The following is a 56,265-nucleotide window of genomic DNA, read 5'->3' on the forward strand; positions in this document are numbered from 1 at the left end:
AAAGGGCGCGCGAGGGATCGCGCGCGGCGACCGAGGGACAGGAAGTCCCTTCGGTCGCCGCCGGCTCAGGGCGAGAAGCACAGGGCTAAGCGTGTCATTCGGGTGCCTTTTTCTTTGGTTACTTTCTTTTGGGCAAGCAAAGAAAAGGAACTCGCCTGCGGGGCGAGACCCGCATTCGAAAAATTCGCCGCCAACGGCGGCTTCCTTTGCCGGAATGCTGCCGTGTACTTCCGGTATCATTTCCATCAGAACTCATCTTCCGACACCGACATGAAAGTAACTGTCATCCCTGTCACGCCATTTCAGCAAAATTGCTCGCTCCTTTGGTGCGAGGACACCATGGAGGGCGTTGTGGTCGATCCCGGCGGCGATCTGGATCGAATCCTCAAGGCGGCCGAAGACGCCAGGGTGAAGCTCGTCAAGATTTTGCTGACCCACGCCCATGTGGACCACGCGGGCGGCACCGCGGTTTTGGCCGCGCGGCTCGGGATTCCGATCGAAGGTCCGCAGAAGGAAGACCGGTTCTGGATCGAGCTTTTGCCGAAACAGTGCGAGATGTTCGGTTTTCCGCCCGCGGCCATCTTCACCCCAGACCGTTGGCTCGAAGACGGCGACACGGTGCGGTTCGGGCATCAAACCCTCGAAGTTCTGCACTGCCCCGGCCACACGCCGGGTCACGTGGTCTTTTTTCACGCCGGCGAACGCCTCGCCATTGTCGGGGACGTGCTGTTCAAGGGCTCCATCGGCCGGACCGACTTTCCCCGAGGCGATTACGATGATCTGGTGAAATCCATCCGTGAGCGGCTTTTTCCCCTGGGCGACGATGTGGCTTTCATTCCGGGTCACGGCCCCTTGTCCACGCTCGGCGAAGAACGCCGCACCAACCCGTTCGTGGGCGATGCCGCCAAGAGATCGTCGCGCACATGATTAGGCCGATGGCTGGGCGGTGAGCGCGACTTTCATCCGCTTCGACGGCGTCCGGGTAATGGTTCACGGCAAGCCGATTCTGACCGATTTCAGTTTCACGTTGGGTGCCGGTGAAAGGGCCGTGCTTCGCGGCAAATCGGGTTCCGGCAAGAGCACGGTGCTCAAGACCTTGTTGGGGCTTTATCCCCTGGCCGGGGGCAGGATCTACTTTGAAGACAAGCCGCTCGACCCATCGACCGTTCAGACTATCCGGCGCCGTGCCGCCTACATCGGCCAGGAGCCGATCTTGGGCGCCGAAACAGTGCGCGAAGCCTTGACCTTGCCTTTTCAATTCAAAGCGCACCGGGGAAACAAACCTTCCGAGCGTCAACTGATCGATGCGCTGCAGCGTCTTCATCTGCCCCCGGATATCCTGGATCGGGAATGCCGCCGCGTTTCCGGTGGCGAAAAACAGCGTATCGCCATCGCACGTGCCCTGTTGTTGGGGAAAAGCCTCTATCTCCTGGACGAAGTGACCAGCGCCCTGGATGCCGAGAGCAAACAAGCGGTGTTGGACGTATTCGCCGATCCGGATCTCACCGTGCTTTCCGTGACCCACGACCCGGACTGGGCCGCACGCTGCGATGTCGTTTTGGAATTGGAGGATGGGCGCCTGACCCGAACTCTTCGCGATGGAAACGCTTGATATCGCCCTGCCGCAGATGGCCGTGCTCTACGGCATCGTGCTGCTGCCCTGGCTGCTGCTCGGGCTGATCGGTCTCGGCTTGAGCCGGGCGATCGGCATCGGCATTCTGCGCATGAGCGTTCAACTGGCTTTGGTGGGCGTGTATCTGAAAACCCTGTTCGCGCTCAACAATCCCTGGCTGAACGGATTGTGGGTTCTGGTGATGTTGGTGGTGGCCGATTGGACGATTCTCAGACGCGCCGGGTTGAAGCGGCGTTACTTCTTCGCCGCCACCTTCGCGGCGGTGACCGCCAGCGTCCTATTCTCCACAGCCTATCTGCTGATTCTGGTAATCCGGCCGCCCCTTTATTACGACGCCCGCTATCTGGTTCCCCTGGCAGGCATGATCCTCGGCAACTGCCTGCAGGGCAACGTCATAGGGCTGGAGCGCTTCTACATGGCGCTCAAGAAAAACGAAAACGAGTACCTGACCTACCTGCTGCTCGGCGCCACCCGCTGGGAGGCAGTCAGACCCTACTTCCGCGAAGCCGTCAAAGCGGCCATCAACCCGACCTTGGCCGGCATGGCGACCTTGGGGCTGGTGTCGCTGCCCGGCATGATGACCGGCCAGATCCTGGGCGGCGGTGAACCCTGGCTGGCGGTGAAATATCAGATCGCCATCATGCTGTGCATTTTCGCCAGTACGACCCTTGCCAGCATTCTCAATCTGAAACTCAGCCTGAATATCGCATTCAATGAATTCGGCATGTTGAAGGAAGATATTTTGAAGAAAGGCTAACTTTTGTGACCGACTTCTCGGAATGCTTGATTCGACCCGGCAAATTGCGGTAAAAACGAACGAATGAGAGGACTATGCGTGCTCGAAACTCTTGGAACGGACGCCGTTTAGGGCAAGACTTGGCGTCCTGCGTGGCTTACAAGCCCATAAATACGATTAAATACGATAGGGATCATCAGCATGGAGAAGGACAACCAAATCACCGCGAAAGGGTCGGTTGCGGGCGATAGCTTTGTCGATCACATCGGGGTGCTTCACTCCGATTCGTTCCTGAACGGGGCTTCGCGATGGCCATCCCAAAACGACGCCGCTGGTATACTCCCCGCATCTAGCTTTCGCCACCGACGTGTCGACAGTGTATTGGCGCGCGCCGCCGTTCGAAACGACGGAAAGCCTAAGCAGCGTGCCAGTCTGCTCGTTGCCGAGAGCAATGCCAACATGCGCAGTTATTTCAAGCGATTCCTGGAGGACCGCTACGAGGTTCTGTTTGCGACCAATGGTACGGCGGCGCTTGATGCCGTCCTGAGCGATCCCCCCGACCTCGTGTTGGCCGACCTCAAGACCCTGCTATGCGACGGCTCCGTGCTTTTGCGCGCGTTGAAGGATAAGGCCAAGATCCATCACATCCCGGTAATCCTGACTTCGGCGCGTTCAGAGGAAAAAACCTGTATCGAGGAATTGAGCGCCGGCGTGGACGATTATCTGATTAAGCCCATCTCCGCACGCGGGCTTCTTGCGTGCGTCGCGACGCATATCGAACTCGCGAAGGTGCGCCGGGAGGCGGCTCAGGCATTGTCGGAAAGCGAGGCGAAATACAAAATGCTGCTCGACTCGCTCGACGATGGCGTATTCGTGGCGCAAGACTGCCGTTTCGTCTTTGCGAATCCCGCGTTGTCGGCGTTGCTCGGCTATACGGACGAGGAATGTATCGGATTGTCTTTTCAAGCGGTGGTGGCACCCGAGGATCTTGAACTTTGGGGCGAGCGCTTCATGCCAAACGCCGCCACCCGGCTGGAATCTCCTTATCGCTGTGAGGCGGCCCTTTTGCGCAGAGACGGTCGTCGGGTTTCCGTTGAAATCTGCGCGCGCCGCATTCACTTCAACCGTCACGTGGCGATACTCGGCATCGTTCGCGACATGACCGATCGCAAACGGCTCGAGGCCGCGCAAGTCCGTTTGATCCGCATGATCGAGGCCTCGCAGGATCTCGTCGGGCTGGCCGAGCCGGACGGCAAGCTGATCTACGTCAATGGGGCCGGACAGCGAATGCTCGGGTTCGCCGATCAGGACGGACTCGTTTCGACTGCGATAGGCGACCATCTGTCGCCCCGGATGAAACAGCGGATCTTGGATGAAGGCATTCCGGCGGCTCTGCGCGAAGGCGCATGGACCGGTGAGACGGCTTTGCTGGCTCGGAATGGATCGGAAATTCCGGTCTCGCAGATGATTCTGGCGCATCGGAGAGCCGACGGATCGGTGGAATATTTGTCCACCGTCTGCCGCGACATCTCCGAGCGCATGCAGGCCGAAGATGCCCTACGCGAGAGCGAAGAGCGCTTCCGCCGAGTGGTGGAGCAGGCGCCGATTCCGATTTTCGTACACGCTCTGGACGGCCAAATACTCGAAATCAGTTGCGCGGTGACCGAATTGACGGGATGGACCCATGAGGATGTTCCCGATGCCCGCGCCTGGTTTCTGAAGGGGCGTCGCATCCCCGAAGAAGAAGTGGATAGCATCCTGGCGGAAACACAGCGGCGGTTTACCGAAGGTTCGATCGCGGGACCGGAGGAGATTACGGTGTGGACCAAGGATGGCGACCCGCGGCGCTGGCTGTTCTATGGCTCGGCCCCCATGCGTTTGCCCGATCGAAGGCCATTCCTCGCCTCCATGGCGATCGACGTAACGGATCGCCGGAAGGCGGAGCAGGCTTTGCGCGAGGCGGATCGTCTAAAGGACGAGTTTGTCGCGATGCTCGCCCATGAACTTCGGAATCCGCTGGCGCCCATCCGCAATGCGGTGCAGGTGCTGCGGCAGCAGGGGCTGACGGATTCCGAGTTGAAGTGGACGCGCGATGTGATCGGTCGTCAGGTCGCTCAAATGAGTCACCTCCTTGACGATCTGCTCGATATTTCCCGCATTACCCGTGGCACCATTGTCCTGAAAAAAGCGACGGTCGAACTCGCAACAGTAGTTGAACGCGCTGTCGAAACCAGCCTGCCGTTGATTAAATCCCGCCGGCACAAGCTGACGGTCGGCTTGCCGCAGGAGCCGGTGCAAGTCGAGGGCGACGTGACACGTCTCGTGCAGGTCGTCGCCAACCTATTGAACAACGCGGCCAAGTACACCGATGCCGGCGGGTGCATCGATCTGACTGTAGAGATTGTTCCGAACGAAGTCTTAGTGCGGGTGCGCGACAATGGCATGGGGATTCCGGGTGAGCTTTTGCCGCACATCTTCGAATTGTTTACCCAAGGCAGCCGTTCGCTCGATCGTTCGCAAGGCGGGCTTGGGCTCGGGCTTGCGCTGGTGCGGCGCCTGATAGAAATGCACGGAGGGAGAGTGGAAGCGCAAAGCGCCGGTTCCGGTAGAGGCGCCGAGTTCATCGTACACCTGCCCCGGATTGCGGCTGCGCCGTCCCACGAGGCTTCCGGATCGGCGGGCAATGGATCTGCATCGAAACCCGCGGGTGTTCGGGTCCTGGTTGTCGATGACAACGTCGATTCCGCGGAAAGCATGGCATTGCTGCTCAGCCTGGACGGACACGACGTGCGTACCGCCTTCGATGGCCCGGGCGCTCTGACAGTGGCCGCTGAGTTCCAGCCTGAGGCAGTGCTGCTCGATATCGGATTGCCCGGTATGGACGGTTATGAAGTTGCGAGACAGATGCGCGGGTTGCCGGGATTGCAAAAGGCGCTGATGATCGCCGTGACCGGTTACGGTCAAGCGGATGACCGCGCCCGTTCGAAAGCGGCGGGGTTCGACCATCATCTGGTGAAGCCGGTGGACCCCGAGATCCTGAGTGCGTTGCTGGCCACATTGAGGGCCAGTTGAGGTTCGGCGGGAGGCTGTTTATTGATCGATAGAGTTACAGTCTAGTGACGAAATACTTACGAATTTCCGCGTATTTTCGGAGGACGTGTATAGGCGTTTAAATATAACTTCTCGTCGGATCCGCTTTTTTGGATGCTTACTGGTCCGTTTATGAACTTTAGTAGGACAGTTCTGGAAAGGAGTTATTCCGGAAATGCATACCAGGAAGCGGGGTTTGACCATCAAGATTTTTTGGGCGATCGAAGTTTTTTCCGGCCCAGCCGGTTGTTTCGATTGCGGATACTCACCTCGGGTGGGGCATTATCCTGAAAGACCGGGTTCTCTTTCTTTATTAGGAGAGAACCCGTTTTTTTTTGGGATCACGATCGGTTTTGCCGATTTGTGTCAGTAACCTAGGTGCTCTGTGACAGATGCCGTGGGCGCGGCTTTTTCGCTCTCGGCAGAGGACGGAATGAGCGATGAGGCCGGATAGCCTTCGGAACTTAAGCATCAAGTCATTGTGGCAGTCACGGCGGGTGGTTCAGTGCCCATTGTGACGGACACAGGATGTCCAGAGCCGCCAAGGGAACATGGCCGTCACCCGATTTGCGGGCGCGGGAGTGGCAGAAACGTCACGATCGCGGTTCGGAAATTGGGTGACGTTCAGGGAAAACACGTGTTGGAGGCACAACTTCATGTTTAAGTTAAAGACATTCATCCCGCCGCTCGCCGTGCTGTCGCTGGGGCTGGCGTGGGCACCGGCCCATGCGCAGTCCTGGTCCAGCGAACTCGCGGACATTACGCTGGTGGAGGGTGATCTGGGCGCATTGGGAGAGCCGGTAGTGATTACCGACGACACCGGCGTTAATCTTAACTTCAGGCCGGACCCGTTGACGTTTCAAGCGTTATCGATGGGCTCGGGTCAGGTCGATAACGGGACCAACGGGCCTATCGGCACGGGTCAGGTCGACGCGGAGACCGTCGGTTTCACGCTCAAGGTCACGGCTGCGCCTAATCATTTTATTACCGGCGTGACTTGGAGTAACGAGGGCGTCTACCAAGTAACCGGCGAAGGAACTGGGGTATCGGCTTTTGCATCCCTGCGGGTTGCAGATCCGGAGACCCTTCAAACCATTGGCGATACTCAAGCCGAGACATTTTCCGCGTTCGGAGCTAACGACGGCACCGATGGCAGTCCATGGGATTTGACAGTTAGTCAGTCTCTAGCCTCTGGTCCCCTCGAAATCGATCTGACGGTGAAAGATATTCTTGCGGCCTTTGCACCGGAGAACGGCTTTGCCTGGATCGAGAAAGACTTCGGCGGCTTGAGCGTTGATGTCGCGCTGATACCGCTGCCTGCTTCGGTCTGGCTGCTCGGGACCGCTTTGTCGGCTCTGATTACGATTGGGCGTCGCCGTCAGGCAACCGCCTAGTTCTAGTCCGGCAATGCGTTTGATTCACTAAACCGCGCTGGCCGCCACGCTCCTTGCGAGCGCCGATTTTGGCGGCAGCGCACCCTAGGGCAATCCACTGCCTTTCCGTTTCCTTCATCGTGACCATACAGGCCTTGTCCTTGCGGAAAGAACGTACGAATTCATCCGTATTCTCGGTAAGTATAAATCGCGATTTAATGGCAACCACTCGAAAGCAATCCTACCGGAAGGTTGAAGACCTTAACCGTAGCGATATTGAGTCGGGAACAGGAGTTCCCGCTAGGGAATACAGGATATGGCGAAGGGACTTAAGGATGTCGCCCGGGAACAGGATGGTTCCGGCGGAACTGGGATGTTCCGTTGAAATTCGGAACGATTCGGAACGTTCTGAAAGGAGACGGAATGTTCCGAATCTGACTGGGATGTCCGGCATGGAACGGCAACGCCCATAATCGTTGAAGCGATTCGAATTTGACTGGGATGTACGAATTTCACTGGGATGTACGTTGAAACAGGGATGTTTCGTTTTTCCATTCGCCGATAGAGGAAAAGGCGGCGGATGATGAAGGCGTTAAATGCCCGCGTTCGCGAATGAAATGACAAGGCAGCGTTTGATGCAAGAATACCGGAGGCAGCTTGTAAGTACGTCGAAGGCGAATCTTCGTGCCGGTTGCGAGAGTAAAAAAGAGATTCCGGGCCGAAGAAGACATAAGTTAAGTTCCTTAACTGATAGTTGTGTCAGCCGATAGTGAGCGTTTGAGAGTTTCCCTCCAAGACTTCCCCAGAAGGCAGAACACCCCCATCCCCCCCAAGCACTTTGTTCTGCCTTCTTTTTTTGCTTTTCCATAACTTAAACCGGTTGTTCGTGCCTTAACGGGACGCTTGCTCGAGACTCATGCGGGCGAGTCGAGCCGAGCCATAGGCTGCTTGACGATGTTCGGCGATCTCCACCGAGATATCGAGATAGCAGGCGCGAATCCGCCGCCAGATTTCATTATCCGCACCTCCACCTGAAGTGACCACGCGTGTCGGAACCGGCGCACCCAATTCGGCGAGCCGGGTATAGCCAAGCTTTTCGATTTCGGCAATTCCTTCGAGCAAGCCTTGAAAAAATAGGGTGTCGTCCTCGGGACGTGGCAGCAAACGGGGAAGGTAGCATGGATCGTTGATCGGAAACCGTTCCCCTGGTGCGAGCAGCGGGTAATAGCCGAGGTTCGTAGGCTTGAGTGGGTTGATTCTACGGCTGAGTTCTTCCATCTGCGAAGTCGTGAAATAACGGGCCAACACGGCACCGCCGGAATTCGAGGCACCTCCGGCCAGCCACAGATTGCCGATGCGGTGGCTATAGATTCCTGAATCGGCTTCGAATATCGGGTGTGCCGAAAGCACTTTGACGACTAAGGTACTGCCCAGCGACGTAACCGCTTCGCCCGGTTTTTCGATGCCGCTGGCCAGCGCCGCCGCCGTGCTGTCCGTGGTGCCGGTGGCGACCCGGCAGGATCCCGGAAGCCCCGTGACCCGTGCGGCTGCTCTCGAAACCCGGCCGACGACCGTTCCTGCCGGATGAACCTCGGGCAGAATGCTCGCGGGGAACCCGAAGCGCTCCATCCAGTCGGGCCAGCGCCGCTCAACCGCATCGTAACCCAGCTTCAGAGCGTTATTCTCGTCGGTGATGCCATACCGGCCGGTCAGTCGGCCCAGAATCCAATCTGCTTGGTGTAGAGCCTTGATTCGCCTTCGAGTTTTCACCGCAGGATAAAGGAAGATCAGTTTGGCCAGCCCGGACGAGGCACTGTGCACCGCGCTTTCGGCAGGAGCGGTGTTCCGGATTATGGGGAGAACGGAGCGGCTGCGGGTATCGTCGTACATCAGGGCCGGCGACAGCGGCCGGCCTTGACCGTCGCCAATCAGCAGAGTCGCGGAAGTGCCATCCACCGCAAGGCCGCACGGTTCGTAAGCCGCAAGCTTTGGGATCAAGCTTTTCAAGACCGCAACCACGGCCTCCCACCAAAGCTCCGGGTTTTGCTCGGATTTGCCGGCATCGTCCCTCTGCGGCGGCGGCAAAGACACCGCGGATTCCGCTATCTCGTTGCCGTTCTCGTCGATAGCCAACGCCCGCACGCCGGATGTGCCGAGATCGATGCCGATGTAGGCGGATGGCGATCGCACGAGCAGACTATCGGAATTTCGAATGAGCCAGTGTCATGGCGGGAAATCGCCCCGGTTGCCGCTCTACCGCTGGTATCCGCACGTTATCGGATACCGCCGGTCCCGGCCGAAAGCGCGGCGCGTGATCTTGACGCCGGGCGGGGCTTGGCGGCGCTTGTACTCGTTGCGGTCCACCATGTGCGCGACGCGTTTCACCTCGTGCTCTGGAAACCCGGCGGCGATGATTTCCTCCACCGATTTGTCCTGCTCCACGTACATTTCGAGAATCGGGTCCAGCACGGAATAAGGCGGCAGCGAGTCTTCGTCTTTCTGATCGGGTCTGAGTTCGGCGGAAGGCGGACGGTCGATCACCCGTTGCGGAATGACCGGCGAGAGGCTGTTGCGATATTCCGCCAATCGGTACACGAGAAGCTTCGGTACGTCCTTCAGCGGCGCGAATCCACCGGCCATGTCGCCGTACAGCGTGGCGTAACCCACGCTCATCTCGCTCTTGTTTCCGGTGGTGAGAAGGATTTTTCGCTTCTTGTTGGAGAACGCCATGAGGACGATGCCCCGGCAGCGTGCCTGGATGTTTTCTTCGGTGGTATCGGGGGGCAATCCGGCAAAGCTCTCCTCGAGCATATCGAGAAAGGTGTTGAAGGCCGGTTCGATGGGAATGATGTGATAGCGGCAGCCCAGCGCCTCGGCTTCGAGGCGGGCATCCTCGATGCTCATGGCCGCCGTGTAGCGCGACGGCATCAGCACGCCTTCGACCTTGTCGGCGCCCAAGGCATCCGCGGCAAGAGCCAAGGTCAAGGCCGAGTCGATGCCGCCGGACAGCCCGAGCACCGCGCCTTCGAAATGGTTTTTGCCGACATAGTCGCGGATACCGGTGACAAGGGCCTTGTATACGCTTTCGATCTCCGGCAAGGGTTCCGCAATGGCATCGGCAACCGGTTCCACCGTGTCGCCGCAGACGAATTCGACAGGCACCAACGCCTCCTCGAATTCCGGTGCGCGGAAAGTAATGGCGCCTTCACCGTTCATCACGAACGATGCTCCGTCGAAGACCAGTTCGTCTTGCCCGCCGATCAGGTTGACATAAACCAGCGGCACGCCGGCCACCGCGATGCGCTCCCGGGCGACCGCTTCGCGTTCTCTGGTTTTGTTGGCGTGGTAGGGCGAGGCATTGATGTTCAGGATCAGCTTGGCGCCGGCTTCCGCAGCCTGTTCCACGGCGCCCGGCAGCCAAAGATCCTCGCAGACGGTGAGTCCCACGGGAATGCCTTGTAAGTCGAACACGCAGGGTTCCGAGCCGGGCAGAAAATAACGCTTTTCGTCGAACACGCCGTAATTGGGCAGGGCGTGCTTGCGGTAGATCGCGTGAATTTTGCCGTCCCGCAGCACGGCGGCGCTGTTGTAGGGCATCCCGGTTTGTTTTTCCGGAAAACCCACGATTACGTCGATGCCGTGCACCTGGCCGGCCATTTCGTTGAGAACGCGCTCGACCTGGGCCATGAAGTCGGGGCGCAGGATCAAGTCCTCGGGCGGGTAGCCCGCCAGGGTCAGCTCCGGGAAAACCACGGCATGGGCTTGAAGCCCGTCGCGGGCTTCCCGGGCGGTGTCTAAAACGCGGCGCGCGTTGTTCCGAAGGTCACCGACGAGAAAATTAAGTTGCGCGATTGCGATACGAAGGTTCACGGTTATGGCGATTCAAATGTCCAATGTATTGCGGCTATTTTCGCCTGAAATTGCAACGAAAACGACGCCCTCGGCTTCGGATTTGAAGTCTGGCGTCTTGCGAATTCAAGCACTGCAACCGCATCCGATCGAGATGTAGATCGGGATAAGCCCTTCGGCTCGGTTCAGGACAGGCTCCGCGTTCCCGGCCAGTGGCGCTCATCCGGCCGATTTATTTAGTTGCGAATTTAAGCGCTGTAATCGTGTCCGATCCAGTATCGCCGCACTAGAGAAGGAGATTTCGCCATGACTCAACCACCCAGCATGTACCACCAAGATCGGCAAGATCGTCTGATCCGTGAGTTTGAGCACGACACCTATAAGATACGGCAAAAATTGCCGGAGCCTACGGTTTGCCCGGAATGCCGGGCCGTTTATCACAACGGCCGCTGGCAATGGTCCGAGGCGCCTGCCGGAGCGAACGAGGAAATGTGTCCCGCCTGTCATCGTGTCCACGACAAATGCCCGGCCGGATTTCTCACGCTAATGGGCGAGTTCTTCGCCGAACATAGAGACGAGATTATCCATCTCGTCCGCAACATTGAGGAACGGGAGAAAGCCGAGCACGCGTTAAAGCGCATCATGGCCGTCGAGGAGCAGGACGGCGGCGTACTGATCACATTCACCGATCCCCAGCTTGCGAGGGCGGCCGGGCAAGCTGTCCAGCACGCCTATAAAGGTGATCTCGATTTTTCCTATCAGGAAGAGGAATTTCTTCTTCGGGTGAATTGGTCGCGCTGATGCTCGGCTAATCCGCGGCCGGACCGCTGGTGTGGCGGGGAAAGCTCCGATCGGGTGATTCCCGGACTGCTTCGAGGATATGGAGTCGCAACGGGTACGGGCTTTTACGTCATGCTTTTTCCCCGAATCTGTGGATAACTACGGAGTAAAGCGGTGCCTAGACAAGTTTGAGGAGCGAGAGCATGCAACTGCCGTTACAGATTTCTTTCCGGAATATGGAGCCGTCCGAGGCTATGGAACAAGCCGTTCGTGATCGTGCCGAGAAACTGGATCAGTTTTTCGAACACATCATGTCCTGCCGGGTGATGGTGGAAGCACTCCACCGCCACCATCGGCAAGGCAATACCTACCATGTGAGAGTGGATATCACCGTGCCTGGCGATGAGTTGGTGGTCAGCCGCGATCCCGGCAAAGATCATGCGCACGAGGATGTTTACGTGGCGATCCGCGACGCCTTCGACGCCGCCCGCCGGCAACTGGAGGATTACGTCCGGCAAGTCCGGCATGATGTCAAAACCCACGAGACTACACCTCACGGAACCGTCGCCCAAATCAACCCGGAGGGCGATTACGGGATGATCGAGGCGTCCGACGGGCATCTGATTTATTTCCATCGGAACAGCGTGGTACAAGGCGATTTCGACAAATTGGGCGTCGGCGACACCGTACGCTTTGTCGAAGAAATGGGCGAGCAGGGACCTCAGGCGAGTTCGGTAACCGTGGAGGGAAAACACCATGTTGTGGGTTAGCTAAGACCCGCATGTGTTACTGAACAGCGCTCGCACAGTTCGGAGTCAAGGAGGGCGATATGCCGACCAATCCCCATCATGATCGAATCACGGCCATACTGGCCGACCTGGAGCATGACACCCGGGTCAACCTGCACAATTATCCCATTCGCGTCGACGTCGAGGACGGTGCCATCGTCTTGGAAGGCGCGGTGGGCGACATCGCGGCGAAGCGGATTGCACACACCGTTGCGTATCGACATGCGGATAATTCGCCGGTCGTGGATCGGCTGCGCGTTGCAGTGCCCCCGTCCGAGAGGGAGGGCGGCTTGCGCGACGAGGTCGTCAATCTGCTGCAGCAGGAGCCGGTTTTCCGGGAGTGCGGTCTTTATGTGCGCGAAGACGACCGGCTTGAAACGATTCGTGTCGGTCGCAGCGAGTGGCCCGATCGCACTGAAGGCGATTGGGGCGAGCAGCGCATCGAGATCGAGGTGAAGGATGGCACCGTGGTCCTGTCGGGCACCGTGCTCAGCCTGTCGCACCGCCGCTTTGCAGAGGTGCTCGCGTGGTGGGCCGCCGGCTGCGAATCGGTCGAAAACTTGCTGCACGTCGTCCCCCCGGAGCAGGAAACCGACGGCGAGCTCGCCGATGCCGTACACCTGATTTTGGAAAAAGATCCCTTGGTCCGCCAGTCACAGATTCATGTCACGGCCGAACAGGGTACGGTGACGCTGGAAGGATACCTCGCCAGCGAGGAGGAGCGACGCCTGGCCGTACTCGACGCGTGGTATGTCCCCGGCGTGCACGACGTGATAGACCGCATCCAGATTGCGGAATAATCATTGTTCCTCGCGAATGCGAAACAATCTCCTCATGGCGTGAGATAAAACCGATTCGGGAGAAGTTGGCCGCCGCCGAGCCGGTATCCATTCCTCAAAGCTTGCCAGGTAAAGTCTTGCGCCTCTAACGCGGCGGGTTCGATGTCCCGGCACTGAGCCAGCAAAGCGGCAAGGGCGGATGCCAGCGTGCAGCCGGAGCCGTGATAGCTTCCCGGCAAGCGCGGCCAGCGGTAGGTTTTCGTGACGGAGAGGCGGCACAGGCGGTTGATGACTTCGTTATCTTCCTCATGGGTTCCCGTCAGCAAAACGTTCGGGCAACCGAGCGCGAGGAGGTCGCGGGCGCAATCGTCCAGGTCGCGCATTCCGGTTAATGTTCTCGCCTCGGGCGAGTTCGGCGTCAGCACCGTAGCCCGTGGAATCAGCTCCTGTCTCAGTGCTTCGATTAGCGCCTCGTTCGCCAAGTTTGTTCCGCCTCCCGCCGCCAGGATGGGATCTAAAACGACCGGAATGCCGCCGGCCTCCTTTAGCAGTTCGTACACGGCGTGAACGATATCAACGCTTCCCAGAAGGCCGATCTTGATGGCGGCGACGGGAAGGTCCTGAAGCACCGTCCGCGCCTGCTCCAGGAAATCCCCGGCCTTTTGCGGCAATACTTTGCGGACGTTGTGCGTGTCTTGAACCGTCAAGGCGGTTACGACCGTGCAGGGATGACAGCCGAGCCGGGAAATGGTTTCGATATCGGCCTGAATGCCGGCGCCGCCAGTGGGATCGTGTCCGGATAAGCTCAGAACGACGGGTGGTTTGTGTTTCATTGGAGTTTCGTAAGCGCGTTCTCTATTTGGGTAAACCCGAACGGTTCGATCGAACGGCGGTCGATGTCTCGTCGCACTCCAAGGTATTCGCCCGACCGGATCGCGGCGCGATTCGGAGGCGCTCCGGCTCGAGAGTAGGCGCCTCGCCGGCCTGGCCAAGTATGCTGAAGAATATCTCCATCGCCGGGCGCGTCTCGATCCATTGCTTGTGCAGACTGAGACAGGTGTAGAAGAAATCGATCGAGCGCGTCGACCACGAGGTGAACATGAGAAAGTAACCTAGGGTGTATCCGCCCTCGTAAAGGTAAGCGATTCCGATTCCCCAGACGAGGGCATTGGTGATGTTCACGACAATGCCGCGCATAAAAGTAAGTCGTTGGAAATGCAGCCAGGTGTCCACGCCGCTGTCGGCATAATCCGCATACGCCGCATCGTAAATCCGGACGGTTTCCTCCCGGTTGGCAAATGATCGGTCATATTCCGAAAAAATGGCCAAATGCATGCTTCGTCGCGCGTTGTCGCGGACCTGCAGCGTCCTGAACCGGGTTGAAAGTTTTTTGTTGATGCAAACCGTTATGGCCACGTCGACAAATCCGCCCAGCAGCACCAGAAGACCGAGCTGCGGGATATACCAAATCAGGATTACGATGGATAAAAAGCCAGTGGGCAGGACGGGTATGGCGATCCGGAACAGGTTTGTCATGAAATCGGCCACGACCCGTTCGCCGATCTCGATTTGCGCCTGGAGCAGCCGCGAGTTGACTGTGCCGTCGTGTTCCTGCCGATACCGTTTCAGCGGCGTTCGAAGAACCCTATCGAGCACCCGAACGCTGAGGTATTTTCGCACAGGGAGTCCGAAATAGCGGATGTCCCGTGCCTCGAATGCGTAGGGGATGATGCTGCCATGGGTCACCCAAAAGAGAAAGGCGCCGCCGATGACGAGTCTAACCTCGTCGATCGGGAGCAAAGCCGCAATGCGGTCGATGATTTGCGCAGCAACCAGCGGGACTAGTAAGTCTCCCACCTTTTGCAAGGTGATGAGAGCCGCGATGCCGAAGAGTACACGATAGTACCCATTGAAAAGGGGAAAGATTTGTTTTGCGAGGGCATACATTGTGGTTTTGGAGTGTTGGGTCGTACCTCTTCAAGTGCTGTATTGGGGCCATACAAAGGGGGCCGCCTCAGAGTGACGCAACAAAAAAGATTCGGAGGGTCCTTCCACAGGCGTCAAGAACCTGCCAAGGCACGGATGATTAAGAAAAGTAGCCATAGGACTATACGATAAGCCGAGCAAACCATGTTTCGCTTGCGTCTCGTTCCGCTGAGGTGCGTCTTACCGAGAAGGAGACAAGTCGGCCACAGGCGGCTCTCATGGCAGTCGGCATCAGAATGCCTTATATCATAAGTTGGCTTGATCGTTGCTAAAGGTTTTCGCCCGCCGGCGCTGCGATACTTGTATTCCATAGGCCGTTGACAGTCTAAAAGCGCATCGGTACTTTAAGCTGTTTGGCCTCGCGCCCACTCATTCCGCTTTAAAAGTACCCCTACGCAAAGAGTCCTGGATGGAAGAATTTCAACGTATCAAGCGCCTGCCTCCCTACGTTTTCAATATTGTCAACGAACTCAAGGCTAAAGAGCGCGCCCAGGGTGTCGATATCATCGATTTCGGCATGGGCAACCCCGACCGGCCCACGCCGCAGCACATCGTCGATAAACTGGTCGAGGTGGCTCAGAAGGGGACCGCCCACCGGTATTCCGTTTCCAAAGGCATTCCCCGTCTTCGCAAGGCGATCTGCGGCTGGTATCAGCGTCGCTTCGGCGTCGATCTCGACCCCGATTCCCAGGCTATCGTCAGCATCGGTTCGAAAGAGGGCTTGGCCCATCTGATGTTTGCCACCTTGGGTCCCGGCGACGCGGTACTGGTGCCCAATCCGGCTTATCCCATCCATCCTTACGGCTGCGTCCTGGCGGGTGCGGACGTTCGCCATGTGCCGCTGGTGCCGGGCGTGGACTTCTTCGAGGAATTGGAGAAGGCCATCAAAACCTCCTGGCCCAAGCCCAAGATGCTGATCCTGAACTTTCCCGGCAATCCGACTACTCAGTGCGTGGAGCTGGATTTCTTCGAGAAGGTCGTCGAACTGGCCCGAGAGTACAAAATCTGGGTCGTGCACGACATCGCCTACGCGGATCTGGTGTTCGACGGCTACACCGCGCCTTCCATCCTGCAGGTGCCCGGTGCGACCGACGTGGCCGTCGAATTCTTTACGCTCTCCAAGAGCTACAACATGCCCGGCTGGCGGGTGGGCTTCATGTGCGGCAATCGCGAACTGGTTGCGGCCCTGGGGCGTATCAAATCCTATCTCGACTACGGCACGTTCACGCCGATCCAGGTGGCGGCGATCGCCGCTTTGGAAGGTCCTCAGGATTGTGTCGCCGAGATCTGCGAGACCTACCGCGTACGCCGCGATGTCTTGTGCGCGAGCCTCGATAATATCGGTTGGACGGTTCAAAGACCCAAGGGCACCATGTTCGTCTGGGCGCCGATCCCGGAGCAGTACCGGCACCTGGGTTCGCTGGAATTCGCCAAGAAACTGCTGCTGGACGCCCAGGTAGCGGTGTCCCCCGGCATCGGCTTCGGCGACTACGGGGACGATCATGTCCGCTTCAGCCTGATCGAGAACGAACACCGCACCCGCCAGGCGATCCGCGGCATACGGCATATGATGCGCAAGGATAACTCGGTATAATCCCGGCACTTTTATTGCTAACCGACCATGGCGCTCGCGCCATGGTCGGTTTCCCTCACCTCTCTCAAAGGGAGAGGCGAGGTGTTCGCTACGCGATTTTTTCGTAACAGGAGAGCGTCTTGAAACCCGTAAATATCGGTTTGCTCGGTTTAGGCACGGTCGGCGGCGGCACGGTCAAGGTCCTAAAGCGGAATGCCGGCGAGATTACTCGGCGAGCCGGCCGGGAAATCCACATTAGCGTGGTGGCGGCTCGAGACGTCAACCGTTCCCGGATTTGCGACACCAACGGCATCCGATTGACCACGGACCCCTACGAGGTCGTCACCGATCCCGAGGTGGACATCGTCGTCGAATTGATCGGCGGCCTGAATCCGGCGAAAGAACTGGTGATGCGGGCGCTCGACGCCGGCAAGCACGTAGTCACCGCCAACAAGATGCTCATCGCGCTGCACGGCAACGAGATCTTCGCCAAGGCCAGTGAAAAAGGCCTGATGGTGGCTTTCGAAGCGGCCGTGGCCGGCGGAATTCCCATCATCAAGGCATTGCGCGAGGGACTTTCGGGCAACAAGGTGGAATGGCTGGCCGGCATCATCAACGGCACCTGCAATTTCATCCTGACCGAAATGCGCGAAAAGGGGCGGGATTTTCAAGACGTGCTGAAGGAAGCGCAAGCGCTGGGCTATGCCGAGTCCGATCCCACGTTCGACGTGGAGGGCATCGATGCCGCCCATAAGCTGACGATTCTGGCGTCCATCGCCTTCGGCATTCCGCTGCAGTTCGACAAGGTTTGCATCGAGGGGATCAGCAGCATCACGGCACTGGATGTGGCCTACGCGGAAGCTCTGGGCTATCGCATCAAACTGCTCGGCATCGCCCGCCGCGCCGAAAAAGGTATCGAGCTGCGCGTGCATCCCACGCTGATTCCCGAGCGGCGCTTGATCGCCAACGTCAACGGCGTCATGAACGCCGTTCTAGTCAAGGGCGATGCGGTGGGCCCGACTCTGTACTACGGCGCGGGGGCCGGGGCGGAACCCACGGCGTCATCGGTCGTGGCGGATATCATCGACGTGGTGCGCACGCTGACCTCCGACCCCGAGAACCGGGTGCCGCACCTGGCGTTTCAGCCCGAGGCGATTTCGGACATTCCCATTCTGCCCATCGAGGACGTCGAAACGGCCTACTATCTCCGCCTCAGCGCCGAGGACAAACCCGGCGTGCTGGCCGATGTGACGCGTATTCTCGCCAACCATAACATCAGCATCGAGGCTGTTATCCAGAAGGAGTTGCCGGACGGCGAAAGCTATCTGCCCGTCATCATGCTGACGCAGAAGGTTCAGGAGCGGAAGCTGAACGACGCCATCCAACAGATCGAAGCGCTGTCCGCCATTAACGGACCGGTGAAGCGGATTCGGTTGGAAACGCTAGGCTAATAGATTAATGGCGTAGCCCACTCTTTTCGGTGGGTTGCGCTTCGCTAACCCACCCTACGAGCTACAAATCGATATGTCATCTGCAAAACGTTATACGGGGCTCATCGAAAAATACCGTGACCGCCTGCCCGTGACTCCGGATACTCGACCCGTGAGTCTCTGCGAGGGCAATACGCCCTTGATCCAGTTGGTTAACATCCCGAAGCTGACCGGCAAGGACGTGGACATTTACGTCAAGTTCGAAGGGCTGAATCCCACCGGCTCGTTCAAGGACCGCGGCATGACCATGGCCGTGACCCAGGCCGTGGATCAGGGCAGCCGCGCCATCATCTGCGCCTCTACCGGCAATACCTCGGCCGCCGCCGCCGCCTATGCCGCGCGTGCCGGCATCACCGCTTTCGTGCTGATCCCGGACGGCAAGATCGCCATGGGCAAGCTGGCCCAAGCCATGATCTACGGCGCCAAGGTAATCCAGATCCACGGCAATTTCGACGCCGGAATGCAGTTGGTCAAAGAGGTTGCGGACCATGCGCCGGTGACCATCGTCAACTCGATCAATCCCTATCGCATCGAAGGACAGAAAACGGCCGCTTTCGAAATCGTCGACGTTCTCGGCCGCGCCCCGGATTATCACTGCTTGCCGGTGGGCAACGCCGGCAATATCACGGCTTATTGGAAGGGCTACAGCGAATACGCCCTCGGTACCGAAACCCATGCGCCGGTAACCAGTAAACGGCCGATCATGTGCGGCTATCAGGCCGCGGGCGCCGCGCCTTTCGTCAGCGGCCGGTTCGTGGACTATCCCGAGACCGTCGCCACCGCCATCCGCATCGGGCATCCGCAGTCCTGGGACGGCGCCTGGCGCGCGCAGCAGGAATCGGGCGGGTGGTTCGCACCCTTCGCCGACGACGAAATCCTGGCGGCGCAGAAGCTTCTGGCCGAACGGGAAGGCATCTTCTGCGAACCGGCCTCGGCCACCTCCCTGGCCGGGGCACTACACGACATCAAGACCGGCCGCATTCCCGAAGGCAGCACCATCGTCTGCACCCTCACCGGCAACGGCCTCAAGGACCCCGACACGGCCATCGCCCAATGCATGGCCAAGCCGGTGACGGTGGATGCGACCTTGGATTCGGTGAAGCGGACGATTTTGGAGGCGATGTAAGTCGCCGTTATATGAGTCCTACGATATTCCGAGAGCGAGGTTACCGGTTTTATTTCTTCTCGCGCGAAGAGCCTCGTATGCATGTTCATGTCATGCACTCTCATGGTGAGGCAAAGTTTTGGCTCGAACCAATCATCGAACTGGCCCAAAATTTCGGCTTATCGAGCAAAGAGTTGCGCGAGGCAGAGAACTTGTTGCGGGCCCATGAACAGGAGATTCGAAATGCTTGGAGCAGACATTTCACCGGTTGAAATTTCGGGGATTTCCAAACACGGGTTTTGGCTTCTTCTTGACGAGGAAGAAGAATTATTCGTTCCTTTCTCGGAATTCCCCTGGTTCCGCAAGGCTCCGGTCGATCAAATATTTCATGTGGAGCGCCCGCGGCCCCATCATCTTTATTGGCCGGAATTGGACATCGATCTACATCTGGATTCCATTCGCCATCCGGAGCGGTTTCCTTTGATATCGAAGGTTAGGCCGTCTGAATGATCGTTAGGGCACGCTTGTAAATTAAGCATTACCTGCGGCTACGTGCATCGCGCTTATGAGTGCCGAGCAGCTTTGTCAAGAAGATGATGTGGAGTGGGTTAAGTCCTACGCCGTTCAGGTGTCTGAAGTTTTCAGTGCTAAGTTTAAGGGCGCTGGTAATCGCTTCAAGGGCTCAGAACGGTTAATGGGGCGTTTTTTCAAGGCTGTTGAGTCAGTACTCACAAATGGACATTCCGTTTTTCGTGCAGTAGACGAATTGCATAACGAGCTCTGCATCGCAAGTGCACTCCTCTCTAATCCAAGCCCGAAGTTTACTTGTATTGACTATGAACCGGTTCTTGCTGGTAGTGCCAAATCGATCGACTTTCGAGCCGTGACCAATGATGGACTTACCGTTTTTGTTGACGTGAAAACGATAAAGCCAATGCCAACGGATCGGTGGGATCAGTTCGAGGTAGCGTTACAAGAGGGATGGTTACCGAAGAGCGCGAATGTTCTTCTCTCTGAGGATTGGCTAGGTGGCGAGCTCTGGCACGGCATGTTTGCCGCCCGAAGTCGCATGCTTGAATACAGCCTTGAGCTTGAGGAGAAAATTCGATCATACAACCTCGCTGCCGAGAATACTTGCTTTGTGCTCGCGTTCTGTGGCGAAGGATTCTCCTGGCATGAAGATCAGCTTGAAGACTTTGTATCTTTCTACTACACGGGTTCGCATCGGTCCGATGATCCTTTTTCCAAGGTCGAGGCAAAGCACATAAAGGATAAGAAGATCACCATTGCTAAAACCATTGCCCGTTTTGCCTGTATGCGTCGTCCGCAAGGCGATATCCATCACCAACGATTAAATTGGAATGTCCAGCCGCCCAAGAACCCAAATGGGTGGTAAGCGAATAAGGCAGTTTACTTATCTGCCACAATGCAATCTTCTCGTAAGAGGCACCCATTTCTAGGGTACGGATTATATTAAGCATTGACGCCTATAACTGGTGGCCGAGTTGCCTTACTCGACTGTCCGCTCAAAAGGAGGGCAGATATGTCCACCTTCAGTGTTTCTCAAATTATATGAACGAAACTTACGACGCCTCATCCATTGAAGTTCTCTCGGGACTCGATCCGGTGCGGAAGCGGCCGGGCATGTATACCGATACTGCCCGCCCGAATCACCTGGTCCAGGAAGTGGTCGACAACAGCGTCGACGAGGCTCTGGCGGGGTATGCAAAGTCCATCGAGGTGCGGCTATCGGCCGACGGCGGGGTGGAAGTCCGGGACGACGGGCGCGGGATGCCGGTGGACGTTCATCCGGAACTCGGCGTATCCGGAGTGGAAGTGATCCTGACCAAGCTGCATGCCGGCGGGAAGTTTTCCAACAAGAACTACCGTTTTTCCGGCGGGCTGCACGGGGTCGGCGTTTCCGTCGTGAACGCTTTGTCCGACCGGCTCGAAGTCGAAGTGCGCCGGGGCGGAAAGATCTATGGGATGAGCTTCGCGCACGGCGACAAAACTTCCGAACTCCAAGAAATTGGCTCTACCGCCAAGCGGGATTCCGGCAGCACGGTTCGTTTTTGGCCCGAAGCCCGCTATTTCGATACTCCGCGCATCGCCGTTCCGCGCCTGAAAGCCTTGCTTCGCGCCAAGGCGGTGTTGTGTCCTGGGCTCAGGATTACCCTGAAGGACGAGCAAGCCAACGAGGAGGAGACCTGGCACTACGAGAACGGACTCCCCCAATACCTGCTGGACCGCATCGGATCGAACGAATGCGTGCCGGAAGAACCGTTCATCGGCAATCTCGAAGGACATCAGGAAGCCGCCGACTGGGCGGTGGTCTGGACGCCGGAAGCGGGCGAGCCGGTCACGGAGAGCTACGTCAACCTAGTGCCGACGCCCCAGGGTGGCACCCACGTCAACGGGCTCCGCACCGGGCTGACCGAGGCGGTGCGGGAGTTCTGCGAATTCCGGAATCTGTTGCCCCGCGGCATCAAGATCGCTCCGGAAGACGTCTGGGAGCGCTGCCATTACGTGCTCTCGGTTAAGATGCAGGAGCCGCAGTTTTCCGGCCAGACCAAGGAACGCTTGAGTTCCCGCGAATGCGCGGCGTTCGTTTCGGGGGTGGTGAAGGATGCGTTCAGCCTATGGCTCAACCAGCATCCCGCCATCGGTGAGCGTATCGCCGAATTGGTGATCGAGAGCGCCCAGAAGCGGCTCAAAGCCAGCCGTCAGGTGACCCGCAAGAAAGTCACGGCGGGCCCGGCTCTCCCCGGCAAGCTCGCCGATTGCAGCTCCCAGGACATGCAGCTGACCGAGTTGTTTCTGGTGGAGGGCGATTCCGCCGGTGGATCCGCTAAACAGGCGCGGGACAAGGAATACCAGGCGGTGATGCCCTTGCGCGGCAAGATTCTCAATACCTGGGAAGTGGACTCGGGCGGCGTGCTCGCTTCCCAGGAAGTCCACGACATCAGCGTCGCGATCGGCGTCGAGCCCGGCTCCGCCGACCTGAGCGGGCTGCGCTACGGCAAAGTTTGCGTGCTGGCGGATGCCGATTCCGACGGCAACCATATCGCGACCCTGCTTTGCGCACTGTTCGTCCGCCACTTTCGCCCCTTGGTGGCGGCGGGACACGTCTTCGTCGCCATGCCGCCCTTGTACCGGATCGACGTGGGCAAGAATGTGTACTACGCCCTGGACGAAGCGGAGAAAAAGGGCGTGCTCGACCGGATCGAGGCCGAAAAGATCAGGGGCAAGATCAATGTCCAGCGATTCAAGGGGCTGGGCGAGATGAACCCGTCTCAGCTCCGGGAAACCACGATGAACCCCGACACGCGGCGGCTGGTGCAACTGACCCTGGAAGAGCAGCAAGCGACCGACGAGCGGCTGGACATGCTGTTGGCCAAAAAGCGGGCGGCCGACCGCAAGGTTTGGCTCGAAGAAAAAGGCAATCTGGCGGAAGTTTGACTGCCGCCGGTTTTCTCCTGTAAGGGGGGATTTCTCAGCGAACTTCGTTGGAGTCAGCGGCGGATTTGAATCCGCCAGCCGCACGAACAAAGCGGAGCCGGGCGGCTGATTCCGTTGCAGGAATGCTCTATTGCCCCAATTCCTGCAAAAGACTCACCAGGTCCTCGGCATGTTCCTCTTCTTTGGCTAGGACCTCTTCCATAAGACTGCGGGTGGTGGGGTCGTTATTTCCGAGATACTCGATGATCTCCCGGTAGCTGTCGATCGCGATACGCTCGGCTACCAAATCCTCCTTGATCATATCAACCAGCGAATCGCCTTCCACGTATTCGGAATGGCTTTTCGATTGCAGTCCCCCAGGCGACAAATCGGGTTCTCCACCCAGTTGCACGATACGCTGGGCAATGCGGTCCGCGTGCGCCTGTTCCTCGTTGGCATGCTCCAGGAACTCTTGGGCAACGCTTTGCGCATTGATGCCGGATGCCATGAAGTAGTGGCGCTTGTAACGGAGCACGCATACGATTTCTGTGGCCAGCGCTTCGTTGAGAAGTTTGACCACGACCTCTCGGTCGGCCTTATATCCCGGGGTCACAGCGCCCAGCTCGATATGTTGTCTTGCGCGTTCCCTCAAAGTTTTGACGTCGGTTAAAAATGGTCGATCTGCCATAACTTAGCTCTCCTTTCGGGTAAAAGAAATCTCGCTGTCGGTGATTGCCAGGGGTTGACCCGCTATTCGTTAAGACAGCCGATCCGGCAAAAAAGTCGGGCGAGTTTCGAGGGTGTGATTCCTTTTGGCGGGAATTCCCGCGCCCAAGCGCCGAAAAGGTCTCGGGAACCGGATTGCGGTCATCGATGCCGCTGCCGCTATGCGTCTCCAGATACCCAAGTGCTTGTGCACAAACTTTTTTTTACTATAATGTTTGCCTTCGTTTTTGGGGCAGTCTCGCGACTGCCTTTTTATTTTTGGGAAGATAATCGATGACCAGTCAGGTAATGCCGACTTATGCCCGGCTGCCGGTAATGTTCGACCGGGGCGAGGGTGCGTGGCTTTGGGACACGGAAGGCAAGCGCTATCTGGACGCCATTTCCGGCGTGGCGGTATGCAGCCTGGGGCACGCCCATCCGGCTATCGCCCACGCCATCTGTCAACAAGCCGGCAAGCTGCTGCACACGTCCAACATCTACCGGATCGATTTGCAGGAAAAGCTCGCCGGCGAACTGTGCCGATTAAGCGGGCTGGACAACGCCTTTTTCTGCAATTCCGGCGCGGAGGCGAACGAGGCGGCCCTCAAAATCGTCCGCCGTTACGGGCATGAACGCGGCGTCGACCGGCCGGCTGTTATCGTCATGGGGGGCAGTTTCCACGGCCGCACGCTCGCGACCTTGAGCGCCACAGGCAACCCGAAGGTGCAGGACGGTTTCGAGCCCTTGGTCGAGGGATTCGTCAGGGTGCCGTACGGTAGTGTCGCGGCTGTCGAGGCCGTCGATAGCCCGAACGTCGTGGCTATCTTGGTCGAGCCGGTTCAGGGCGAAGGCGGCGTACGCGTTCCGGCGGACGATTTCCTGCCCGGCCTACGCCGTCTGTGCGATCAGCGCGGTTGGTTGCTGATGCTGGACGAGGTTCAGACCGGCATCGGCCGGACCGGAAAATGGTTTGCTTTCCAGCACCACGGCATCATGCCCGATGTCATGACCCTGGCCAAAGCCCTGGGCAACGGTGTGCCGATCGGTGCCTGTCTCGCTAGAGGCCTTGCGGCGGACATGCTGACCGCCGGCAAGCACGCTTCGACCTTCGGCGGCAATCCATTGGCATGCAGCGCCGCATTGGCGGTATTGCAGACCGTGACCGAAAATCGGCTGGTGGAACGCGCAGCGGAATTGGGCGAGCGTTTGTTGACCGGGCTTCGCGACAAGCTGGCGGGCAATCCCCGTGTCGTCGATGTCCGGGGGAAAGGACTGATGATCGGCATCGAGCTTGATACACCCTGTACCGATCTGGTTGCTCAAGCCCTAAGTCGAGGCTTTTTGATTAACGTCACGGCGGATCGAACGATTCGCCTTTTGCCCCCGTTCGTTCTGAACGACGATGACGAGAAGGTGTTGATCGAAGGTGTTTCCGCTCTAGTCGCCGACTACACGGCCCATCGAGTCGGGGAAAGCGTATGAAGCCACGTCATCTGATTACGCTTTTGGATCTAAGCAGCGAGGAATTCCGGGCGCTCATCCGCCGGGCCATCGAGCTCAAGCATCTCAAGAGCCCTTACGAGCCGCTAAAGAACAAAGTACTGGGGATGATGTTCGAGAAGTCCTCGACACGCACGCGGCTTTCGTTCGAGGTCGGCATGGTGCAGTTCGGAGGCGCCGCGATTTTTCTGTCGCCACGGGATACGCAACTGGGACGAGGCGAGCCCATCGAAGATTCCGCGCGAGTCGTCTCGCGCATGGTCGATGGCGTCATGCTCCGCACCCACGCCCACGAAACGGTCGAAACCTTCGCCGCCTATTCGCGGGTGCCCGTGATTAACGGTCTGACCGACCGGTTCCACCCGTGTCAGCTGCTCGCCGACATGCAAACCTATTTCGAACAGCGCGGTGATATTGCCGGCAAAACCGTGGCCTGGATCGGCGACGGCAACAATATGTGCCAGACCTATATCCATGCGGCAGAATTGCTCGATTTTAAGCTCCGGATTGCTTGCCCCGAAGGCTATGAGCCCGAAACGGCGCTGATCGAATGGGCCGGCGGTCGCGTGGAATTGCTGAGCGATCCGGCAGATGCGGTGCGGGGCGCCGATTTGGTCGTCACCGATGTGTGGGCAAGCATGGGGCAGGAGTCGGAGCAGACGCAGCGTCAGAACGCGTTTCGAGGCTATCAGGTCGACGCGGCTTTAATGAAGCTGGCGGCGGCGGACGCGCTGTTCATGCATTGTCTACCGGCGCATCGGGGAGAGGAGGTCAGTGCCGAAGTACTGGAAGGTTCACAAAGCGTGGTTTGGGACGAGGCGGAGAACCGTCTGCATTCGCAGAAGGCTTTGTTGGAGCTGCTGCTGGCAACGAGCTGATTCTTCATCGGGGGCGCGGCGGACGGGATTGCAGCGCGGCCCCTCGGCATTTAGCAATGTCATTAAAAGACAGGCTGCTAACGCAAGCGCTTGGCTTAACTAAGGAGATGCCGCACGGCTTCACGTTCGGCTAACAGTTCGGCCTCCGTTATCCTGAGTCTTTCGCGGGTAAATTCGCTGGTTTCGAGATTCTGTACAATCCGGTACTGCGCGTTCTCGATTTCAATAGGGTAGGAAAACATGAGACCCGGCGTGACGCCATAACTGCCGTCGCTGAGGACGGTCATGCTGGTCCAATCGCCAGGCGGCGTGCCTAACACCCAGTTGCGCATATGGTCCAGCGCCGCGTTGGCGGCCGAAGCAGCACTGGACTTTCCGCGCGTTTGAATCACGATAGCGCCGCGATTCTGCACGGTGGGAATGAACTCCTTTTCATACCAATCCCGTTCGACTCTCTCCAAAGCCGGCTTTCCCTGGACCAGTGCATGATGCAAGTCCGGGTGCTGCGTCGTTGAATGATTGCCCCAGATGATCACCTTCTTGATATCGCTCACCGAGCAACCGCAATGTAGCGCCAGCTGGCTTACCGCCCGATTGTGGTCGAGCCGAGTCATCGCGGAGAAATTCTCCGGCGGAAGATCGGGCGCGTTATGTTGGGCAATCAGGGCATTGGTGTTGGCGGGATTGCCGACCACCAGCGTTTTAACGCTACGTTTGGCGGTGGCGTTGAGGGCCCGGCCTTGGACAGCGAATATATCCGCATTTACTCTCAACAGATCCTTGCGCTCCATACCGGGGCCCCGCGGCTTTGCTCCGATTAAAAAGGCGAGATCGGCATTTTCGAACGCCACATAGGGATCATCGGACACGACCACATCATGGAGCAAAGGCGACGCGCAATCGATAAGCTCCATCCTTACTCCGTCCAGTCCGGCGAGGGCCTCGGGAATCTCGAGTAAACGCAATACGATGGGTTGGTCGTCGCCCAGTAAATCCCCTGCAATCAGCCGAAAAAGCAATGCATAACTAATTTGCCCCGCCGCTCCCGTAACGGCAATATGTGCAGGCGCTTTCATGTGATTACCCTTCTTATGGTATTTGAGTATCGAGCCGCGGCATTAAGACCGATGAGCATAATTCCTGCCAGAAAATCTATAAGACATTAGATCAGGTATTTAGGTCAGGTATGCGGCACGATTCGCCATTCCGTCATTTATCCATTGATACTTTTGCGAATTCCGTCACGAATCGGTAAACATCTATCCCATCGCATGCGGGATGTGTGGACGGCGGTACCGGTTCCTTACAAAGCCGAACTGATTATCCGTTGTCACGGAGACAGTATCGCCCGAGGGTAAAAGCTCGCGTATTGGACGGCATCCCAAAGTGAAAATCAACCGTCCTCCGAGGCGGTTTCGACAAGCTTTCGAGCATGGTTCGCCCGGTTTTCCACTGCGAGATTTGTTTGCTCCATCGCGTTCCGCGGCATTATTTTCAGCCGACGGCGAATCCTTTTTCAGTGATCGCTTTTTTGACTGAGGCCAAATCGGCTTTTGTTTCGTCGTAATCGATTTCGACCGCGCCCGTTTTCTGGGACGCTTTGGCCGCTGAAACGCCGGCACAGGATTTGGCTGCGTCCTGAACCTGATTTTCGCAGCCGCCGCACTTCATACCCGTTACTTGCAAGACAATTTTCGCCATGGTCGCACCCGATATGTGAAAGCTGAGATTTCCGACACGGATTCACAGACCCGCTGTGGTTGTCCTATCTACGAAATCTTCTGAACTAAAAGCCGCTGGATCGCGCCAAAGTTCAAACTGGGCAATGCCGCTTTTGAAGCGGGCCTTGAACGTGGTGTCCTGCCCAGATGCCTAAGGATTATAAGTCTTGGCGTTTGAGCGAACCAGATACCTCCAATGCTGGCGCGAAGGGTCTTTACAGCGACTGTCCGTTTGACAGTGGATATTCGCGCGCCGAATGATGCGATACAAACAGGCTCTATCTATATGACTGCGAATAGCCAAAAAATTCCACTCACTTCCAAGGATGCACTGCTTATTGCCGACGTTCAGAACGACTTCCTGGCCGGGGGCAGTCTGGCGGTGCCTCGGGGCGACGAAGTGATCGAACCGCTCAATGCTTATATAGAATGCTTCCGCCGTTTAGGCTTGCCTATTTTTGCCATCCGCGACTGGCATCCGAGGGGCCATTGCTCTTTTATCGAGCAGGGCGGTCCTTGGCCGGCGCACTGCATCGCCGAAACCCGGGGGGCAGCATTCGCCGCATCGTTAAAACTTCCGCCTGACGTTCAGATTGTGTCGAAAGCCACACGAACGGATACGGAGGCTTACTCGGGGTTTTCCGGCACCGATCTTCACGACCGCTTGCGGCAAAGGGACGTTGAGACAGTATTCGTCGGCGGCCTGGCAACCGACTACTGTGTTCTGAACACGGTCAGGGACGCTTTAGCCTTCGGTTTTAGGGTTTACGTACTTGGAGATGCGATAAGGGCCGTCAACCTGCGTTCCGAAGACGGCGAAAAGGCCATAAGCGAGATGGTGCGCTTGGGCGCTCGTCTGATATCGCAGGATCGGATTGTAGTATGAACGGGCAAAACAGCGCGCTGCTCACCGATCTTTATCAGCTTACCATGCTGCAGGCCTACCATCGGGAGGGCATGTCCGACACCGCGACTTTCGAGCTGTTTGTGCGGAAGTTGCCCCCGAACCGTAATTTTCTGGTCGCCGCCGGGTTGGAGCAGCTTGTCGAATTCTTGGAAAACTTCAGGTTTTCCGACGAAGAATGCGAGTGGCTCAATACTCTGGGATACTTTGCGCCGGAGTTCGTCGCCTACCTGTCCGATCTCCGCTTCACCGGAGATGTTTACGCTATCCCGGAAGGAACCGCCTTTTTTCAGAACGAACCGATTGTTCGGGTAACCGCGCCGATTTCCGAAGCGCAGATAATCGAGACCCGTTTGATCAATATCGTCCAGCTCCAGACGTTGATCGCTTCCAAAGCGATTCGGTCGGTACTCGCCGCGCCGGGCAAACTGTTGGTGGATTTCGGGTTGCGCCGCGCTCACGGTGCCGAGGCCGGGCTGATGGCGGCCCGTGCCGCTTATCTGGCCGGTTTCGACGGCACGTCGAACGTTCTGGCCGGAAAATTGTTCGGCATCCCGATTTACGGCACTATGGCCCACTCCTACGTCATGGCCCACGACAACGAGGCGGAGGCCTTCGGCCGGTTCGCGGAAAGTCTGCCGGACAATGTGCTGCTTTTGATCGATACCTACGACACGCTGGAAGCCGCCCGGAAAGTGGTTGCTTTGGCTCCCAAGCTGGCCGAAAAGAACATCTCCATAAAAGGCGTGCGGCTCGACAGCGGCGATATGGCGGAATTGGCCAAGGCGGTGCGGTCGATTCTGGACGCGGGTGGGCTTTCGGAGTGCAGCATTTTCGCCAGCGGCGATTTGGACGAGCACGAACTCGGGCGGATGCTTGAGGCAGGGGCCCCCATCGATGGATTCGGGGTCGGTACGCGTATGACGACATCCCGCGACATGCCTTATCTGAACTGCGCGTACAAGCTGCAGGAATATGCCGGCCGTCCCAGGCGGAAGCGCTCGAAAGGCAAGGCGAACTGGCCCGGACGCAAGCAGGTGTATCGCCATTACGACGATAACGGCTTTATGCTGCACGATTTAATTACCGAGGAAAGCGAATCTCATATCGGAGGCGAACCGCTGCTCCGCCAAGTTATGGCCAAAGGCAAGCGTCTCGGTTCGCAGGAGACTCTTACCGCCATGCAGGAACGGCTGCGGGGGCAATTATTGCAGCAATTGCCCCCCGCGCTGAAATCCATCGAAGAGAGTGCGCCGTATGCCGTTTTCATTTCGGACGGACTAAAGCGCTTGGTGGAGCGAATGGATGGTGCGGGTCTTTGAACAGGTTTGTTCCGTTGGCCCACAAGTCCATGGTTAATCTCGCGCCTTGGGACGGCGAACTTTATTTCGTTGAGGATTTCGTTTCCCGAGAGGAAGCGGATTCGCTCTATGTTCTCTTGCGGCGGGATTTGGCTTGGCGGGAAGAGGAAATCACGGTCGTCGGTCGGCGGGTGAAGGTGCCGCGTCTCATATGCTGGTACGGAGACGCGGGCGGGGTCTACCGCTATTCGGGCGTGGACCATATGCCTTTGCTTTGGGCCGAAACCCTGTTGACACTCAAGGGCCGCCTAGAATGTTTTTGTGGGCGACGGTTCAATAGCGTGCTCGGCAATCTCTATCGAGACGGGCGGGATTCCATGGGGTGGCATGCGGACAAGGAAAAAGAGCTCGGGCCAAATCCTTTTATTGCTTCCCTAAGTCTTGGCGCCGAACGGCTGTTCAGGCTTCGCCACAACAAGACCGGCGAGACGCTGGACATCTCCTTGACCCACGGCAGTCTGCTGCTCATGGGCGGAAGTTTGCAGCATGGATGGCGGCATTCGATCCCGAAAACGCGCGAGCCGAAGACCGGGCGCATCAATCTGACTTTTAGAACCATTTTTTCCGGAATTTAGGAGCATCGATCGATGGGCAACGTAGTTAACTTCCGTCGACCCAAGCCGTCGGAAAAGCACGCCGGTAAGACGCTATGCCGAAGTGGTTTTCACAAGTGGGTGGTGGCGCAGGAAAAGCCCTTTGACGTGAAGCAGGGCAAGCTGGTTACGGTTTATCGGTGCGAACGTTGCGGCGCTATGAAGAACGAGTTGCGATGATTAAAGCAGAGCAGCAGTACATTCTGCATTGCAGGCTGCTAACCAAGATCGGTCGGCGAAACCAAGAGCTTGTCCACTCGATTCTTGTCCATGTCCACGACTTCGAAACGAAGATGATTCCACTCGAAATGGTCGGTCGCGCGAGGAACGTGGCCGAGCTGCAGCATGACGAATCCGCCTATCGTATGGAAATTGCCCGTCGCCTCGTCGGGTAGCTCGTCCACGTCGAATATCTGTTTAAACTTGGTGGTGCTGAGCGTCCCGTCCAAAAGCCAGGACCCATCGTTGCGCTGAACCGCTTCCGGTTCTTCCTCCCACTCGGTCATGGGAATGTCGCCCACGATCGCTTCCATCACGTCCTTGAGGGTAACCAGCCCGGCCACCTCGCCATATTCGTCTACAACCAGAGCCATGGGCGTCTTCGAGCGCTTGAATTCCTCCAGCAATTGCATGGGGTTCAGTGATTTCGGAACGTAGCGTGGTGTCTTGATCAACCGGGCCAAGTCCATGTTTTCGCCGCGTAGGGCTTTGGTCAGCAGATCCTTGGCTTGGACGAACCCGATGACGTTGTCGAGCCCGTCCTTGCATACGGGGATTCTCGAGTAGGGGCTGTCGATGATCTTGCGGCGGTTTTCCTCGAAGGATTCCTTGATATCCAGGTAATAAATATCCATGCGGGGCGTCATGATTGCCCCGACGCGAAGATCGTCCAGACGCAGGATGTTGGAAACCATTTCCTGCTCGGATTTATGGAACACGCCGGCCTCGGTACCTTGGTCGATCATGAACCTGATTTCCTTTTCGGTGATCAGCGGTTCCTGGGGTTGCCGAGCTCCGAACAGTCTCAGGATGAGATCGGTCGACAGGCTCAGGATTTTGACCAGAGGATAAGCTGACAGAGAAATGAAGCGCATCGGCCGGGCGATGATCATGGCGATTTTTTCGGGCTTGTGCAGTGCCAGCCGCTTGGGAACCAACTCGCCGATAATCAAGGAAAAATAAGTGATACCGATGACCACCACCGCCAGTGAGAGGCCACGGCTGTAAGGGGCGATTTCCGGAAATTGTTCCAGGTAAGCGGCCAGTTGGCCGGAAATGGCGGCTTCACCGAAGGCGCCGCTAAGAATCCCGATTAAGGTAATACCGACCTGAATCGTGGAAAGGAAATGGGAGGGTTCGTTCGCTAATCGGAGGGCGTCTTTGGCGCCGCAATGTCCTTCCTGGGCGGACTGCTGTAGGCGGATTTTCCGGGCTGAGACTATGGCCATTTCGGACATGGCGAATACGCCATTTAATAGGAAAAGAAAGACTAATATGAGAATTTCCATCAAGAGATAGCGGTTATTTATCCAGCGAGCTAGAGTAGCGAATAAGAAAGGACGATGCAAAAGCGGTGCTTTGGAGCGCCGACAAGCTGAAGCAAGGCGGAAAGACAACCCGGGAAGGCTCTTATGATAAATCCACCTCGCGCCGCAGGTGCGGTCTTCTCGATGCAACACTTTGACATGGGCTAGTGTCAAATGTTGCAGACATATCGGAGAGCAATAATCTGTTAAAGGTCGTTGAAATCGACCGTTGACGGCCTTGTTTCAGAAACCGATAAATTCGGTTTTGTTCTCTTGATCAAGCCTGATATGTGGACCTTGTTTCGTGTGATGTAAAGGAGGAAACGCCATGACCGACAAACAAGAGAATCAAACCAAGGAAACTACCAAGAAAGAACTGGCCCAGCCTCAGCAGGGCCAGTTCTTGAGTCCTTTCGACGAGCTTGAGCAGTGGTTCGACGAGGTGCGGCGCAACTGGATGCTGCCGTTTTTCGGACGGGGATTGCCGGAAAGGGAATCCCTGTTCGGCGGCCGTATGCCCAGAGTGGATGTGGTCGACCGCGAGCAGGAGTTGCTCGTTCGTGCGGAACTGCCGGGGGTCAGCAAAGAAAACCTCGACGTCTCGTTGCAGGATAATTCGCTGACTATTCGAGCTACGGCCCAGCGCGAGGACAAGGAAGAAAAGGGCCAGTTTTACCGGCGCGAGTTGAGCCGGGGCGAATTTCAGCGCACCATTCGATTGCCTTGTCCGGTGGAGGGCGACAAGACCAAGGCCAGCTTCAAAGACGGCGTGCTCGAGTTAATCGTTCCCAAAGTGGCCGGCTCCAAGCGTAAAAGCATCAAAGTGGAATAAGCCCCCAAGGGCCGCGGTGCAAATGCCCTCCGGCCCTTCTTTATGAGCTGGATCAGCACTAATGCGATCACCGTTTTCGCCTATCTACTTTCTGTTCTTCCTGGGATTGCTGCTGTGGATTATCTTCAGCATCAAGCTGGGGCTGATTGCATTAACCTTCCAGAAACTCGGCTTGGACCCGGAATCGGCGCTGACACTGTTAGTCACGTCCTTGCTCGGAAGCGCTATCAATTTGCCCCTGTTTACGCTGCGCGTATCAGCGGCGGCGCCCCCGGTTGAACGAATCGATTACGGCTTGCTGCGTCGGCCCCCCGTGCCTTTTACCGGCCGCACCCAGGTTGCGGTGAACGTAGGCGGATGCCTGGTGCCGGTACTTTTCTCGCTGTATTTGGTCCAGAGCTACAGTATTTCGCCTCTGCAAATTATGGCGGCTACGGCGTTTGTTGCCTCCGTCAGCTATTTTATGAGCCGGCCCATTCCGGGTATCGGTATCGGCATGCCGATCTTGGTGGCTCCGCTGTCCGCGGCGCTGGCCGCCATTTTCCTGGGAGACGAATACCGGGCTCCGCTTGCCTATATCTCGGGATCTTTAGGGGTTTTAATCGGCGCCGATCTGCTGCGCCTGAGGGACATCCGCCAAATGGCCGCTCCGATCGCTTCTATCGGGGGCGCAGGCACTTTCGACGGAATTTTCATGACTGGCCTTGTGGCGGTGCTCCTGAGCTGAATCGGTTGGACCCTCGAATGAAGGATTAGCTCTTGATGCAGACTATGGGCAGGAATTTTGCCACAAGCCGCGCAAGTCCGAATCTCTCCGCCGCATGCGCGAAAGCCTCCTCCACGGTATCACCCATCCCTCATATCCCACGTCGGGGATATGGGGGAACAGTTCCTGGTTCTTCCGAGCGCAGGCGATTTCTTGGCGGGTGCTCATCGCGCTTTCCTCTTTACCGGCGGCGGACCATTTAGGATGATATCCCAGCGGTCAGTTAGTGCGGCCGATCCAGGTGATAATGCTGACTTTCAAACTTCTGTTCCTACTGCTGGCCGCTAACGGCGTTCCCATATTGCTCAACAAGGGGCTCGGCGAGCGATTGGCATGGCCTATAGACGGCGGCGCATGCTTTCTGGACCGGCGTCCGTTGTTCGGCTCGTCGAAGACCTGGCGAGGACTCATCGCCGCGATACCACTTACGGGACTGGCCGCTGCGGGCGTAGGGCTTCCTATCGGAGTGGGGCTTTGTATCGGCGGCGCGGCCATGTTAGGCGATCTTTTTTCCAGTTTCGTCAAAAGACGCCTTGGTGTTCCTTCCAGCGGTATGGCGTTTGGATTAGATCAGATTCCCGAGTCTTTGTTTCCGCTGCTCGTGGTGCGCGTCGAACTGGGTCTGGAGCTTACCTATGTCGCCGCTCTCGTAGCCACGTTCGTGTTCCTGGATCTCGTGCTCTCTCGAATCCTCTTTCAACTCCGCATACGCCAGAGACCCTATTAGATCAAGCGCAACGCAGACGATGCAGGGTAATCTCGGGCGGGCAATTCAGTCGTACGTCCACGATGCTGACCCCGCTGCCGGCCGATGTGTAACCCTGCAAGGAATGATAACGCCATGGCCCGTTGCAGAAGGCCCTAGGGGCTTTCGCATTGAGCATGATGGGGATGCGTCCGGGGAGGCAAATCTGGCCGCCGTGGGTATGTCCGCTCAGCATCACGTCGAAACTCGCGTAGGCTGCATGCCGGTATGTTTCGGGCGAGTGGGACAATAGAATGGAAAACGATCCCTCGGGGATTTGATCGGTCGCCTTTTCGAGATTGTCGGCGCGGTAATAATGGGGGTCGTCGATGCCCGCGAGATAGATGGTCGCATCGCCACGCGTGAGGGGTGTAGATTCGTTCAACAGCATGCGGATTCCCAGATTCTCGAGTCTTGGCGCCATGCGGATGGTGTCGTGATTGCCGAGAACGCCATAGACCGGTTCCTTTAGGAACGGACGAACCCTTTGCATGGCGGTCAACGCCGGTTCGTATGGGCCAAAGGTTTTCGCACGGAAATCACCGGTTAGAACGCAGATGTCGTAGCCGTCGACTCGATTCACGGCGTCAATGAGCGCCTGGGGAATGTCCTCCTCGATGTCGAGGTGAAGATCGGTGAGGTGCAGCAGGGTAAAGCCGTCGAAGGCTCGGGGAAGCCGTTCGAGCACGATTTCGTTATGCCGGATTTCTATGGTCCGGGCATTTTCCCGACCTCGGCTGTGCAGCCACAAAAGCCGCAGCAGATAACGCATCAAGCCGTGGACGGAATACCAATTCTCGATGTGGAATAACGTGCGTCCCTGACCGAACACCCGTGCCTCGAAATCATGCTCTATGCCCAGTCTTTGGTTGAGGTGACAGCGTCCTACCCGCTGTTCCAGCCATTGATAGGTTTCTAAATCTATGGGCGGGCAATGAAGGTGAGGGGGGGGGAGGGATTTCGACGCAAGCGGCGCATTCCCGGCCGTTTCCAGTTTCGGAAAGGGAAAGCGTTGGCCGGGTTGCACGGGCTTCATCCGCCTCAGGGCGTCACATGGTTCAACAGCTTGGCCAGCTTGCCGATGGCGTCGAACACGACAGGAATGGCCTCGCTTACCCGGGACGGCTCTTTGGCGGCTTTTTCAACACGGGTCGCCGCCTGGCTCACGGCCTGAGCGGCCTGTTGGTACACCGGCGACGAACTGCTCAAGGTGACATTGACCAAGTCGATTTTCTGCTGAAACAGCTGGTCAAGCAGTTCGTCCACCTGGTCGGCTTCGGGCAGTCTTTTTTCGCTCAGGGTTTCCAGGGCGCGAATCGTGCGTTGCAGGTTCTGAATCAGGCTTTCCATTTTTTAATACCTTCACGAGCGATTGTTTACGGACACGAAATTACATGAGGTTTCGTCCAAGGGCTTCGTGCGATTTCGTTTTGTCGCGATATTCGTGTTAACTATTTTCGCTTATTCCGCGTCAATAAAAAAATACGGTACGAAGAGCTTTCCATGAATATCGCAGCTATACAACAGACTCTACGAGCATTCGCAGACGAGAGAGACTGGGACCAGTTCCACAGTCCGAAAAACCTCGCTATCGCCCTGGCGGTGGAGGCGGCGGAACTGTTGGAGCATTTTCAATGGCTTAAGGAGGATGAGTCGCGCCGTCTGTCCGAAAAAGCCGGGGACTATCGCGCGGTGCGAGAGGAGATCGCCGACGTTTTAATCTATTTGTTGCGATTGGCCGATCAGCTGAATATCGATTTGGAAGAGGCGATCCACGAGAAGATGCGGAAGAACGCCGAAAAGTATCCGGTCGAATTAGCCAAGGGAAACGCGGTGAAATACAATCGGCGCGAACAATAACCCAGCGCGGGGAATTTCCTGCATTTCCTTGGCATTAGTTGCGGTCCGTCATGATAAAAACCTTAAGCAATCAAGTAATCGCTTTGGCCGGCCTGTCCCAGGCGGTTTACCTCGTGCAGCATATCGCGAAGCGCGGGACGGCCGACCGCGAGGACTTGGAGGCCAGCATCGGCAGCGTGCTGAAGATCGATTCGGACGACGTTCTGGATGTTTACGGCGGTCTTCACCGCGTCATGACCGGTCTCAGACAGATCGAACGACAATTGGGCGGTCCTGATGTGGTGGACCCGGAGCAGGCGCGCTATGCCTCGACGCTCATCTTTCTAGAACGCAAGTTGATGAAGCAGCCCCGCATGCTCGAAACCATTCATTCGGGCGTACAAAAAGCCGCTGCGCAGGCGGAAGAACGGGGTGTTCTGAACGAGGACGTGCTCGCTACGCTTGCCGAGACGTATCAGCAGACCCTTAGCCAGTTGAAGCCGCGGGTAATGGTAGCCGGCGAGCAGATTTACGTGTCCGATCCGGAGAATGCCGAAAAAATTCGGTCGCTTTTGCTGGCCGGTATCCGCTCGGTGGTCCTGTGGCGGCAATGCGGCGGCAGTCGATGGAGGTTGCTGTTCCTCCGCCCGAAGCTGCAAAAGGAAGCGCACCAGTTGCTGGAGTCGCTCAGTCGTACTTAAGGTACCTGAACCGCGGGTCGTCCGGTGTGCCTTCCAGGATGCCACCGGTCTCCGCGTTGGCATTCCACTGCACGACCTCCTCGATCTTCTTCGCCAGCGCGAAATCCTTGTCCGTCACGCCTTTCGCCGTGTGGGTTGCCAGTTTGACGATGACGAAAGCGTAAGAGACGGTAAGATCGGGATGATGCCAGGCGGCCTCGGCCAAGTGACCAACCGTATTCACCACCATCAAGCTGGCTTTCCAGCCGTGGGTGCGGAATTTTCGGCGTATCCAGCCGTTCTCGTAATACCAGTGGGGAAGCTCCTGTTTCAAGCGTTCCTCGATTTCTTCCTGGGAATATGCCTTTTCCTCTTTTTGGGACATGGATGCTACCTCCGGGCGGAGTGTCAACGGATGGTTCAGCTTGTTGCTCCCGAGGCCGCGTGTCAAGGCTCTTTATCGCTTGTGCATCGCTGGACATATTGACTCTGTAGTCTCCGCTGCATTGACCCCATCGTTTGGGGGATTTAACCTTGGACGCAAATCAATCGGAAAATAGATGATTTTGCCTATCAGCGGATTCGTAGGAAGAAGATGACGATAGGTTCACAGGGTCGAATTCTGGTGACCGGTGCTCTCGGTCAAATCGGTTCGGAGCTGATTCCGGCGTTGAGGGCCCGATACGGGGAGGATCGTGTGGTGGCCGCCGATATCCGCATGCCGCCTGCCGGAGCGGGCAAAGGCGACAGCCTATTCGAACATCTCGACTGCACCCAGTTGCGCCAGATTCAGGATGTCGTGCGCCGTTACCGGATCGAGACCATTTATCACCTGGCGGGACTTCTTTCCGCGGTGGCCGAAGAGCGGCCGCAGGTGGCCTGGAACGTCAATATGGGCGGCTTGTATCGTATGCTCGAGGTTGCTCGTCAGCATCGATGCGCCCTGTTTTTCCCGAGTTCGATCGGGGCTTTCGGGCCGACCACGCCGCGCGACGGCACGCCTCAAGACACCATCCAGCGTCCGACGACGATCTACGGTATCACCAAACTCACCGGCGAATTGCTCTGCGATTACTATTTCCGGCGGTTCGGCGTCGATACGCGAGGTTTGCGCCTGCCGGGGATTATTTCCTATCTGACCCCGCCCGGCGGCGGAACTACCGATTACGCGGTGGAAATCTTCTATCAGGCAATCCGTTATCGGCATTACACCTGCTTTCTCCGAGGGGATACGCGCCTCGACATGATGTATATGCCCGACACCATCCGGGCAATGATGGCGCTCATGGAAGCCGATCCAGCAGGTTTGACGCACCGCAACGCGTTCAACGTGACCGCCATGAGCTTTACCCCAAGCGAATTGGCCGCCGAGATTCGGAAACATATTCCCGATTTTGCAATCGACTATGAAGTGGACCCCGTGCGTCAGTCGATTGCCGATTCCTGGCCCCAGTCCTTGGACGACAGTGCGGCGCGGACCGAGTGGAACTGGGCGCCGAACTACGACATGGCGCGAATGACGAGCGATATGCTCGATAAGATTCGTGCCAAGCTACAAAGTACGTCAACCGTTTAGCCGATGAGGTGGACTATGGCCATGGACCGAGTGGAAGCCTTGTTGAAGCGAGAGCTGGCGCAACTGGACCAATCCGGAATGCGCAAGAGCCGGGAGGCGATTATCACTGCCGTTCTACCGCCCCGGGATGGTCGCGGTATCCGTTATCTGCTGAAAGGGGAGGGCGAACGTTCCTTTCTCCGGATGAATTCCAACGGCTATTTGGGACTCGCGTTTCATCCGGAAGTGATGAAGGCCGAGGAGGAAGGCGTCCGAGCCTACGGTGCCGGCCCGGGAGCGGTGCGCTTTATCAGTGGCACCTACGAGCCACATGTGCTGCTGGAGCAGCGCCTGGCCGAATTTCACGGCCGGGAGGCGGCAATGCTGTTCAGCTCGGCGTATACGGCGGTAATGGGGATTCTGCCGACGCTGATAAGCCCAGAAACCGCGGTGATTAGCGACGAGTTGAACCACAACTGCATCATCAATGCGATTCGTCTGGCCCGTCCAAGGGAGAAGTTCGTTTACGGACATTTGGACATAGGACAAGCCGAAACGTTTTTACGGCAGGCTGTCGAATCCTGCAGGCGAGTGGCCATCGTGACCGACGGCATCTTCAGCATGCGCGGCGATCATGCCCCGCTCAAGGAACTAATGGCACTGGCCAAAAGCTATGAAGAAAAATTCGCCGAAGGGGTCTTGGTCATAATTGACGACTCCCATGGCGTTGGCACTTTCGGGGCAACCGGCCGGGGAACCGAAGAATATGCCGGATGCGGGCCGGTGGATGTCTTGATTGGCACTTTGGGGAAGGCTTTCGGTGTCAACGGGGGGTATGTCGTCGGCAGTTCGCTCTTAGTCGATTATTTGCGCGAAAAAGCCCCCCTTTATATTTATTCCAATCCGATCACGCCGGGCGAAGCGGCCGCCGCCGTGAAAGCCGTCGAGATCGTGGGCGGTCCCGAAGGACAGAATCGGCTCGAGCGGCTGCGGAGCTTGACTAACAGATTCCGGCAGGGTCTGAAGGACTTGGGATGCGAGACGTTCCATGGCGAGCATCCCGTCGTGCCGTTGCTGCTCCGGGATACCGAAGCGACCCGAAATATGGTCCGTCACCTCTGGAAGAGGGGCATTCTGGCAACCGGGATTGTTTATCCGGTCGTGCCCCGCGGCGACGAAGAAATCCGGTTTCAGGTTTCCGCGGACCATACGGGGGCGGATCTCGACGAGGCGTTAGCGGCGCTGCGTGATTTTGGGAGAACAATTCACCCGTAATCGCGCCTCAGTTTCCGAATTTGTATAGGAAGTGGGCGGTGACCGTTTTCGAGCGAGAGAGTCGTACCACTAAGCTCCGGCGTCACCGGCGGCCAAACGCGCGATGGGTCTTTAGATCGACAGGAGGACTGCCGGTTGTATATTATTGTTACCCGGAGCGGCAAGGAAAGAAGGTGTTGGTAGTTTTTACGGCCCAATCGCCCCAAGCCTTACGGGCGCACAAAATAAACAGTCAATGGACCAATCTACCTAAAATGAAGCCGATAACTTGGAAGAGCCGGACAGTATCCACTGGGCCGGGGCTTCGGTGGAGACCTTTTTAGATTACTTACAGACTTGACACTTAATGGGAAAGACCTATGCAAGTTCCACTAGAGATTACGTTTCGAGGAATTCCTCACTCCGACGCCGTTGAAACCCGCATTCGGGAGAAAGCCACAAAATTGGAGCAATTCTGCGATCATATCATCAGCTGTAGAGTCGCCGTCGAAGCGGAGCACCATCATCAGCATCAGGGTAATCTCTATAAAGTCAGGATCGATTTGAGCGTGCCCCAGAGACAAATCGTGGTCAGCCGCGATCATCATGACAAACAGGCGCACGAGGATGTATACGTAGCATTACGTGACGCTTTCGACGCCGCAAAGCGGCAGCTTGAGGAGCACGTTCGCATGCAGCGTGGCGAAATCAAGAACCATAAAGTTCCTTCGTCCACTGCCCTCTAATCGTCTAACCGTGCATCGGTATGGGGCGTAACGAGGTTCAAACTCTTTACGCCCTGCGCCGAGGTCGGTTCTTGTCAAAAACGCTTTTCCAAGTTCTTTTCTTGTCCCACGTCTGATGTGTCGTAATAGGGCGACACGCGCCGCTGGCGTAACTGCCTAAGCATTCTGTTCGCAGCAAACAGTGGAAGCCGTTAAGGGTTCCGTTGGGCTGATCACGACTCCGGTAATGGGGTTCGGCCGATAAGTGGTACAACCTTTCAGTCCCATGTCGTAAGCCTGGCGGTACAGCGACTCCATATCGGGAAAGGGGAAGTCTTGGGGCAAATAAACTGTTTTCGAAATGGCGTTGTCCACCGAGTGTTGGATTGCGGCCTGCATCCGTAAATGAGCAAGCGGGGACAACTCGGAGGTGGTGACAAAAGCAGGCGGCAACGTGCGCTCTGAACGGCTGAGTCTCCACAACCGGACAGCGTAGTTTTCGATGTCGTAGTTCCGGGGGCCTTCGGGTGTCAGAACGCGTCGTTGATAGCGCTCGTCAAATCCCGGTTCGAGCCCGTTGGATACATTGTTTGCGAGCAAGCTAATGGAACCGGTAGGCGCAACCGCCAGCAAATGGCTGTTTCGAATGCCGTGTTCGGCGATGCCTTTTCTGATCGTGCGCGGTAAGGTCCGAACGAAGTTGCTCTGCAGGTATTTGTCACGATCCAAGCACGGGAAAGAACCCTTTTCGCGCGCCAGTTCGATGGAAGTCCGATACGCGGCAAGACACACGCTCCGCATGATCTTGTCGGCAAGCTGGCAGGCGCGTTCGTCGTCGTAGCGTAGTCCCAGCATTACCAGCGCGTCTGCCAAACCGGTAATTCCCAAGCCGATACGTCGTTTACCGAGAGCTTCATCCCGCTGTTTCGGCAAGGGAAACCGGCTTGCGTCGATGACATTATCCAGCATGCGCACGGCCACGGCGGCGGTCCGTTCGATGGCCGCGAAATCCAAAGCGGCGTTATCCTCGAATGGCTCCGACACGAAGCGGGTGAGATTAATAGAGCCCAGATTACAAGCGCCGTAGGCGGGAAGTGGGATTTCACCACATGGATTGGTGGCGGAGATGTGCTCGCAATACCAAAGATTGTTTTGCCGGTTGATGCGATCGATAAACAGGACACCAGGCTCGGCATAGTCATAGGTGGACCGCATTATTGCATGCCACAGTTCTCGGGCTCTGCTCACTCGAACGATGCGGCATGGCACGGGTGAGCCGGTGTGAGACCAGCGCCTGAAAACAATTTGTCCCGCGTCGGGAGGGTCTGCCTCGGTGTTGATGGGGAAAACCAGTGGCCAATCCCGATCCTGTTCTAACGCATCCATGAAATCATCCGTGATGAGCACGGAGAGATTGAAATTCCGCAGTTCGCCTAGGGTACGTTTTGCACCGATAAAGGTTTCGATGTCCGGATGATCGCAACGCAGCGTAGCCATCATGGCTCCTCGTCTGGCTCCGGCGGCAAGAAGCGTGGCGCACATGCTGTCCCAAATGCGCATGAAGGATACCGGGCCGGAAGCTACACCGCCGCATCGTCGGGCGGGCATACCGGCTGGACGCAGGGTGGAAAAATCGTAACCGATGCCGCCGCCCTGCTGCATGGTTAGCGCAGCTTCCTTGAGTGCGGAGAAAATACCTTCCATCGAGTCTTCGATAGTACCCAATACGAAACAGTTGAATAGGGTAACATCGTGTTGACTTCCGGCTCCGGCGAGAATCCGCCCGCCGGGCAGAAAGCGAAAATCTTCCAACGCTTTAAGAAAGGCGCGTTCCCAACTAGCGGAGAGTTCGGGTTCCGCGTTGGCCAAAGCTCGCGCCACACGCCGCCAGGTATCCCGGATGGTAGAGTCGCTACCCGCTTCGTCTATGAGACGATACTTCCAGTTCCAGACTTCCCGGGACACGGGATTTTCGAATACATTGGCGAGGTCTTGCATGAGACGTCTCCGCTGCGCTTTTGTGGTTCATCGCGTTGAGATGAGATGAGCGGTGGTAAACAAGGCGGAGTCTGCTCGATTCGCTTTTCTGCGACATCCAGCATCGATCCGCCTTAGAGTGTTTTTCAATCTAGTGCAGCGAGCGCTGCCGCTTGCTGTCCTCAATGCGTTAGAGTGCCCCCGGCATCGGAGTCCGGGACCGGAATCGCCCAACGGGACGCGGCACGACGCCACGCGGCGACCGAGGTACATGGAGGTGTCTTCGGTCGGCCTGGGTGCCGGGCGAGACGCGCAGAATTAGGGAACCGTTCGGGCGCACTTCGCACGTCTAAATGTGTTCCCGACACTTTTGTTTTTAGACAAGCAAAGGAACCCACGTGCGGGGCGGCCCCCGCTCAAAAATAATTTCCGTAATCAGCGGTACTTTGGGTCATGCGTCCGGATATCGACCACCACTGTGGCGAAACGAAAGACGCTCTAACCGCTTAAATTAATGACCGTCCTTCGTTGATGGCCGCTAATCTTGCCAAACGATTTTGCTCCTGGACACGAGATCGTGCCAGCTACGCCCCTCTGAATCGAACAAAATCCAAAGATAGCCCAGTCCCAAGCAGCCGAATGATATCAAGCCGCAGATCAAGCGAATTGCGGCCTGACCCCAGGAGACGGGAGCTCCCGCTGTCGTGCGCAGGCGAATTTTCCAGGCGCACATCCCGAGTGTCTGTCCGCCATGGGTCCAGAACCACCCGAAAAAAGCGAAGCTGACCGTTAATAGATAGGCGCTATAAAGGCCATGATTTGGTTGAAAGGCCTCTCCATTATGAAATGGCAACAAGATGACCGTTGCGGCGAAGAGTACCGCGGCCAGTACTACGGTGTCGTAAAGAAGGGCTGCCAAGCGGCGCAGCATGCCCGGCGGATTGCGGTCCGGAATCACGAAGGATTGGCTAACCCAAGGTTTCAACGCATGTCCCCGCCAGATATGGGACCTCGCGTGACGTTGTGGAAACGGCCTCTGGCGCCTTGGCTAGAAAGTTTGTGCATGGATTTTGCACAGATGATTGATGAAAGGTTTTTTACGGAAATTGGTTACTAAATCACATCATCTCGTGCCGTCCGCGTGTAGGCTAGTAATCGAATGATTTGGACTGGCGAGATGGCACGGTAACCGTTCAGTGGGCGCCTGGTTTGTCGTCGTTGCTTAACGACAAAGGCCTCTGATTTTCGTCAAGCGCCAATTTGGCGCCAAAGAACATCGAGAGATAAACCAGTAGCGTAACTAGCAGCATGGACAGGATGATCGGTGGGCGTACCAGCGGCAAAAACAGCAGAAGCGCGAAAACTGCAACGAGTGCACTGGTATGAATCGGATAAGCAAGGAATACGTCGAGTCTGGGTTTAAACATGTATCTCCTCCTCCAAAATTTGTTGCAATCATGGATTCGTAGAGATGCAGAGTCGTACATCCCTTTCGGGCAAGACCGCCATTCCGGCGGCGATCCAGGAATCCTTAGCGCTAGGCAGTCAGCGGCGAATAGTAGCATAAAAACCATGCAGACCGCGTTCTTGCTGCGAAAGGGAATTATTGAGCTAATCGTTAAGCGGTTTTCGTTGTATGCGTTGCTGACGATTTGTTGGTTGCTGATTGCCTGTGCCGGATTGGCGTTCGCCGTTTTTCTCGATATTCAGCGCGAAACCCAGCGGTTTTCAGAAAACTCCGCCCTCATTCAAAAACAATTGGTTTCGCAGACGCGTCGCTATGTTGATGCAGCACATAGTCTGGCTGCGTTCCTAAAGGTCCAAGAGCCCGTAAATCAAGAGAAAGTTTCAACCTATACTCGTTTGATAGCCGAGCAAAATGCGGGCATCTACTTTATGGGGGCCGTTCAAAATTTAGAAAGGGAGGGGCTGGATGAATTCATGGCCCTTCGGCATCATGAAAGCGCGGCGAATGATTCTTCGGCACATGCCTTTTCCTATGTTAAAAATAACCTAACTTGGCAAGCGGTTCCGAATAAACCGGTTTTGCGCTCTTTGACCTCTGTTGAGCCGTACAACGATAAGACTCGACCCTTGTTGGGTTTTGAGTTCGATTCCGTACCCCTGCTCAGAGACGCCTTCCAGCGTGCCCTACAATCCAGAGGAATCACGGCTAGCCACTCGTTTTTGCTAAGCAATGGCGATTGGGGCTACGCGCTAATAGAACCCGTAGATTTAAGGGGCGAGGTAAGCTTCGCCGTAGTGATATGCAGGGTGAAGGCTCTGCTGCAACTACCGTCTGACTCCGTGTCGTTGGCGCTTACCCTGTTCGAGTCGGCGCGCGAGGGTGCAAGCCTGAATGACGGGTTGATTCATCGGCAGGCTTTGCCGGTAACTTCCCTCGAGTCCGCTTTGTTCCCTAAGCTGCTTTTTCGCAGCTCTCTAGGAGAACCGGAGAAATTCTTCGTTCTCGAAATTGAGCAACAATTGGGATGGGCCGATCTTGATTGGCATCGACTGAATTTGATCTTCGTCGGGTCTTTGGCATTCCTCTTCGTTTTCTTCGGTGTTGCCAGAATCCATGACCGTTATGAGAGGCGTAAATTCGAGGAGGGCAACAGGCTGTTTTTGATGGCCAACTTCGATCCTCTGACCGGATTGCCCAATCGTCAATTATTCATGAATCGTCTGGAGCAGGCGCTGATCACGGCACATCGATCGCGACAGAAAGTGGCCCTGCTTTACCTCGACTTGGACGGCTTTAAACAGATCAACGACTATTACGGGCATCAAACCGGAGACAAGGTTTTGCAACGCGCCGCCCGGATTTTTCAGCACTCCATTCGGGAAACGGATACCGTCGGCCGTTTGGGAGGAGACGAGTTTGTAGTGCTCCTGCAAAATGTCGGTGATCTCCGCGGCGCGGAATCCGTAGCCAATAAGATCAAGAAAGCCTTTCGCCAGCCGTCTGCGGAAGCCAACGGAATTAACAAGGCGCTGCCCATTTTGGGAACCAGTGTGGGTATAGCCGTCTACCCCGAAGACGGTTCGACCACTGCTGAGTTGCTACGGACGGCTGATCAGGCAATGTATCAAGACAAGGCCGTCAGCAAAGGTCAACAGAGCCCTACTGCTGTGCTTGAATCTCTGGATTGCCACCCGGCGCCGTGGTGACGATCATCACCCCTGGATTTGCCGTGGCGTAAATCCGTGTCCATGGTGGTTTTACGCAGGAAGCCCGGCTATCGGAATTCATAACCGCAGCGCGGCAGAGGCTATGAACCGTTGTGGGGTCACCCGGTCCTAATTTTAGGAGCGGAAATCTTACGACTACCGCTTCACGTCATTTGGCATTTCCTCTATTGTTGGATACGGAGGTCTGTCGTGAAAGCACCGACTTTTTTAACTCTTCTCGCATTGCTGGGTTCGTCCGCGGCAATAGCCGAACAACCGCAAGTGCCGGGAACACCCAATCCGGATGAGGCGACAAGGAAATCCTTAGACGTTACCAATCAGCCTGCCCAGCCCCCGGCCGAACAGCCCCCCGGTCAGCAGATAGAAAAGGATATCCCGGCGACCCGCCATCAGGTCGAGGTCGAAAAGGAAATCAAGAGCGAGCGCTTCAAGAAACTGGATGCGAACCAGGATGGATTGATCTCTGAAAGCGAGGGTAGAGTTGATACGAAGTTAAAGGAAGATTGGCGCGAATTTGATAAGAACCAGGACGGCCAGTTGGATCAGGATGAATTCTCGAAATTCGAGCAGAACGTACCCGTTGAATGATCCGCTAAGTCGAAGCGGAGTCTTAGAGCTTGCTGTTGTCACCCGGTAGGCGTCAGCAATCTTCATTTTGCAGACTGGGAAGTGTTCATCGTAGAGCACCGAGCAGCCTTGTCAGTCCCCTCTCGAAGACGTTACCCGTGGCTTGTCTGCGAGGGGCGTCGGCATATCGGCTACTCCGAGAACCGTGCCGGTATTTTTGCAAGAATCAAGCTCTCTGATTAGGGGCTTTTCACAATCCAATGCGGAATTTAGACCGGTTCACCCTCTTCGGATGCCCTTTGCTTGACGATGCAGCGGGTGGCTTTTATGAAACGAAAATTCGTGGTGTCGGGCGGGAGCTTGGAGTATTGCGCTGAAGGAGGCGCTCGTTGATAGCGCGAACGGTTTTGCGGCAACCAGTCACGATACGCCTAAAATCACGGCCCGGCAGCGGCAATAATACACGTTTTCATTAGACTCTCCCTTGAGATAGTTTCTGCAGCTCATATCTCTCCGGATTCCCGATTCCTTATCGGATTATGTTTACAACCGCGCCCATATCAATCCGTGGCATAACATAAGTGCGGTTTCATAGGTGTATGAACATATACCGCCAACTCGCCTTCCGTTGCGCCATTAAGTATCAATACGGTGACGGGAACTGAGCAAAGCGTGACCTTCTCGAAGGGGTTAAGTCGCCTGAATTGCCCGCGTATATGACTTGGCTCCAGGCGGAAATTTTCCTTATGAAGGAGACTGCCGACATGGACTATATCGATGTTGCTCAGATCGTCGAAGAATGCACGCGTGCCGAAGCGCTACGACGCCTGAAGGCATCGCTGGCGGAAAGGGAACAGCAGATTACCGATCCCGAACGCGGTGTGGTCATCTGTCTGGATTGTGAGGCGCCTATCCCTCTGGAGCGCCTTGCGGCTAATCCCCGCGCGGTGCGCTGTATCGACTGCCAGCTTGAGTACGATCGCGAGCAACGGCACGAAGCCCGGTTGTATCCGGGTTTTGATGACTGGGATATGTGATCTTTCGCGTTTTGATCTTGCATCTGTTCGAAGCGCATTCCCGTCGCCGTTGCGAAATCTGGTACGGCGTCTGATAAGGTTTACGGTTTGATTACTAGATCTTAAGGGCGGCTGTGACTCGTTTAGTCGTGCCGCCCGGTAAGGCTTTTATGCATGCTGAGCGACGGTAAGAACAACCGCGGCGATCAGAGACCGAGCGATCCGGAAGAATTTTTCAACAGCCAAGGAAGAGCTTGTTATGTTGTCATCAAATTGTACCGTCCACGTTATGGACATTGACGACCCGATCCGCACAGAAGACACCATTCAGATCCAGCCGCGTAAAGATGAATTTCTCGCCATGCTGGCCCATGAACTGCGCAATCCACTTGCATCGATTCGCAACGCGGTCGAGGTGTTGCGCCGCTTGGATTTACAAGAGCCCCGGGCGGAATGGGCACGGGACGTGGTGGATCGCCAAGCGGCTCAGTTAACCCGAATGGTCGACGATCTTCTCGATGTGTCCAGGATTACCCGTGGGAAGATTACGTTGCGCGTGGCTCCGCTCAATTTCGCTGCCGTGATAGTCCGGGCGATCGAAGTCAATTTGCCGCTGATCGAGGCTCATCGGCTCAAGCTTATCGTAGAGTCGGAGCTGCTTGATATCGATTTGGACGGTGACGAGGCGCGCCTTACCCAAGTCTTGGCCAATATTCTCAACAACGCCGCGAAGTACAGTAATGAAGGAGGCCGGATTTGGCTCTCGGTGGAAATCAAGTCAGGCGAAGCGGCGGTGCACGTCAAGGATGAAGGAATCGGCATACCGCCCGAACTTTTGCCCCACATCTTTGATCTGTTTACTCAAGGCCCCAGGACGCTGGACCGCGCGCAAGGCGGTCTGGGCATAGGCCTTTCGTTGGTGAGAAGCCTGATCGAGATGCATGGAGGGAGAGTGGAGGTTTTCAGCGAGGGCGAAGGCCGGGGTGCCGAGTTTGTCGTATGGTTGCCGCTCCGGCGGGAGCAAGGCTTGATTTCCGGTCGCGATGTGCGCGATTCTCAAGCGACTCTATCCCATCTAAACTTTTAGGCAACGTAGCGGTCAAAAAGTATAAGACTATGGTTGCTTTCCTTAATTTCAAGCCGGACACAGTGACACTGTCCGGCTTTTTTTGTACGTCGACCAGCCCATATTGGGGATCGGTAGCAAGGCAAGCCCACATGGCAGTGTCCGCGCCGATCGATCTTTCTTTAGCTGATGCGGTGCCGTCAGTCCATGCGGTTAGTCGGCTTTAGTCCGAGGCGCCTGGCAAGACGATGCAGATTGCCGCGGTCGAGGCCTAGTCGGCGTGCCGTTTCCGACCAATTGACATGGCACTCGTTCAGGGTTTTGAGGATCAGTTGCCGCTGAAAGTCGTCCACCGCGCGTGCGAGCGATATTTGGTTTGTTCCGTTTAACAAACTGGCCCTTGCTTCCATACCCCGCTGAATTTCAGGGCCGATATCCAGATCTTCCGGCTCCAAAATCAACGAGCGCCCGCGATCCGCGGAGGCGCGCAGAGCGGCGCGGAGGATGACATGCTCAAGCTCTCGGACGTTCCCGGGCCATGGATAGGCCTGCAGTGCTTCGATCGTCGCGGGCGCCAGGCACACCTGCTCAAGGCCGAGGCGCATTCGGGCCTGATCCATAAAATGTCCGGCCAACTGCGCTATGTCCATAGGCCGTTCCCGCAGCGGCGGTACGTTCAGGGGATATACGCTGAGCCGATGGTAAAGATCGGCCCGGAACCGCCCCGCTTTCACCTCCTCGGCGAGTTGGCGGTTGGTCGCGGCGATGATGCGGACATCGGCGCGATGGTTCTTGTCCGAGCCGAGCCGCTGGATCTCGCCGAACTGCAAGGCACGCAGCAGTTTTGCCTGAACCGAGAGAGGCAGTTCGCCGACCTCGTCCAGGAATAGGGTGCCTCCTTCCGCCAACTCGAATTTGCCGGCCCGGTCGGTGCTGGCTCCGGTAAAAGCGCCGCGGACATGCCCGAACAGTTCGCTCTCCGCCAAGGATTCCGGGAGTGCCGCGCAGTTCACGTACACCAAGGGTTGATCGGCCCGCAGCGATTGCGCGTGTATGACGCGAGCCACGACCTCCTTGCCGACGCCGGTTTCGCCCATCACCAGAACCGTCAGATCGGATCGGGCGACAATGCCGATATTGCGCTTCAGTTCCTGCAAGACAGGACTTTCACCAAGCATCTGGCCGCCGCGCTGCAAGGCCTCGTTCACCAGTTCGCTGGTAACCAGTCCGCGATGTCTCGCCAATCTTTCCAGCGCACCGATAAAGGTTTCATGACGCAACGCCACGGTCGCAATGGCGGCGAAGGTCTGGAAGACGTGGTCATTGATGCCGTCGAATACCCCGGGTTTCAGCGCATCCGCTGACAGCACCCCGAACAGGGTATTTTCGTTATAAAGGCTGCAACCCATACAGGAATGAACGGGCAATCCGCCTCCGGTGTCGTTCAAAAACAGCGAATCATAAGGGTCCGGCCTCGGATCATCGGCCTCGAATCGGACCGGCGTTCTCGACTGGAGGATTGCCGCCAGCCGAGGATGTTGCTTCGGATGAAATTGCCGTCCCATGACCTCGGGCGAGAGGCCGCGGGTCGCCACGGGCACGAGTATCCCGTCCTGGTAGCGCAATAAGGCGCAGGCATGATTCCCCGTGACTTTGGCGAAAATTTCAAGAAATCCCTCAATGCGCTCTTTCATCGAAAGATTCGCGGTCAAGCTCAACACCGCTTCGCGAATGGCTTCCCCGGTCATTCTTATGTTCAGGCGTTCATTCATTTCCAAAGATTCGTAGTCGAACGTTTTCATAGGGCCGTAGTCGAATTTACTACAATGGTGTCATAGTGACAGCAATGGGCTCTTGTAGCAATGCGTGCGTCATTTCCGAGTATGTCGGTAGGTAAGAGCCGTTGTTTGAGGGTAAAGCGGCGGATCTGGCCGTTATTTATTATCGAGTCGATGTCATTACGACGACGTTGGGAGTTGTGACGCCATAAAGGCGTTTATTATCAATGCCTTGTCTTGTGGCATTGGTGTTGCTAAAGATGGGGCAGGGCCGCCCGGCGCATCGGACACGCCTACGTCGGGAAACGACGAATCGGTTGTTTGAAGCGGTGCCTGGGTTCCTTATTTTGCACGGATTCCATGGGACTGTGGTACCTCCCAAATATGAAGCGTTATAGCCTATTGCTGGTTTTGCTGGTTGCACTGAGCGCCTGTCTCGCTCCCCCGATCAAACCGCCCGCCGACAAGTCGGGCGGGTTGCACACGATCCTCGTGATCCCGGTGGAGCCGCCTCCCCTAGAGGTGATGCCGGATCTCATCGAGTCCCGGCTGCCCATTTATCGGCAGAACGATACCGTGCCGTTCGATTTATTCCTGGAAAAGAAGATCTACCGGAATCCCGGTGGCGTGCTGATCGCCGGTCTGGTAAGCCATGACGACATCGTGCCGGTAGCGGCTCCTCCGCGAACGACAGCGGCGCCGGAAAACGTCTTCGGGCTGGAACCGGCCGCATCGCTTGCGGAGAGCTGGACCCCTACTCTGGTTTTAGCGCGGGAAGCGGCCGCGCTGTTGACCGCCGGCGGTCTCAACGCCATTTCTGCCGAGCATTACTACCGCCTGCCGATCGCCCCCCGCAACCGCACCGCCAATCTCGCCTATTGGCATGGTGCCATCCGGCAGTGGTACAACGCCGACACCTCTCCGGTCGACTATCGGTCGCATGGATCGGAACGGGTCGACGCCGTGCTGGAGGTGGGTATCGGGACCTACAAAATTTTCGAGTCGCAGACGCCCTTGCAGGTGCTGGTCAAGCTGATCGACCCCGCTACCGGCCAAGTCATCGGTAGAACCGGCGCCGATGCGTCTCCCATTGCCGGAGCGGCGCCCACACTTCTCGATCACGAGGCGGAAAAGTTCAAGAAATTTGTGAGCGACCTCGGCGCGAAGCTTGTTCACCGCGGCTTGACCGATCTGGAGCTGCCGGCGTCGCGGCAGGCCCGTTCCGACGAGCGGAGCATCGAAACCGCTTCAATGGCCATCGCAAACAGCCGCCACGAATGACAAGGGCGGCCGCGGCTCATGGTCATTCCCGGCCCAAAGGAAGAGGCGGCGCCGCCGGACGTTCGCTGCGCCGCTTACCGGCTAATCGCGGCCTAGGCGTCGCTTAGGTGACGATCGCCTTCCCAAGGCGCCTTCGCGGTTGGCGCTTTGTCCTGTTCAACATCGCGCTCGGCCTTGGGCACATGGTCGTGCTGTTCAATGCCGGTTCCTATATCGCGCTGATGCCCCACGTGGCCGGCGATCTCGGCGGGGTATTGCCGAGCCTCGGCACTTGGGCCCAGACCGATTTCATGATCGCCCTGGCGCTGGCGTTTCCCATCGCCCGCTGGCTATCCGGGCGCCTCGGCGATTACCGCTTGTTCGTTACGGCATTTGTGGTGTATGCGGTGGCCTCTTATCTGTGCGCCATCAGCGAAACTTTGCGGCTGTTCCTGCCGGCGCGCATTTTTCTAGGCTTTGCCGGCGGCGTCACGCTTCCCATCGGGCAAGCCCTGTTGTTGAAAGAATATCCCGCGCGGCTCAAATCGGTGGGATTGGGGATATGGGGCTTGTTCACCCTCGCGCCGTTCACCATCGGTTTTCCCATAGGCGGCTGGCTCGCCGACGAGGTCGGGTGGCGTTATCTGTTTTATCTGAACATCCCCTTCGCCCTAGCCATCGCCGGCGTGACCGGTTCGCTGCTGCACGGGCGGGGATTCCAGCTCCGTTACACCCGTTTCGATTTCGTCGGCTTTGTCCTGTTGAGCCTGGTGCTCGGCGGTCTGCAGACCATTCTGAATCAGGGCAACGATTTCGATTGGTTCCAATCGCCCTTCCTGCTCGATGTGCTGATCGTCGTCATCGTGGCGCTGCCCTGTTTGGTCATCTGGGAATTGGGCGAACGGCACCCGGCACTTGACATCCGGCTGTTCGCCCATCGCAATTTCGCCATCGGCGTGGTTTGTCTCACGCTGGGGTTCCTGTCCATTCAAGGGCTGTTATCGCTGCTGATCGTCCAGCTTCAACTGTTGCTGGGGTATTCCTCATTCCTTGCCGGCCTGTTGTTTCTGTCCATGATCGTGTTGGCGGCGCCGGTGATTGCCGTCATGCACGAGGTAGTCAAAGGCGTCGACGCCCGGCTGTTCGCCTGCCTCAATTTGTTGGGTCTGGCGTTTACCCTGTCGTGGATCGGGCTCTTCGACGACCCCGGATCGTTCGATCAAATCATTTGGCCCATGCTGCTTCTCGGCTTTTTCCTGGGTTCGTTTTTCACTCCGCTTACCGCACTCACCCTCCACGGCCTATCTCCGGGTCAGGTGTTGCGCGCCGCGGAAGAAACGGCGCTGCTGCGTATTGCCGCCGGCGCACTTGGCATCACCTTACAAGGCGTCATGCTATTTCGACGCAGCCCCTTTCATCAGCTTCATTTGGCCGATCATTTCGGGGGGCGGCAGTTCGCGTCTCTCGATCTGCTGCAGCGCTTCTCTTCGCGGCTGGAAGCTGCCGGTCTCGATGCAGGGATGGCACAGGGCAAGCTCCTGGCCATCGTCAAGCAGCAGGCCGCCATTCTCGCGCTCGACGACGCCTTTTTGATGGCGAGCTATCTTTTTCTCGGATTGGCCGGGCTGGTGTGGCTGGCCCGTCCCACTCACCGGCCGCTGCACCCGAGCCCGGCGGAGGATTTGAGGGAAACCCGGGCCGATGAGCTGATGGAGCAGCCATGAGTTGCCGATCCGTTCATCGATGGCGCCTGCTCGCCGGATTCGGTGCGGCGTCCCTGTTTCTGATCGGAGGCTGTGCCTGGATTCCATCTGGCGGGCAACGCGCCGAATTCTTCAAGCCTCCGAGCATGGCGCACAAATTGTCCGAAGCCCGCGGGGGAGAGCCGTTGACAGCGCGGAGATCCTGGCCGCAGGATCGCTGGTGGCGGCAGTTCGGCAGTTCCGAGCTGAACCGCCTGATGGACATGGCGCTCAAGGACAATCCCAGCCTCAAGGCAGCCACGGCCCGGCTGCGCGAGGCGGAAGGCTTTGCCCGCGTGGAAGGCGCCCGGCTATTGCCGTTTCTGGATGCGGAGGCGGAGGTTGCAGCGGCGCGTTTTTCGGAGCACGGCGTCAATGTCGCCCTTAGAGGAGCGCATATCGTCTCGGGATTGATCAATCCCTTGAGTCTCCGCTATGAATTCGATTTTTGGGGAAAGAACCGCGCCGCGCTGGAAGCCGCCTTGGGCGAAGCGGCAGCCGAGGAGGCGGAACAGGCCGAAGTCAGGCTGCAGTTGACCGCCGCGATTGCCCGGTGTTACTTCCGAGGAATCGCGTTGCGGCAGCAGCTCGATCTGGCGGAGGACATGGTGGAATTGCGCCGCGAACTGTTCCATCTGGCCGAAACGCGTTATCAACTGGGGCTGGATTCCGCCGATCCGGTCAAACAGGCTGCCTCTGAATCGGAGGCGGCCGGCAAGCGGCAAGCCGTCACCCGCGACCAATTGGATTTGCAGCGGAACCTGCTGGCGCGATTGATCGGCCGCGGCCCCGATGCGACGCGGAACCTGTTCACCAATGTGGTGAGCCTCCCCGAAAGAATCCCGCTACCCACAAAGCTTCCGCTGGAACTGCTCGCCCACCGCCCGGATCTCGCCGCGGCGCTTCACCGGGCCGAAGCGTCGGCGCAACGGATTCGGGTTGCCAAAGCCAGCTTTTTGCCGACCGTCGACATGACGGCTTTCGTCGGCTTGAACGCCCTGCGCATGACCAAGGGCGCAAGCTCCCTCGCCAATATTCTGTTTTCGGGGAACAGCTTCGCCTACGGCGTTGCGCCGGGCGTGCGGCTACCCATATTCGAAGGCGGACGCCTGCGCGGCGAATTGTCGTTGCGACGGGCGGAATACGACGAGGCGGTGGAGCTTTACAACAAGACCTTGCTGCAAGCGGTGCAAGAGGTTGCCGACAGTCTGAGCAGTTGGCGGGATACCCGGACGATCGTCGAAGCGCAGAACCGCCTGCTGGCTTCGCAGCGTGAGGTATTCGATCTCGCTCAAGAACGACTCCGCAGCGGGCTGGATGATCGCCGGACGGTGCTCGCGCGCCGGAATTCCGTTCTGGACCAGGAGTTCGCACTGAAGACCTTGGAAACCGATCAGCTCGTCGCCATGACCGATCTCATCGAGGCACTGGGCGGCGGGTACACCAGCGGTCTCGATATCACTCGTCCCCAATCGATAGCGGATTAGGTCCGGCCCTCGTTAAAACACGGGTCGAGCCCCGTTGCAGTCCTGCCGAACCATAAGAACACGATACGACCATCCCATTCGCCTAACTCGAATAACAATTCAGGGATACCCGAACAAGCAACTATGAAGATTCATCCCAAGGCTATCCGCGCCCGGCGCAATCGCCGTCTCTTGCTGGTTGCGCTGGCAGTGCTCGCGAGCGCTCTGGCCTATGCCGGCTATTGGTGGCTCCATGGCCGTTTCTGGGTCGTGACCGACAACGCCTTCGTCACCGGCAATCTGATCCCGGTCGAAGCGGATGCGACGGGCATCGTCACTCAGGTCTTGGCCGAGGAAACCCAGTACGTGAACAAAGGCGACCTGCTGGTCCGGCTCGATGAACACCGCGCCCAAGCCGCCTTGGGCCAGAGCGAGGGAGAATTGGGGCGGACGGTGCGCGGGATCGGTGCGCTTTTCGCCACGCGCCAGCAACTGTGCCAGAAGCTGGCCGCGCGCTCCGCCCAGCTCGCACGGGTGCGCCACGACGTGGTCCGTTTCCGCCAGGCGATCCCCAGCGGTTCGGTCTCCGAGCAGGTACTGCAAAATGCCGAGGACCAGATGACGAGCCTCGAAGCCGAACTGCGGGAGGCCGGGGCCGAGCTCAAATCCATCGAAGCGCGGGTGGGCGGGACTAGCCGGACGCGGCACCCCGAGGTAGAGGCAGCCAAGCATCGCTTCATCGACGCCTACCTGGAGTTCGTCCGGCAGCGCATCCGAGCCCCCGTCTCGGGTTACATTGCGCTGCGCAAGGCGCAGGTCGGAGACCGGGTTCATCCCGGAGACCCTCTGCTCATGGTGGTTCCTTTGGATCATCTGTGGGTGGAGGCGAACTTGCGGGAAACCGAGGTGCATCAGGTACGGCCCGGTCAGTCGGCCGAGGTGATCGTCGATCTGTACGGGAAACGCCATACCTATCACGGAACGGTCGAAGGGCTGGTGCCCGGCACCGGGAGCGTGTTCGCCCTGCTGCCGCCGGACAACGCCACCGGCAATTTCATCCATATCGTCCAGCGCGTGCCCGTGCGCATCGCCTTACGGAAAGAGGAGATCCTAAAACGGCCCATCCGCCCCGGACTGTCCACCGTGACGTCCATCCACATCGATGAACCCGGTCGGCCTCTGGACACTTCGCTGGCGGAAGTCTCCACCCAGGAGTATGAAACCGACATCTTCGGCGACGAACTCACCGATGCGGAGCTCAAGGCGCAGGAAATCATCATGGCCAATGTGGTCCCGAAAGACGATCCCTTGGAGCCTTCTTGCACGTTGTCCGACGGGCCGGCTGTCACACCGCCTCACGCCGGGCAAACCCGGCCCGTCGGGCGCGTTCGGGGCAGTAACTCACAAGCTGCACGATGAGTCAGCGCTTGACCCGCTGCCCAGCGGGTGGCGGGGTCTACACGAAGGATTTTTCCTTTTAGAGCATTTTCAAATCTGATGTATGGGGGTTCGGTATTGTCCCGTTAGGGCGTGCCCGAGCATCGCCGCCTGGAGCCGGACCAGCCCGCAAGGGGCGCGCAATGGATTGCGCGCGGCGACAAAGGCACAGGGAACGTGCCTTTTGTCGCCCCCGGCTCTCCAGGCGGCGACGCGCAGGATCGGCGCGCCATCCGGGCGGCCTTTCTTTTGGATACTTTTCTTTGGCCGCGCAAAGAAAAGTATCTCGCCCGCGGGGCGAGACCCGCTCTCAAACAAGACGCCGCCAACGGCGGCTTCCTTCTTAGACCGTGCATCAGAACTGAAAACGCTATAGATTTCCTAGTGTTCTGTCCCATTAATTCGCTGACATAATCGTTGAAGTTTGGCCAGGATGGAATCCGCCGTGGCGGTCCAGACGAAGGGTCGGCAGGACTGGTTGTAATGGGAGATGAAGTGGTCGATCTTGTTGACCAGATCCCGAACACTGACAAACGAGCCACGCCGGATCGCCTTGT

At 57.4% G+C, this 56,265-nt stretch carries 53 protein-coding genes and 1 pseudogene; 38 read left to right on the plus strand and 16 right to left on the minus strand.

Annotated elements, in window-relative coordinates:
* Window positions 1–270 precede the first annotated feature (270 nt).
* The 6 genes from VEB01_RS06815 (at window position 271) to VEB01_RS06840 (ending at window position 6,853) form a co-directional block, all read left to right on the plus strand.
* Entirely contained in the window at window positions 271–927 is a 657-nt protein-coding gene (locus VEB01_RS06815) for an MBL fold metallo-hydrolase (protein WP_324873969.1), read from the plus strand.
* 58 nt (window positions 928–985) lie between these two features.
* On the plus strand, window positions 986–1,612 hold the full coding sequence (locus VEB01_RS06820; protein WP_324874055.1) for an ABC transporter ATP-binding protein: 627 nt from the start codon (window positions 986–988) through the stop codon (window positions 1,610–1,612).
* Entirely contained in the window at window positions 1,599–2,390 is a 792-nt protein-coding gene (locus VEB01_RS06825) for an ABC transporter permease (protein ID WP_324873970.1), read from the plus strand. Before VEB01_RS06820 ends, VEB01_RS06825 begins: the two co-directional genes overlap by 14 nt.
* 180 nt (window positions 2,391–2,570) lie before the next feature.
* Window positions 2,571–5,441, plus strand: coding sequence for a PAS domain S-box protein (locus tag VEB01_RS06830; RefSeq protein WP_324873972.1), 2,871 nt, complete (start codon window positions 2,571–2,573; stop codon window positions 5,439–5,441).
* 214 nt (window positions 5,442–5,655) lie between these two features.
* Window positions 5,656–5,832: a hypothetical protein gene (locus VEB01_RS06835; RefSeq protein WP_324873973.1), complete on the plus strand. Its 177-nt coding sequence runs from the start codon at window positions 5,656–5,658 to the stop codon at window positions 5,830–5,832.
* A gap of 283 nt (window positions 5,833–6,115) precedes the next feature.
* Window positions 6,116–6,853: a VPLPA-CTERM sorting domain-containing protein gene (locus tag VEB01_RS06840; protein ID WP_324873974.1), complete on the plus strand. Its 738-nt coding sequence runs from the start codon at window positions 6,116–6,118 to the stop codon at window positions 6,851–6,853.
* A gap of 870 nt (window positions 6,854–7,723) precedes the next feature.
* Here VEB01_RS06840 and VEB01_RS06845 read toward each other — a convergent pair.
* Together VEB01_RS06845 and VEB01_RS06850 are read right to left on the minus strand one after the other, a co-directional pair.
* A complete protein-coding gene (locus VEB01_RS06845; RefSeq protein WP_324873975.1) occupies window positions 7,724–9,022 on the minus strand; it encodes an FGGY-family carbohydrate kinase in 1,299 nt (432 codons plus the stop codon).
* 63 nt (window positions 9,023–9,085) lie between these two features.
* Window positions 9,086–10,702, minus strand: coding sequence for an NAD+ synthase (locus tag VEB01_RS06850; RefSeq protein ID WP_324873976.1), 1,617 nt, complete (start codon window positions 10,700–10,702; stop codon window positions 9,086–9,088).
* 285 nt (window positions 10,703–10,987) lie between these two features.
* Between VEB01_RS06850 and VEB01_RS06855 the strand changes: the two genes are divergently transcribed.
* The 3 genes from VEB01_RS06855 to VEB01_RS06865 all read left to right on the plus strand — a co-directional run bounded on the left by VEB01_RS06855 (window position 10,988) and on the right by VEB01_RS06865 (window position 13,049).
* The gene (locus VEB01_RS06855) at window positions 10,988–11,482 is read left to right on the plus strand and encodes a BCAM0308 family protein (protein WP_324873977.1); all 495 of its coding nucleotides are present in this window, start codon (window positions 10,988–10,990) and stop codon (window positions 11,480–11,482) included.
* Window positions 11,483–11,664: 182 nt separating this feature from the next.
* Window positions 11,665–12,231: an HPF/RaiA family ribosome-associated protein gene (locus VEB01_RS06860; RefSeq protein WP_324873979.1), complete on the plus strand. Its 567-nt coding sequence runs from the start codon at window positions 11,665–11,667 to the stop codon at window positions 12,229–12,231.
* 59 nt (window positions 12,232–12,290) lie between these two features.
* Complete coding sequence (locus tag VEB01_RS06865; protein ID WP_324873980.1) at window positions 12,291–13,049, plus strand: BON domain-containing protein; 759 nt, start codon at window positions 12,291–12,293, stop codon at window positions 13,047–13,049.
* Window positions 13,050–13,081: 32 nt separating this feature from the next.
* Here the strand turns inward: VEB01_RS06865 and thiD are convergent, their stop codons facing one another.
* Both thiD and VEB01_RS06875 read right to left on the minus strand, forming a co-directional pair.
* Entirely contained in the window at window positions 13,082–13,861 is a 780-nt protein-coding gene (gene thiD / locus VEB01_RS06870) for a bifunctional hydroxymethylpyrimidine kinase/phosphomethylpyrimidine kinase (RefSeq protein WP_324873981.1), read from the minus strand.
* 22 nt (window positions 13,862–13,883) lie between these two features.
* Window positions 13,884–14,975: an ABC transporter ATP-binding protein gene (locus VEB01_RS06875; RefSeq protein WP_324873983.1), complete on the minus strand. Its 1,092-nt coding sequence runs from the start codon at window positions 14,973–14,975 to the stop codon at window positions 13,884–13,886.
* 448 nt (window positions 14,976–15,423) lie between these two features.
* On the opposite strand from VEB01_RS06875, the gene alaC reads away from it, so the two are divergent.
* From alaC to parE, 7 genes are all read left to right on the plus strand, one after another.
* Window positions 15,424–16,608: an alanine transaminase gene (alaC, locus tag VEB01_RS06880; protein ID WP_324873984.1), complete on the plus strand. Its 1,185-nt coding sequence runs from the start codon at window positions 15,424–15,426 to the stop codon at window positions 16,606–16,608.
* 119 nt (window positions 16,609–16,727) lie between these two features.
* Entirely contained in the window at window positions 16,728–18,038 is a 1,311-nt protein-coding gene (locus VEB01_RS06885) for a homoserine dehydrogenase (RefSeq protein WP_324873986.1), read from the plus strand.
* A gap of 73 nt (window positions 18,039–18,111) precedes the next feature.
* A complete protein-coding gene (gene thrC, locus VEB01_RS06890; RefSeq protein ID WP_324873988.1) occupies window positions 18,112–19,203 on the plus strand; it encodes a threonine synthase in 1,092 nt (363 codons plus the stop codon).
* Between the two features lie 92 nt (window positions 19,204–19,295).
* Entirely contained in the window at window positions 19,296–19,454 is a 159-nt protein-coding gene (locus VEB01_RS23060) for a DUF4160 domain-containing protein (RefSeq protein ID WP_414675426.1), read from the plus strand.
* A complete protein-coding gene (locus VEB01_RS06895; protein ID WP_324873990.1) occupies window positions 19,426–19,692 on the plus strand; it encodes a DUF2442 domain-containing protein in 267 nt (88 codons plus the stop codon). The genes VEB01_RS23060 and VEB01_RS06895 overlap by 29 nt, the downstream gene beginning before the upstream one ends.
* 55 nt (window positions 19,693–19,747) lie before the next feature.
* Window positions 19,748–20,578 carry a hypothetical protein gene (locus VEB01_RS06900; protein ID WP_324873992.1) on the plus strand — a complete coding sequence of 277 codons (831 nt, stop codon included), beginning with the start codon at window positions 19,748–19,750 and terminating at the stop codon, window positions 20,576–20,578.
* A 176-nt stretch (window positions 20,579–20,754) separates the two neighbouring features.
* Window positions 20,755–22,641: a DNA topoisomerase IV subunit B gene (gene parE / locus VEB01_RS06905; protein ID WP_324873994.1), complete on the plus strand. Its 1,887-nt coding sequence runs from the start codon at window positions 20,755–20,757 to the stop codon at window positions 22,639–22,641.
* Window positions 22,642–22,768: 127 nt separating this feature from the next.
* Here the strand turns inward: parE and VEB01_RS06910 are convergent, their stop codons facing one another.
* Window positions 22,769–23,308: a ferritin-like domain-containing protein gene (locus VEB01_RS06910; protein WP_324873996.1), complete on the minus strand. Its 540-nt coding sequence runs from the start codon at window positions 23,306–23,308 to the stop codon at window positions 22,769–22,771.
* Window positions 23,309–23,619: 311 nt separating this feature from the next.
* On the opposite strand from VEB01_RS06910, the gene VEB01_RS06915 reads away from it, so the two are divergent.
* Window positions 23,620–24,807, plus strand: coding sequence for an aspartate aminotransferase family protein (locus VEB01_RS06915; RefSeq protein ID WP_324873998.1), 1,188 nt, complete (start codon window positions 23,620–23,622; stop codon window positions 24,805–24,807).
* Complete coding sequence (argF, locus tag VEB01_RS06920; RefSeq protein ID WP_324874000.1) at window positions 24,804–25,703, plus strand: ornithine carbamoyltransferase; 900 nt, start codon at window positions 24,804–24,806, stop codon at window positions 25,701–25,703. Before VEB01_RS06915 ends, argF begins: the two co-directional genes overlap by 4 nt.
* A gap of 95 nt (window positions 25,704–25,798) precedes the next feature.
* Here the strand turns inward: argF and VEB01_RS06925 are convergent, their stop codons facing one another.
* Entirely contained in the window at window positions 25,799–26,779 is a 981-nt protein-coding gene (locus VEB01_RS06925) for a malate dehydrogenase (RefSeq protein WP_324874002.1), read from the minus strand.
* A 418-nt stretch (window positions 26,780–27,197) separates the two neighbouring features.
* The gene (locus tag VEB01_RS06930; RefSeq protein WP_324874004.1) at window positions 27,198–27,404 is read right to left on the minus strand and encodes a heavy-metal-associated domain-containing protein; all 207 of its coding nucleotides are present in this window, start codon (window positions 27,402–27,404) and stop codon (window positions 27,198–27,200) included.
* A 306-nt stretch (window positions 27,405–27,710) separates the two neighbouring features.
* On the opposite strand from VEB01_RS06930, the gene VEB01_RS06935 reads away from it, so the two are divergent.
* The 4 genes from VEB01_RS06935 to VEB01_RS06950 are packed head-to-tail and all read left to right on the plus strand — an operon-like array spanning window position 27,711 to window position 30,462.
* Complete coding sequence (locus VEB01_RS06935) at window positions 27,711–28,310, plus strand: isochorismatase family protein (RefSeq protein WP_324874006.1); 600 nt, start codon at window positions 27,711–27,713, stop codon at window positions 28,308–28,310.
* Window positions 28,307–29,650 carry a nicotinate phosphoribosyltransferase gene (locus VEB01_RS06940; RefSeq protein WP_324874008.1) on the plus strand — a complete coding sequence of 448 codons (1,344 nt, stop codon included), beginning with the start codon at window positions 28,307–28,309 and terminating at the stop codon, window positions 29,648–29,650. Before VEB01_RS06935 ends, VEB01_RS06940 begins: the two co-directional genes overlap by 4 nt.
* On the plus strand, window positions 29,647–30,264 hold the full coding sequence (locus tag VEB01_RS06945) for an alpha-ketoglutarate-dependent dioxygenase AlkB family protein (protein ID WP_324874010.1): 618 nt from the start codon (window positions 29,647–29,649) through the stop codon (window positions 30,262–30,264). Before VEB01_RS06940 ends, VEB01_RS06945 begins: the two co-directional genes overlap by 4 nt.
* 12 nt (window positions 30,265–30,276) lie before the next feature.
* On the plus strand, window positions 30,277–30,462 hold the full coding sequence (locus VEB01_RS06950; RefSeq protein WP_324874012.1) for a hypothetical protein: 186 nt from the start codon (window positions 30,277–30,279) through the stop codon (window positions 30,460–30,462).
* A gap of 38 nt (window positions 30,463–30,500) precedes the next feature.
* Here the strand turns inward: VEB01_RS06950 and VEB01_RS06955 are convergent, their stop codons facing one another.
* Window positions 30,501–31,790 (minus strand): hemolysin family protein, encoded by a 1,290-nt coding sequence (locus VEB01_RS06955; RefSeq protein WP_324874013.1) that lies wholly within the window; start codon window positions 31,788–31,790, stop codon window positions 30,501–30,503.
* 346 nt (window positions 31,791–32,136) lie between these two features.
* Here VEB01_RS06955 and VEB01_RS06960 point away from each other — a divergent pair, with 346 nt between their 5' ends.
* The 3 genes from VEB01_RS06960 (at window position 32,137) to VEB01_RS06970 (ending at window position 34,133) form a co-directional block, all read left to right on the plus strand.
* The gene (locus VEB01_RS06960) at window positions 32,137–32,640 is read left to right on the plus strand and encodes an Hsp20/alpha crystallin family protein (RefSeq protein WP_324874015.1); all 504 of its coding nucleotides are present in this window, start codon (window positions 32,137–32,139) and stop codon (window positions 32,638–32,640) included.
* A gap of 61 nt (window positions 32,641–32,701) precedes the next feature.
* Complete coding sequence (locus VEB01_RS06965; RefSeq protein WP_324874017.1) at window positions 32,702–33,367, plus strand: DUF1614 domain-containing protein; 666 nt, start codon at window positions 32,702–32,704, stop codon at window positions 33,365–33,367.
* 286 nt (window positions 33,368–33,653) lie between these two features.
* Window positions 33,654–34,133 (plus strand): CDP-archaeol synthase, encoded by a 480-nt coding sequence (locus tag VEB01_RS06970; protein ID WP_324874019.1) that lies wholly within the window; start codon window positions 33,654–33,656, stop codon window positions 34,131–34,133.
* 1 nt (window position 34,134) lies between these two features.
* Here VEB01_RS06970 and VEB01_RS06975 read toward each other — a convergent pair whose 3' ends face one another.
* The gene (locus tag VEB01_RS06975) at window positions 34,135–35,178 is read right to left on the minus strand and encodes a metallophosphoesterase (protein ID WP_324874021.1); all 1,044 of its coding nucleotides are present in this window, start codon (window positions 35,176–35,178) and stop codon (window positions 34,135–34,137) included.
* Between the two features lie 14 nt (window positions 35,179–35,192).
* The gene (locus VEB01_RS06980; protein ID WP_324874023.1) at window positions 35,193–35,501 is read right to left on the minus strand and encodes a hypothetical protein; all 309 of its coding nucleotides are present in this window, start codon (window positions 35,499–35,501) and stop codon (window positions 35,193–35,195) included.
* 153 nt (window positions 35,502–35,654) lie between these two features.
* Here VEB01_RS06980 and VEB01_RS06985 point away from each other — a divergent pair, with 153 nt between their 5' ends.
* Together VEB01_RS06985 and hflD are read left to right on the plus strand one after the other, a co-directional pair.
* Window positions 35,655–36,011, plus strand: coding sequence for a nucleotide pyrophosphohydrolase (locus VEB01_RS06985; RefSeq protein WP_324874025.1), 357 nt, complete (start codon window positions 35,655–35,657; stop codon window positions 36,009–36,011).
* A gap of 50 nt (window positions 36,012–36,061) precedes the next feature.
* Window positions 36,062–36,691: a high frequency lysogenization protein HflD gene (gene hflD, locus VEB01_RS06990; RefSeq protein WP_324874027.1), complete on the plus strand. Its 630-nt coding sequence runs from the start codon at window positions 36,062–36,064 to the stop codon at window positions 36,689–36,691.
* Here the strand turns inward: hflD and VEB01_RS06995 are convergent.
* Window positions 36,678–37,055: a 4a-hydroxytetrahydrobiopterin dehydratase gene (locus tag VEB01_RS06995; RefSeq protein ID WP_324874029.1), complete on the minus strand. Its 378-nt coding sequence runs from the start codon at window positions 37,053–37,055 to the stop codon at window positions 36,678–36,680. The two genes, hflD and VEB01_RS06995, sit on opposite strands and share 14 nt — an antisense overlap.
* A gap of 210 nt (window positions 37,056–37,265) precedes the next feature.
* Here VEB01_RS06995 and VEB01_RS07000 point away from each other — a divergent pair, with 210 nt between their 5' ends.
* The 3 genes from VEB01_RS07000 (at window position 37,266) to VEB01_RS07010 (ending at window position 40,225) form a co-directional block, all read left to right on the plus strand.
* Window positions 37,266–38,246, plus strand: coding sequence for an L-threonine 3-dehydrogenase (locus VEB01_RS07000; protein ID WP_324874031.1), 981 nt, complete (start codon window positions 37,266–37,268; stop codon window positions 38,244–38,246).
* 15 nt (window positions 38,247–38,261) lie between these two features.
* On the plus strand, window positions 38,262–39,500 hold the full coding sequence (locus tag VEB01_RS07005) for an aminotransferase class I/II-fold pyridoxal phosphate-dependent enzyme (RefSeq protein ID WP_324874033.1): 1,239 nt from the start codon (window positions 38,262–38,264) through the stop codon (window positions 39,498–39,500).
* A 359-nt stretch (window positions 39,501–39,859) separates the two neighbouring features.
* Window positions 39,860–40,225 (plus strand): HPF/RaiA family ribosome-associated protein, encoded by a 366-nt coding sequence (locus VEB01_RS07010; protein WP_324874035.1) that lies wholly within the window; start codon window positions 39,860–39,862, stop codon window positions 40,223–40,225.
* Window positions 40,226–40,381: 156 nt separating this feature from the next.
* Here the strand turns inward: VEB01_RS07010 and VEB01_RS07015 are convergent, their stop codons facing one another.
* From VEB01_RS07015 to VEB01_RS07025, 3 genes are all read right to left on the minus strand, one after another.
* Complete coding sequence (locus tag VEB01_RS07015; protein ID WP_324874037.1) at window positions 40,382–42,202, minus strand: adenosylcobalamin-dependent ribonucleoside-diphosphate reductase; 1,821 nt, start codon at window positions 42,200–42,202, stop codon at window positions 40,382–40,384.
* A gap of 517 nt (window positions 42,203–42,719) precedes the next feature.
* A complete protein-coding gene (locus tag VEB01_RS07020) occupies window positions 42,720–43,166 on the minus strand; it encodes an RDD family protein (protein ID WP_324874039.1) in 447 nt (148 codons plus the stop codon).
* Between the two features lie 208 nt (window positions 43,167–43,374).
* Window positions 43,375–43,608 carry a hypothetical protein gene (locus VEB01_RS07025; RefSeq protein ID WP_324874041.1) on the minus strand — a complete coding sequence of 78 codons (234 nt, stop codon included), beginning with the start codon at window positions 43,606–43,608 and terminating at the stop codon, window positions 43,375–43,377.
* 145 nt (window positions 43,609–43,753) lie between these two features.
* On the opposite strand from VEB01_RS07025, the gene VEB01_RS07030 reads away from it, so the two are divergent.
* The 4 genes from VEB01_RS07030 (at window position 43,754) to VEB01_RS07045 (ending at window position 48,046) form a co-directional block, all read left to right on the plus strand.
* Window positions 43,754–45,355 (plus strand): sensor domain-containing diguanylate cyclase, encoded by a 1,602-nt coding sequence (locus VEB01_RS07030; protein ID WP_324874042.1) that lies wholly within the window; start codon window positions 43,754–43,756, stop codon window positions 45,353–45,355.
* A gap of 210 nt (window positions 45,356–45,565) precedes the next feature.
* Entirely contained in the window at window positions 45,566–45,964 is a 399-nt protein-coding gene (locus VEB01_RS07035) for an EF-hand domain-containing protein (RefSeq protein ID WP_324874044.1), read from the plus strand.
* Between the two features lie 743 nt (window positions 45,965–46,707).
* The gene (locus VEB01_RS07040) at window positions 46,708–46,980 is read left to right on the plus strand and encodes a TraR/DksA C4-type zinc finger protein (protein ID WP_324874046.1); all 273 of its coding nucleotides are present in this window, start codon (window positions 46,708–46,710) and stop codon (window positions 46,978–46,980) included.
* A gap of 238 nt (window positions 46,981–47,218) precedes the next feature.
* Complete coding sequence (locus VEB01_RS07045; protein WP_324874047.1) at window positions 47,219–48,046, plus strand: sensor histidine kinase; 828 nt, start codon at window positions 47,219–47,221, stop codon at window positions 48,044–48,046.
* Between the two features lie 179 nt (window positions 48,047–48,225).
* Here the strand turns inward: VEB01_RS07045 and norR are convergent, their stop codons facing one another.
* A complete protein-coding gene (gene norR, locus VEB01_RS07050; protein ID WP_324874048.1) occupies window positions 48,226–49,797 on the minus strand; it encodes a nitric oxide reductase transcriptional regulator NorR in 1,572 nt (523 codons plus the stop codon).
* Between the two features lie 390 nt (window positions 49,798–50,187).
* On the opposite strand from norR, the gene VEB01_RS07055 reads away from it, so the two are divergent.
* From VEB01_RS07055 to VEB01_RS07070, 4 genes are all read left to right on the plus strand, one after another.
* The gene (locus VEB01_RS07055) at window positions 50,188–51,084 is read left to right on the plus strand and encodes a hypothetical protein (protein ID WP_324874050.1); all 897 of its coding nucleotides are present in this window, start codon (window positions 50,188–50,190) and stop codon (window positions 51,082–51,084) included.
* Between the two features lie 107 nt (window positions 51,085–51,191).
* On the plus strand, window positions 51,192–52,787 hold the full coding sequence (locus tag VEB01_RS07060) for a DHA2 family efflux MFS transporter permease subunit (protein WP_324874051.1): 1,596 nt from the start codon (window positions 51,192–51,194) through the stop codon (window positions 52,785–52,787).
* Window positions 52,784–54,292, plus strand: coding sequence for an efflux transporter outer membrane subunit (locus VEB01_RS07065; RefSeq protein WP_324874052.1), 1,509 nt, complete (start codon window positions 52,784–52,786; stop codon window positions 54,290–54,292). The genes VEB01_RS07060 and VEB01_RS07065 overlap by 4 nt, the downstream gene beginning before the upstream one ends.
* A gap of 123 nt (window positions 54,293–54,415) precedes the next feature.
* Window positions 54,416–55,690: an HlyD family secretion protein gene (locus tag VEB01_RS07070; RefSeq protein WP_324874053.1), complete on the plus strand. Its 1,275-nt coding sequence runs from the start codon at window positions 54,416–54,418 to the stop codon at window positions 55,688–55,690.
* Between the two features lie 399 nt (window positions 55,691–56,089).
* Here the strand turns inward: VEB01_RS07070 and VEB01_RS07075 are convergent.
* A pseudogene (locus VEB01_RS07075) lies at window positions 56,090–56,265 on the minus strand (IS630 family transposase); the annotation flags it as partial.

It is taken from the genome of Methylocaldum sp., assembly GCF_035627495.1.
GTDB lineage: Bacteria > Pseudomonadota > Gammaproteobacteria > Methylococcales > Methylococcaceae > Methylocaldum.

Bases quoted from the DNA above. Each gene is read 5' to 3' on its own strand.
- VEB01_RS06815 (WP_324873969.1), top strand. From the start codon at position 271: ATGAAAGTAACTGTCATCCCTGTCACGCCATTTCAGCAAAATTGCTCG.
- VEB01_RS06820 (WP_324874055.1), top strand. From the start codon at position 986: ATGGTTCACGGCAAGCCGATTCTGACCGATTTCAGTTTCACGTTGGGT.
- VEB01_RS06825 (WP_324873970.1), top strand. From the start codon at position 1,599: ATGGAAACGCTTGATATCGCCCTGCCGCAGATGGCCGTGCTCTACGGC.
- VEB01_RS06830 (WP_324873972.1), top strand. From the start codon at position 2,571: ATGGAGAAGGACAACCAAATCACCGCGAAAGGGTCGGTTGCGGGCGAT.
- VEB01_RS06840 (WP_324873974.1), top strand. From the start codon at position 6,116: ATGTTTAAGTTAAAGACATTCATCCCGCCGCTCGCCGTGCTGTCGCTG.
- VEB01_RS06855 (WP_324873977.1), top strand. From the start codon at position 10,988: ATGACTCAACCACCCAGCATGTACCACCAAGATCGGCAAGATCGTCTG.
- VEB01_RS06860 (WP_324873979.1), top strand. From the start codon at position 11,665: ATGCAACTGCCGTTACAGATTTCTTTCCGGAATATGGAGCCGTCCGAG.
- VEB01_RS06865 (WP_324873980.1), top strand. From the start codon at position 12,291: ATGCCGACCAATCCCCATCATGATCGAATCACGGCCATACTGGCCGAC.
- thiD (WP_324873981.1), bottom strand. From the start codon at position 13,861: ATGAAACACAAACCACCCGTCGTTCTGAGCTTATCCGGACACGATCCC.
- VEB01_RS06875 (WP_324873983.1), bottom strand. From the start codon at position 14,975: ATGTATGCCCTCGCAAAACAAATCTTTCCCCTTTTCAATGGGTACTAT.
- alaC (WP_324873984.1), top strand. From the start codon at position 15,424: ATGGAAGAATTTCAACGTATCAAGCGCCTGCCTCCCTACGTTTTCAAT.
- thrC (WP_324873988.1), top strand. From the start codon at position 18,112: ATGTCATCTGCAAAACGTTATACGGGGCTCATCGAAAAATACCGTGAC.
- VEB01_RS23060 (WP_414675426.1), top strand. From the start codon at position 19,296: ATGCACTCTCATGGTGAGGCAAAGTTTTGGCTCGAACCAATCATCGAA.
- VEB01_RS06895 (WP_324873990.1), top strand. From the start codon at position 19,426: ATGCTTGGAGCAGACATTTCACCGGTTGAAATTTCGGGGATTTCCAAA.
- VEB01_RS06900 (WP_324873992.1), top strand. From the start codon at position 19,748: ATGAGTGCCGAGCAGCTTTGTCAAGAAGATGATGTGGAGTGGGTTAAG.
- parE (WP_324873994.1), top strand. From the start codon at position 20,755: ATGAACGAAACTTACGACGCCTCATCCATTGAAGTTCTCTCGGGACTC.
- VEB01_RS06910 (WP_324873996.1), bottom strand. From the start codon at position 23,308: ATGGCAGATCGACCATTTTTAACCGACGTCAAAACTTTGAGGGAACGC.
- VEB01_RS06915 (WP_324873998.1), top strand. From the start codon at position 23,620: ATGACCAGTCAGGTAATGCCGACTTATGCCCGGCTGCCGGTAATGTTC.
- argF (WP_324874000.1), top strand. From the start codon at position 24,804: ATGAAGCCACGTCATCTGATTACGCTTTTGGATCTAAGCAGCGAGGAA.
- VEB01_RS06925 (WP_324874002.1), bottom strand. From the start codon at position 26,779: ATGAAAGCGCCTGCACATATTGCCGTTACGGGAGCGGCGGGGCAAATT.
- VEB01_RS06930 (WP_324874004.1), bottom strand. From the start codon at position 27,404: ATGGCGAAAATTGTCTTGCAAGTAACGGGTATGAAGTGCGGCGGCTGC.
- VEB01_RS06935 (WP_324874006.1), top strand. From the start codon at position 27,711: ATGACTGCGAATAGCCAAAAAATTCCACTCACTTCCAAGGATGCACTG.
- VEB01_RS06940 (WP_324874008.1), top strand. From the start codon at position 28,307: ATGAACGGGCAAAACAGCGCGCTGCTCACCGATCTTTATCAGCTTACC.
- VEB01_RS06950 (WP_324874012.1), top strand. From the start codon at position 30,277: ATGGGCAACGTAGTTAACTTCCGTCGACCCAAGCCGTCGGAAAAGCAC.
- VEB01_RS06955 (WP_324874013.1), bottom strand. From the start codon at position 31,790: ATGGAAATTCTCATATTAGTCTTTCTTTTCCTATTAAATGGCGTATTC.
- VEB01_RS06960 (WP_324874015.1), top strand. From the start codon at position 32,137: ATGACCGACAAACAAGAGAATCAAACCAAGGAAACTACCAAGAAAGAA.
- VEB01_RS06965 (WP_324874017.1), top strand. From the start codon at position 32,702: ATGCGATCACCGTTTTCGCCTATCTACTTTCTGTTCTTCCTGGGATTG.
- VEB01_RS06970 (WP_324874019.1), top strand. From the start codon at position 33,654: ATGCTGACTTTCAAACTTCTGTTCCTACTGCTGGCCGCTAACGGCGTT.
- VEB01_RS06980 (WP_324874023.1), bottom strand. From the start codon at position 35,501: ATGGAAAGCCTGATTCAGAACCTGCAACGCACGATTCGCGCCCTGGAA.
- VEB01_RS06985 (WP_324874025.1), top strand. From the start codon at position 35,655: ATGAATATCGCAGCTATACAACAGACTCTACGAGCATTCGCAGACGAG.
- hflD (WP_324874027.1), top strand. From the start codon at position 36,062: ATGATAAAAACCTTAAGCAATCAAGTAATCGCTTTGGCCGGCCTGTCC.
- VEB01_RS06995 (WP_324874029.1), bottom strand. From the start codon at position 37,055: ATGTCCCAAAAAGAGGAAAAGGCATATTCCCAGGAAGAAATCGAGGAA.
- VEB01_RS07000 (WP_324874031.1), top strand. From the start codon at position 37,266: ATGACGATAGGTTCACAGGGTCGAATTCTGGTGACCGGTGCTCTCGGT.
- VEB01_RS07005 (WP_324874033.1), top strand. From the start codon at position 38,262: ATGGCCATGGACCGAGTGGAAGCCTTGTTGAAGCGAGAGCTGGCGCAA.
- VEB01_RS07010 (WP_324874035.1), top strand. From the start codon at position 39,860: ATGCAAGTTCCACTAGAGATTACGTTTCGAGGAATTCCTCACTCCGAC.
- VEB01_RS07015 (WP_324874037.1), bottom strand. From the start codon at position 42,202: ATGCAAGACCTCGCCAATGTATTCGAAAATCCCGTGTCCCGGGAAGTC.
- VEB01_RS07025 (WP_324874041.1), bottom strand. From the start codon at position 43,608: ATGTTTAAACCCAGACTCGACGTATTCCTTGCTTATCCGATTCATACC.
- VEB01_RS07030 (WP_324874042.1), top strand. From the start codon at position 43,754: ATGCAGACCGCGTTCTTGCTGCGAAAGGGAATTATTGAGCTAATCGTT.
- VEB01_RS07040 (WP_324874046.1), top strand. From the start codon at position 46,708: ATGGACTATATCGATGTTGCTCAGATCGTCGAAGAATGCACGCGTGCC.
- VEB01_RS07045 (WP_324874047.1), top strand. From the start codon at position 47,219: ATGTTGTCATCAAATTGTACCGTCCACGTTATGGACATTGACGACCCG.
- norR (WP_324874048.1), bottom strand. From the start codon at position 49,797: ATGAATGAACGCCTGAACATAAGAATGACCGGGGAAGCCATTCGCGAA.
- VEB01_RS07055 (WP_324874050.1), top strand. From the start codon at position 50,188: ATGAAGCGTTATAGCCTATTGCTGGTTTTGCTGGTTGCACTGAGCGCC.
- VEB01_RS07065 (WP_324874052.1), top strand. From the start codon at position 52,784: ATGAGTTGCCGATCCGTTCATCGATGGCGCCTGCTCGCCGGATTCGGT.
- VEB01_RS07070 (WP_324874053.1), top strand. From the start codon at position 54,416: ATGAAGATTCATCCCAAGGCTATCCGCGCCCGGCGCAATCGCCGTCTC.